The organism is Pelomonas aquatica (genome assembly GCF_026712205.1).
GTDB lineage: Bacteria > Pseudomonadota > Gammaproteobacteria > Burkholderiales > Burkholderiaceae_C > Pelomonas > Pelomonas aquatica.
Genome location: NZ_JAPPUW010000003.1, coordinates 219,126 through 276,176 on the forward strand (window position 1 = coordinate 219,126; position 57,051 = coordinate 276,176).

The following is a 57,051-nucleotide window of genomic DNA, read 5'->3' on the forward strand; positions in this document are numbered from 1 at the left end:
GCGAGCTGCTGCCGGCCGCCGCCCAGTCGCGTCTCATCGAGACGCTGGACGAGGCCATGCGCCGGCAGCCGCGCCACTGGCTCAAGCACTACCCCGGCGCGCCCGAGGCCCAGCGCCTGCTGCGCGCCTACGGCCTCAGCGACCGCTGCCGCTACTACTGGGGCGAGCCGGCTGTGGACGCCGCGCTGGGCCGCCTCATCGCCAACCTCGATGCCCGGCCGCTGCCGCTGGCGGCGCTGAGCCAGTTCCTGCCCGAGCAGGCGCAGGCCGTGTTCGAGGGCCGCCTGGCCGCCCGCGCCGAGGACCTGGCCCGCGACAAGGTGAGCCAGCTGCTGGCCCGCTACGCCCGCGCCTGCGATGCCAACGAGGCGGCGCCGCGCGACGTCGCAATCGCAAGCCCGGCCCCGGCCCCGGTTTCGAACCCCTGAGAATCTGCGCTCGTTCGAAACAAGCCCGAAAGCCATGCGAAACACCAGCCAGCGCCGCGAACAGATCCTGCAACTCCTCGTCAAGCAAGGCGGCGTGCAGGTGTCCGAGCTGGCCGCGCTGACCGGCGTGTCGGCCGTGACCATCCGCACCGACCTCGCCCAGCTGGAGGCCCAGGGCCTGGCCACGCGCAACCACGGCGGCGCGACGCTGGTGCGCACGCCGCCGCAGGAACAGAGCGTGCAGCAGCGCGACAGCCTGAACAGCGCGCTGAAGGAGGTCATCGGCGCGCGCGCCGCCGAGCTGGTGCAGCCGGGCGACAACATCCTCGTCGACTCCGGCACCACCACCGTGCCGCTGGCCCGCCACCTGCTGGACCACCGCGACGTCACGGTGATGACCAACGGCCTGAACATCGCCTGGGAGCTGGCCAATGCGCAGGGCGTGGAGGTCATGCTGACCGGCGGCCTGCTGCGCAAGCAGTCGCTGTCCTTCCAGGGCGTGCAGGCCGAGGCCTGCCTGAATGCCTACAGCTTCGACACCCTCTTCCTCGGCGTCGACGGCCTGGACCTGCAGTTCGGCCTGACCACCCACCACGAGGCCGAGGCCAGCCTGAACCGCAAGATGGTCGAGCGCGCGCGGCGCGTCGTCGTGCTCTGCGACGCGTCCAAGTTCGGGCGGGTCAGCCTGCACCGCATCGGCCTGCTGGAGCAGGTCGACACCATCATCACCGACGCCGGCATCAGCCCCGAATACCGCGACGGGCTGGCAAGGCTGGGCATCGAGCTGATCGTCGCGGAATGAGCGTGGCACGCCAGGCCGTCGAGGGCCGCATCCTGACGCCCGACGGCTGGATCACCGGCCGGCTGTGCTTCGGCGAGCGCGTGCACGACATCGAGGCCGATGCCGGCGTGCGCGCCGACCGCCTCGTGCTGCCCGGCTTTATCGACCTGCACGTGCACGGCGCGCTGGGCGTGGACATCATGCAGGGCGGCGACGCGGCCACCACCATCGCGCGTGCCCATGCGCGGCACGGCACGACGCTGCTGCTGGGCACGACGATGACGGCTCATGCCAGCGACATCGAGCGCGCGCTGCACGGCATGAGCAGCGCCATCGCCAACAAGGCCGAGGACGGCGCCCGCGTGCTGGGCGCGCACCTCGAAGGCCCCTTCATCAGCCCGCACCGCCTCGGCGCCCAGCCGCCGCTGACCGTGCCGGCCACGCTGGCGGCCGTGCAGCGCCTGCACGCCATCGCGCCGCTGCGCGTGCTGACGCTGGCGCCCGAGATGCCCGGCCACCTGGAACTGATCCCCGCGCTCGCCGCGCTGGGCATCCGCGTGCAGATCGGCCACAGCAACGGCAGCTATGACGACGGCGTGGCCGCGCTGCGCGCCGGCGCGGCCGGCTTCACCCATCTGTTCAACGGCATGACCGGGCTGCACCACCGCGACCCGGGCATCGTGGGCGCGGCGCTGGCCCATGCCGAGTACGCCGAGCTGATCCCCGACCTGCAGCACGTGGCGCCGGGCACGATGCAGGCGGCGATGCGCGCGATCCCGCGCCTGTATGCCATCACCGACGCGACGGCCGCCACCGGCATGCCCGACGGCGAATACGCCCTCGGCCCGCAACGCGTCTACAAATGCGCCGGCTGCGTGCGCCTGGGCGGCAGCAAGGGCTCCCTGGCCGGCAGCGCGCTGACGATGGACCAGGCGCTGCGCAACCTCGTCGAACTGGGCCAGGACCTGGCCCTCGCGTCGCAGCGCTGCGCCCTGTTCCCGGCCGACTACCTCGGCCTGGCCGACCGCGGGCTCCTCGCGCCCGGCGCCTGGGCCGACATGGTCGTGCTGGACGAGGCGCTGCAACCGCGCCAGGTCTTCAGCGAAGGCCACGCCATCTCCCCCGACAACAAGCTCTGACACAAGGACCGCCGATGACTGCTCCAACCGCCGGCATGCTGCAAGGGCCGCGCTATATGCGCTTCCTGCTCTTCATCGCCGGCATGGGCGGGCTGCTGTATGGCATCGACATCGGCATCATCGCCGGCGCCCTGCCCTATCTGGAATCCACGGCCGTCGCGGCCTGGCGGCTCAGCGCCCAGCAGCTCAGCTTCATCGTCGCGGCCGTGCTGCTGGGCAGCGTTCTGTCGTCGCTGTTCGCCGGTGCGCTGGCCGACGCCATCGGCCGCAAGCCCGCCATGCTGCTGGCCGGCGCGCTGTTCACGCTGAGCATTCCCGTCATCGCGCTGGCCGACGGCTATGTGCCGCTGCTGATGGGCCGGCTGCTGCAGGGCGTCAGCGGCGGGCTGATCGGCGTCGTCGTGCCGCTCTACCTGGCCGAATGCCTGAGTGCCGAGAGGCGCGGGCGCGGCACCGCGATGTTCCAGCTGCTGCTGACCATCGGCCTCGTCGTCGCCGCGCTGATCGGCCTCGTGCAGGCGCGCGGCGTCGAGGCCGCCAGCGCCGCGGCCCAGGCGGCCGGCGGCGACGTGCAGCAGGCCCTGTTCGCCGCGCGCGACCACGCCTGGCGCAGCATCTTCTGGATGAGCCTGGCGCCCGGCCTCGTGTTCACACTGGGCGGGCTGCTGCTGTCGGAATCGCCGCGCTGGCTGCTGCGCCGCGGCCGCGCCGAGGCCGCGCTGGCCACGCTGCGGCGCAGCCTGCCCGAGGCCCAGGCACGCGAAACGCTGGCCGCCATGGCGGCCAGCGGCGGTGCCACGGCCGCTGCCACCGCCGCCGAGCCGCTGCTGAGCCGCCGCTATGTGCTGCCCTTCCTGCTCGCCTGCCTCGTGCTGGCCTGCACCCAGGCCACCGGCATCAACTCGGTGCTGGCCTATGCGGTGACCATCCTGAACGCCGCCGGCCTGCCGGGCTCGATGGCCAACTGGGCCGACGTGGCCATCAAGCTGCTGAACGCGGCCGTCACCGTGCTGGCCGTCAGCCTGGTGGACCGCAAGGGCCGCAAATTCCTGCTGATGCTGGGCAGCGGCGGCATCGCGCTGTCGCTGCTGGGCGCCGCGCTGCTGTTCCAGTCCGCCGAGGACGAGCTACGCGACGTTGGGCCGGCGCTGGCCGCGCGCCAGCAGGGCGACACGCTGACGCTGCAGCTGGATGCCGCGCAATGGCGCGCCCTCGGCGCCGACCCGGCCGCCGGCCCGCAGATGCTGACCGTGGCCTGGTCCTATGGCGAGTTCAGCAATGTGCAGACGCTGCGCAGCGACGCGGGTCCGACAAGCCTGAACATCCGCCGCGCCAACACCGTGCAGCCCGACAACGTCATCGGCGCGCTGTTCCGCCGCCTGCACCTCAACCCCTTCGCCGACCCGGGCGCCTCGGCCCAGGCGCCGCTGCGCATCGCCTCCGCCCGGCTCGGCCCGGTGCCCAGCGCCGCGCACGGCGGCTGGACGGCGGCGTGCATCCTGGCCTTCGTCGCCTTCTTCGCCGTGGGCCCCGGCGTCTGCGTGTGGCTGGCGCTGTCCGAGCTGATGCCCACGCGCATCCGCTCCAACGGCATGAGCATCGCGCTGCTCGTCAACCAGTTCGTGTCCACGTCCATCGCCGCCGTCTTCCTGCCCACCGTAGGCCAGCACGGCTACGCAGCGATGTTCTTCTTCTGGGCCGGCTGCACGCTGGTCTTCTTCCTCGTCGCGGCCCGGCTGCTGCCCGAGACCAAGGGGCGCACGCTGGAGGAGATCGAGGGGTTCTTCGTGCGCTAGGCCGGCACGACCGCCGTCACCTCGATCTCCACCTTGGCACGGTCCTCCATCAGGGCCGACACCTGCACCGCGCTCATCGCGATACCGTAGTCGCGGCCCAGCACCTCGCGGTAGGCCTGGCCCACCTCGCGGCCGCGGGCGATGTATTCGCGCTTGTCGATGAGATACCAGGTCATGCGCACGATGTGCTCGGGCGCGGCGCCGGCCTCGGCCAGCACGGCGCGCACGTTCAGCAGGGCCTGGCGCACCTGGGCGATGAAGTCGTCGCTGTCGAACTCGCAGCCCTCGTTCCAGCCGATCTGGCCGGCGACGAAGACCTGGCGGCCGCTGGCCGCGACGCCGTTGGCATAGCCGCGCGGCGCGGCCCAGCCGGCGGGCTGCAGGATTTGTTTGCTCATGGGTGGGTCTCCTGGGCGCGCTGCAGCGCGGCGCGCAAGTCGGCGGGCAGGGGCATGGGTTGGTGGGTGTCCAGCGAGGTGCAGACCAGCACCTGGTCGAACTCGACGCGGATGCCGTCGTCGCCTTCGAAGGCGATGGCCAGCGCCAGCGAGCTGCGGCCCAGGCGGGCGATGCGGATGCGCTGGCGCAGGCGGTCGCCGATGCGGCTGACGCGCCTGAAGCGGGTGTCGAGCCGCGTCGTGGGCATGCCGATGCGGCGCCCGACGATCAGCTCCACGAACGACAGCCCCAGGCCCTGCGCGAACCAGTCCTCGACCAGCTCGTTCAGCATTTCGAAATAGCGCGGGTAGAACACGATGCCGGCCGGGTCGCAGTGGCCGAAGCGCACGAGCTGCTCGCGCTGGAAGACGAAGCCGGGCATCAGGTTTCGCGCAGCTTGAAGCGCTGCAGCTTGCCGGTCTCGGTGCGCGGCAGGCTGCTGCGGAACTCGATGGCGCGGGGGTACTTGTAGGGCGCGATGCTGGCCTTCACATGCTCCTGCAGGGCCTTCGCATCGCCGGCATGGCCCTCGCGCAGCACGACGAAGGCCTTGACGAGCTGGCCGCGCTCCGCGTCCGGCACGCCGATGACGGCACATTCGGCCACGGCCGGATGGCTCAGCAGCGCGGCCTCGACCTCGGGGCCGGCGATGTTGTAGCCGCCCGAGATGATCATGTCGTCGGTGCGCGCCTGGTAGACGTAGTAGCCGTCGGCGTCGACGAGGTAGGCGTCGCCGGTCAGGTTCCAGCCGTCGTGCACGTATTGGCGCTGGCGCCCGTCGGCAAGGTAGCGGCAGCCCGTGGGGCCCTTGACGGCCAGGTGGCCGATCTGGCCGGGCGGCAGCGCGCGGCCGGCGTCGTCGAGGATGCAGGCCCGGTAGCCGGGCACGGGCTTGCCGGTCGCGCCGGGCCTGGCCGTGGCCTCGGTGTGCGAGATGAAGATGTGCAGCAGCTCGGTCGCACCGATGCCGTCGAGCAGCTCGATGCCCGTCTTCTCCTTCCACAGCGCACGCGTGGCCGCAGGCAGGGCCTCGCCGGCGCTGACGCATTTGCGCAGCGACGCGATGTCGTGCTGCGCGACCAGCGGCGCCATCGCGCGGTAGGAGGTGGGCGCCGTGAAGCAGACCGTCGCGCGGTGCTCGACGATGGCCTTGAGCAGCAGCTCCGGCGCGGCCTTTTCCAGCAGCACCGTGGAGGCGCCGACGCTCATCGGGAACAGCAGCAGGCCGCCCAGCCCGAAGGTGAAGGCCAGCGGCGGGCTGCCGATGAAGACGTCGCTGGCCTCGGCGCGCAGGGAATGAGGCGGCCAGCAGCGGCAGATGGCGATGATGTCCCGGTGGAAGTGCATCGTGCCCTTGGGCTGGCCCGTCGTGCCGGACGTGAAGGCGATCAGCGCGCAGTCGTCGCTGGCCGTGTCGACATTCGTGAAGCTGGCCGGATGCCGCGCCGCCCGGGCCTCCAGGCCATCGGGCTCGCCGCTGCGGAACAGGCAGATGCCGCGCAGCACGGGGTTCTGCTGCTGGGCCGCCGCGAGTTCATCGGCCAGCGCCGCATCGCACAGCGCATGGCTGACCTCGGCCTTGGCGATGACCTTGCCCAGCTCGACGGCGCGCAGCAGCGGCATCGTCGCCACCGCGATCGCGCCGGCCTTGATGACGGCGAACCAGCAGGCCGCCAGCTGTGGCGTGTTGGCGCCGCGCAGCAGCACGCGGTTGCCCGGCACGACGCCCAGTTCGTTGACCAGCACGTTGGCGATGCGGTTCGCCTCGGCCTGCAGGTCGGCATAGCTCCACTTCACGCCGGCGCCCTGTACGCAGGGCCGGTCGCCCTGGCCCTGCGCGACCCAGCGGTCCAGCAGCTCCGTGGCCGCATTCAGCCGGGGGCCGAACTGCAGCGCCGGCAGCTCGAAGACCAGCTCCGGCCACTGGTCCTGCGGCGGGAGATGGTCTCTTGCGAAGGTATCCAGATGAGCCGATGGATGCATGGTGTCAGGCCCTCAACAGTTCGCGACCGATGATCAGTTGCTGCACTTCGCTGGCGCCCTCGTAGATGCGCAGCGCACGGATTTCCCGGTAGAGGGATTCGACGATCTCGCCGCGGCGCACGCCGCGGCCGCCAAAGAGCTGCACGGCCGCGTCGATGACCTGCTGGGCACCCTCGGTCGCCCTCAGCTTGGCCATCGCGGCCTCCTTCGTGATCTTGCGGCCCTGGTCGCGCAGCCAGGCGGCGCGGTAGACCAGCAGGGCCGACGCGTCCACCGTGCAGGCCATGTCGGCCAGCTTGGCCTGCGTGAGCGGCAGGTCGGCCAGGCGTGCACCGAACATCGGCCGCGCCTTGGCCTGGGCCAGGCCTTCCTGCAGGGCCCGGCGGCCGAAGCCCAGGGCCGCCGCGGCCACCGAAGTGCGGAAGACGTCCAGCGTGCGCATCGCGACCTTGAAGCCTTCACCCGGCGCGCCCAGCATCTGCGACCTGGGCACGCGGCAGTTCGTGAAGCGCAGCCGCGCCAGCGGATGCGGCGCGATGACATCGATGCGCTCGGCAATGTCGAAGCCGGCCAAGCCCGCATCGACGATGAAGGCCGAGATGCCCCGCGCGCCGGCCGCCTCGCCCGTGCGGGCGAACAGCACATAGAAGTCCGCGATGCCGCCGTTGGAGATCCAGGTCTTCTCGCCGTTCAGCAGATAGGCATCGCCGTCCTCGGTGGCACTGCACTGCATGGCCGCCACGTCGGAGCCGGCCTCGGGCTCGGACAGCGCGAACGCCGCCAGCGCTTCACCACGAGCAACGCGCGGCAGATAGCTTTCACGCTGAGCCGGCGTGCCCTGCAGCGAGATCGCGCCCGAACCCAGGCCCTGCATCGCGAACGCGAAATCGGCCAGGCCGTCGTGCCTCGCCAGCGTCTCGCGGATCAGGCAGATGGCACGCGTGTCGATGGCCTGGCCTTCACCCGCCACCGCGTGGTTCAGCCAGCCGGCCGCGCCGAGCTGGGCCACCAGCGCACGGCACTGCGCATCGACATCGTCCTCGTGGTCCACGTGCTGCAGATGCTCGCCGCACCAGGCGTCCAGCGCGGTCGCCAGCTCGCGGTGCTTGGCGTCGAAGAAGGGCCAGTCGAGGTGATCCATGTCAGTTCCCTTCGAAGGCCGGCTTCTGCCTGGCCGCAAAGGCCTCGTAGGCGCGGTGGAAGTCCTGGGTCATCATGCAGATGGCCTGGGCCTGAGCCTCGGACTCGATGGCCTCGTCCACGCCCATGGCCCACTCCTGGTGCAGCATGCGCTTGGTCATCGCATGCGCAAAGCTCGGGCCCGCGGCAATCTCGCGGCCCCAAGCCAGCGCCTCGGCCAGCAGTTGCTCCGGCTCGGCGATGCGGTTCAGGAAGCCCCAGGCCAGCGCCTCGTCGCCGCCCAGGCTGCGGCCGCTATAGAGCAGGTCCGACGCGCGGCCCTGGCCGACGATGCGGGGCAGCATCGCGCAGGCGCCCATGTCGCAGCCGGCCAGGCCGACGCGGGTGAACAAAAAGGCCGTCTTGCTGCGGGCCGTGCCCACGCGCAAGTCGGACGCCATGGCCATGATGGCGCCCGCGCCGGCGCAGACACCGTCGATGGCCGCGACGACGGGCTGCGGGCAGGCGCGCATGGCCTTGACGAGGTCGCCCGTCATGCGCGTGAAGGCCAGCAGGTCGGGCATGCTCATGCCGGTCAGCGGGCCGATGATCTCGTGCACGTCGCCACCGGAACAGAAGTTGCCGCCGGCCCCCTGGACGACGATGGCCTTGACCTCGTCGACATAGGCCAGCGCGCGGAACAGGTCGCGCAGCTCGGCATAGGACTCGAAGGTCAGCGGGTTCTTGCGCTCGGGCCGGTTCAGCGTGATGAGGCCGACCGCCCCCTGCTGCTGCCAGAGGAAGTGCTGGGGCGCGTAGCCGGCGAGGCTCTTGCGGTTGCCGGATGCCAGGTGCGGAGTCATGTGTTGTCCTTCAGATGCATCTTCAGTTGCGCGAGCAGCTCATGGACCTGGGTCTTCTGCGCCGGCGTCCAGCCGGCGAACAGCTCGACGATCCAGCCCTCGTGCGTGGCGGCCATGCGCTTGAACTGGCGGCGGCCCGCGGGCGTCAGCCGAACGATGAAGCTGCGCCTGTCCTCGGGCCGCGTTTCGCGCAGCACCAGGCCTTCGGCTTCGAGCTGGTCGGTGATGCCGGTCACGTTGCCGCCGGTCACCATCAGCCGCTCGGACAGCTCGCGCATCGTCAGCCCGTCGGGGTGGCGCTCCAGCTGGGCGAGCAGGTCGAAGCGGGGCAGCGTCGTGCCGAACTCCTGGCGCAGGCGCTGGCGGATCTGGTCCTCCACGCGCGTCGTGCAGGACAGCAGGCGCAGCCAGAGCCGCAGCGCCTGGTGATCGTCGGCGGAGGCGCGGGTTTCGAGATCGAAGTCGGCCGACATCACATCGTCTCCCCGCCATCCACGGCAATGGCCTGGCCGTTGACGCCGCCGCTGCGCACCAGCCACGCCACCGTGTCGGCCACTTCCTCGGGCTGGATCAGCCGGCCCTGCGGGTTGGCCTTGGCCAGTTCCGCCCTCGCCTGGCTCGCCGTGCGGCCGGTCTTGGCGACGATGTTGGCGATGGCGCCCGCGACGATGTCGGTCTCGGTGTAGCCGGGGCAGACCGCGTTGACCGTCACGCCCTTGGCCGCCACCTCCAGCGCCAGCGCACGCGTCAGGCCCAGCACGCCATGCTTGGCCGCGCAGTAGGCCGCCACATAGGCATAGCCCTTCAGCGCGGCCGTGCTGGCGACGTTGACGATGCGGCCGTCCCGGCGCGCCAGCATGCCGGGCAGCACGGCGCGGCTGCACAGGAAGCTGCCGGTGAGGTTCACGTTCAGCAGGCGCTGCCAGACCTCCAGCGAGGTCTTGGCTAAGGGCGCCGTCTCCACCTGGCCGGCGTTGTTGACGAGAACGTCCACATCACCCACGGCAGCAAAGGCGGCGGCGACGCTGGCTTCGTCGCCCACGTCGCAGGCCTGCACGGCCACGTCGCCCAGCGCCGCCTGCGTGCTGCGCAGCCGCTCCAGGCTGCGCCCCATCAGCGTGACGCGCAGGCCATCGGCCAGCAGGCGCTTGGCCACCGCCGCGCCGATGCCGCTGCCGCCGCCGGTGACCACTGCATGTTTCTTCATACGCCCAACGCCTTGTTCGCCTGCTCGGCCGCAGCCACGCTGTCGGCGCGCTGGCGTTCGAACTCGCGCTCCAGCTGCGACTTGCCGGACAGGTATTGCCTGGGCCATTCCAGGCCGACCGGCCCGGCATAGCCAATGCGCGCGGCCTCGGTCAGCGTCCAGGCCGGGTTGGCCAGATGCGGGCGCGCGATCGCGCAGAGGTCGGCGCGGCCCGACGCGATGATGCTGTTCACATGGTCGGCCTCCGAGATCGCACCGACGGCCATCGTCGCAATGCCGACGCGGTTGCGGATGCTCTCGGCGAAGGGCGTCTGCCACATGCGGCCATAGATCGGCTTCTGCGCCTTGCTGACCTGGCCGGAAGACACGTCGATCAGGTCGGCACCCGCGGCCTTGAACGCCGCGGCGATGGCGACCGCATCCTCCGGCGTCGTGCCGCCGGCCACCCAGTCGTGGGCCGAGATGCGGACCGACATCGGCCGGTCCTCGGGCCAGACCTCGCGCAGCGCGTGGAAGACCTCCAGCGGGTAGCGCAGCCGGTTGGCGAGCACGCCGCCGTAGGGGTCGTCTCGCCGGTTGGTCAGCGGCGAGATGAAGCCGGACAGCAGATAGCCATGGGCGCAGTGCAGCTCCAGCCAGTCGAAGCCGGCGTCCGCCGCGCGCCGCGCCGCGCTGACGAAGTCCTCGCGCACGCGGTCCATATCGGCCCGCGTCATCGCGCGTGCGACCTGGCTCACACCCTCGATGTATTGCTGCTCGGACGCCGCCATCAACGGCCAGTTGCCCGAAGCCAGCGGGCGGTCTTCGCCGCCGCTCCAGGGCACGCAGGTCGAGCCCTTGGGGCCGGCGTGGCCGAGCTGCATCGCGACCTTGGCGCTGCTGTTGGCATGGATGAAACCGACGATGCGCTGCCAGGCGGCGCCCTGCGCGTCGCTCCACAGGCCCGGGCAGCCGGGCGTGATGCGCGCGTCGGGCGACACGCAGCTCATCTCGGCGAACACCAGGCCGGCGCCACCCAGCGCACGCGCACCGAGATGGGCCAGGTGGTAGTCGGCCGGCAGGCCGTCCACGCAGCTGTATTGCGCCATCGGCGACACGACGACGCGGTTCTTCAGCGTCAGGCCGCGCAGCCGGTAGGGCGTGAACATCGGCGGCAGCTGGGCATCGAGGCCCGACTGCGCGGCCAGCCAGCGCTCGAACTCGCCGACGTAGCCGGCATCGCGCAGCCTCAGGTTCTCGTGCGAGATGCGCTGCGAGCGCGTCAGCAGCGAGTACGCGAACTGCTCGGGCGCCAGCCGCGCATGGCGCTCCACGTTCTCGAACCACTCCGTCGAGTTGCGCGCCGCGTTCTGGATGCGCAGCACCTCGATGCTGCGGCTGGCCTGGTAGTCGGCCAGCGCGGCCTCCAGGTCGCCACCATGCTTGTCGATGTCGCGCGCCAGCGCAATCGCGTCCTCCAGCGCGAGCTTGCTGCCCGAGCCGATCGAGAAATGCGCCGTGTGGGCCGCGTCGCCCATCAGCACGACCGGCGCGCCCCGCTCGTTGCGGTGCACCCAGGTCTTGCAGACCACGCGCGGGAAGCGGATCCACTGCGCCGAGCCGCGCAGATGGCTGGCGTTGGAGATCAGCTGGTGGCCGTCGAGCACCCTGGCGAACAGCTTCTCGCAGAAGGCGATGCTCTCCTCCTTGCCCATGCCCTCCAGGCCCGCCGCGCGCCAGACTTCCTCGGGAGCCTCGACGATGAAGGTCGAGTGCGTCGCGTCGAAGCGGTAGGCGTGGGCCTGGAACCAGCCCCATTCGGTGCGCTGGAAATCGAAGGTGAAGGCGTCGAACAGCTTGGTCGTGCCCAGCCACACGAAGCGGCAGCGGCGCAGGTCGATGTCGGGCTGGTAGGTGGCGGCGTACTTCTGGCGCAGGCGGCTGTTCAGGCCGTCGGCCGCGATGATGAGGTCGGCGTCGAGGCCGGCGTCGTCGGCCACGTCGGTCTCGTAGGCCAGCTCGACACCCAACTGCTCACAGCGCGCCTGCAGGATGTTAAGCAGCTTCTTGCGGCCGATGCCGCAGAAGCCATGCCCGCCCGACACGATGCGCCGGCCGCCGATGTGCACGGCGATGTCGTCCCAGTGGTTGAAGGCATCGCTGATCTCGTCGGCCGTCTCGGCATCCGCCTCGCGCAGCGCATCCACGGTCTGGTCCGACAGCACGACGCCCCAGCCGAAGGTGTCGCCCGCACGGTTGCGCTCCAGCACCCGCACGACACGCGCCGGGTCGGCCTTCTTCATCAGCAGCGCGAAATACAGCCCGGCGGGACCGCCGCCGACGCAGGTGATACGCATGGTGTTGCACCGTCCTTGCGCAACACTTTAGAAATAGATAGTTCAAACGTCAAGTATTTATTCGCACTGCAGGCGACTGGAAACCCTGATCGATAACCGATCGCATGGCCTGCCAGATCGTTCGCTCTTGCGGTCTGGTCTGCACGGCTCTGGCAAGAACGCAGCAAATGCAACCAGAGAGGCACGGAGTCACAGAGAACTCGGTGCTGAACCGGTAGCCATGGGCCGTGAACTGGCATGGTCTTTGCGCCCTGTACCGCCGTGCGCTCGACAGTGCGAGCTGCGAGTTCCCGAGGTTGGCCAGGTTCCGCCATACACGTAAGCGTCAAGTCTTCCTCGCTAGGGTAGTCAGCTCCCCGAACTGGCTAGCATCGACAACCGCGCCAAACCCTGAGATCCGAAATGCCGCCAAAGATGCATCGCTTGCTGCTTGTCACGACCCTGCTGGGTGTCAGCCTGCCGGCCAGCGCCAATCCGACGAAACAGGAACTTGCGATGCGGCTGGTCGCCGTCATGCGGCTCGACTACACCGTTCTCGACGCCCTTCAGTGGCAAGCACGCGTCGCGCCCGCATTCTCGGGCGATGTTTCGGCCTGCCTCGGCGGCGCCGACTACAAGCGATTCACGGCGCCAATTGCCAACGTAGTTGCGAGGGATGTATCGGTTGATGACATTGCCTATCTGCTTGGTTTCTATTCATCGCCAGCCGGTAGCAAGTTCACCGAAGCGGCTCTGGTTGATGCGCACAAGCATGCCGATCCTGGCATCAAAGAGGACTACCCTGACATCTCACCTGACGAATACGCTCAGATTTCGTCGCTCATCAAGTCGGAGCCTTATGCCCGTTTTCGTGGAGTCCAAACATACGCAAGCGTGCGGCAAACAGCTGACCAGTTGCTCGCCGAATGCCGCGCTGGCAAGTGAATCTGCAAGTCGGCATGACCGCATGGCCGTTGCTTGATCAGATCGAACCGTGCTGAGCGCCCTCCACACGGTCTTGAAGGCCCCAGCCCCTTTCCCTAATATCCGCTGGTCATCACCCGACCACCCCGGGGAGGGCCTATGAGAAGCTGCACCACGCCCTGTGCCATTGCCTTCGCGCTCGCCGCGTTCACTGGCGCGATTGCCGCTCAAAGTCCCGGACTCACTCGAACCATCGTCACTCGCGCAGACGTTTCGGTGCCAGGTCGAGAGGCTGTCATCGCGCATGTGGAGTTGGCCCCGGGGAGTGTTGCCGGCTGGCATACACACCCGGGAGACGAGATCAGTCATGTGAATGAAGGCGAGGTCACGTTGATGGTCGCCGGCCAGCCGCCGCGCAAGTTCGGCGCCGGGCAAGGGTTCGTGATTCCGGCCGGTGTGGTCCACAGCGCAAGCAACGAGGGTTCTTCGACGGCTCGGGTGGTGGGCGTTTACGTGGTGGAAAAGGGCAAGCCCCTGGCGTCGCCCGCATCGGCACCCGCGCCGTGAGCGCCGGGCCGGCCTGATCACCTGAAGCCGGCACGGGCCACGCTCGACCGGGAGGAGCTCATGGATTCACGACGGCGACGGCTCTGCATGTCATCGGTTGCAGCGGCGCTTGCCTCCGTGCCGCCCTTGCACGCCCTGTCTCAATGCGGAGCCGATGGCGACGACTTCCGCGTGACGCTGCTTGGCACCGGCAGCCCCCAGCCTTCCGTCGAACGCTTCGGCCCCGGCGTGCTGGTGCAGGTCGCCGGCCAGGTGCTGTTGTTCGATTGCGGGCGCGGCGTCGCGCAGCGCCTGGTTCAGGCGCATCTGAAATTGGGAGCTGCCGACAAGCTGTTCCTGACCCATCTGCATTCGGACCACACGGTAGGCATTCCCGACCTGTGGCTGACCGGCTGGCTGGAGCCGCCTTGGGGCCAGCGCCGGGGGCCGTTTCAGGTCTTCGGGCCTGCGGGCACTCGCCAACTGATGGAGCACCTCGAGAAGGCCTATGCCTGAGACATCGACACCCGGGTTGCCGATCAGAAGCTCGCGCGCGCGAACGTCGCGGTGGTGGTGACCGAGTTCGACGAAGGCGTCGTCTACGAGAGCGGCGACGTGAAGGTCACTGCGTTTGCGGTGGACCACGGCGATCTCGTCAAACCGGCGTTCGGGTTCCGCGTGGACCACGACGGACGCTCGGCCGTGATCTCGGGCGACACGCGCTTCAGCGAAAACCTGATCAAGCATGCGGCCGGCGCCGATCTGCTGATCCACCAGGTGGCCGCGATGCGCCCGGAGCTGCTCGCCTTGCCGGCCTTTCAAGTCATCCTCGCGCACCACACCAGCCCCGAGGAAGCCGGTCGCGTGTTCAGCCGCGTCAAGCCCAGGCTCGCGGTCTTCTATCACTTCTCGCTGCTGGGCACGGCCAAGCTGCCGCCGCTGACGGCGCAGGAGGTCGTGGCGGCGGCGCGCAAGACCTACGACGGTCCATTGATCGCGGGCGAGGATCTGATGGCCTTCAGCATCGGCCGCGGTGGCGTCGCCGTCGGCGCCGGGGCGGCAGGACGGGGCTGCGCCGATGAACGCTAGCCGGCCGAGCAACAGCAGCCTGCGATCGGGCGCGATGCGCGGGCTTGTTTCGGCGCTGCTGCTCATCGGGTCGGTGCAGGCCGCCGCGGACGACGAGCCGAGCTGGGCCGCGCTGAGGCAGGGCGGCAAGGTCGTCCTGCTGCGCCACGCCCATGTCGAGATTCGGGAAGGGATCGGGCACCTCGCCCCGGGGCATTGCGACGAGGAGGTCAATCTTTCGCAACGCGGCGAGAAGCAGGCCCGGCAGATCGGCAAGGCCTTCAGGGCGCATGGCGTTCCGGTCGGAGAAGTCCTGACCAGCCCCTACTGCCGCTGCATCGACACGGGCAGGATCGCGTTTGGCAGCGCGACGCCCGTTCCTTATCTCAGGCCACCCGGAACGGTCTCTGAGGCGCAAGCGGAAGTCGATCAGGCAGGCCTGATGAAAGCCATCCTGACGCACCACGCACCCACGAACCTGGTCATGATCACCCACGATCTCAACATCGCGGGCGTCGTCCTCGAAGACACCGTGCGGATGGGCGAGTTCTTCGTCGTCGAACCCAAGGGAGACCATCTGGACATCGTCGGATCCATCGTGATTGGCGAGGACTGAATCCAGCCGAATGCCCGGCCCCCGGCGCTCGGGTGAGCGAGGCGGAGTTGCAGGCGGCGACGATGCGCGCCGCGCCTACTGCCAGCGCAGATGCACAACCCGATAGCCGTTGGCCTTCAGTTGCTGCAGCAGAAAGGGCAAGGCCCGCGCCGTCTGGTCCTGCGCGTCATGCAGCAGCACGATGCCGCCGCCGCTCTTCGCGAGCTGCCCCAGCAGCTTGTCGGCCAGCATCTGCGGTGTCTGGTCGGGCAGCCAGTCTTCGGCGCCGGCATCGACGGACATGACGGTGATCGCACGCTCGCGCAGCGCGGCCAGCAGCGTCGGCGTCTCCTCCAGGAAAGGGAAGCGCCAGGCCGGCGGCTCGCTGCCCAGTACGGCGCGGTAGGCGGCGGTCATCGCATCGAGGTCGGCCAGCTGCGCAGCGGGCGACAGCTGCGGGAAGTGCTCGTGCCGGAAGCCGTGCATGCCGACGCTGTGGCCGGCGTCGCGCACCCGGCGGGCCAGCTCGGCGTGGGCCTGCAGCGGCGCGCCGTTCATGAAGAAGCTGGCCTGCACGCATTGCTCGGCCAGGGCCTTCAGCACGAGGGGCGTGGACTCGGGCCGCGGGCCGTCGTCGAAAGTCAGCACGACCTCCTTGGGCGCCAGCGCCGGCAGCGCGGCATGCTGGGCCGTGCCCCAGGCCGCGGCTTCGCGCGGCAGCGTCAGCGTGCGCGAGGTGCCGAGCGCGTCGGGCGCGCAAGCCGGTTGCGTGGCGGCGGCGGCCAGGGCCAGGCTCATCAGCAGGCCCATCAGTGCGCTCCCACCGGTGCTTCGTTGCCGGCGGCGGCGGTGTCCTCGCGCCCGTCCTGCGGGAAGGGCGCCAGCCAGGCCAGCAGCACCGGCGGTACCGAGAACACCAGCACCCAGCCGAAGAAGCTCGAATAGTGGTGGCCGACCGCGTTCCACAGCAGGCCGCTGACGCTGCCGGTGCCCCATTTGGTCAGCGCCATGACGCCGGTGGCCATCGCGTAGTGGGCCATGCGGAAGGGGCCGGGGGCGATCTGCTGCATCATGTAGAGCATGTGGCCGACCGAGCCCATGCCGAAGCCGAACTTCTCGAGGGCGACGACGACGGCGATGGTGGCCGTGTCGGCCGGCAGCGTCTGCGCCAGATAGAAATAGGTCAGGTGCGGGATGTTGAGCACCAGGGCCAGCGTGAAGAAGCTGCGCGGCAGCGTGCGCCGGGCGACGAAGAAGCCGCCGAGGAAGGCGCCGGCGATGAAGCTCAGCGTGCCGACCGTGCCGTTGATGTGGCCCAGCGCCTCGTTGTCCAGGCCCAGGCCGCCGGCGGCGGCGCCGTCCAGCAGGAAGAGCGGGCCGAACTTCTCGATGAAGCCTTCGCCGAAACGGTAGAAGAAGATGACGGCCAGCATCATCCAGATCTGCGGCTTCTGGAAGAAGGTGACCCAGGCCTCGGCCGTGGCCTTCAGGCCGCCGGCCAGGCCCTGGCCGTGCAGATGCGACGGCCAACCCGGCGGCAGCACGCGCAGGTGGTAGAGGCCGAACAGCGCCATCGCCGCGGCAGCCAAGGCCACGACGATGACCCAGCACTGCACCCAGCTCAGGCCCATGTGGTTGTGCAGCCAGCCGGTCAGCGAGACCAGCAGGCCCGACGCGATGACGGCGCCGAGGTTCCAGCACATACCCTGCAGGCCGGAGTAGCGGGCCTGGTCGGTCTTGCTGACCGTCGTCATGAAGACGCCGTCGGCGCAGGTGTCCTGCGTGGCGGACGCGAAGCCGACGATCCAGAAGAAGGCCAGCGACAGCCTGAAGAAGTCCGCCAGCGGCAGGCACAGCGCGACGAGGCCGAGGGCCGCGGCCATCGCGAACTCCATGCCGATAACCCAGAAGCGCTTGCTGCGGTAGGTCTCCAGCAGCGGCGCCCACAGCGGCTTGAGCACCCAGGGCAGATACATCTGCGAGGTGTAGAGGGCGATGTCCTCGTTGGACACGCCGAGGTTCTTGTAGATGATGGCCGCGACGACGCCCACCATGACATTGGGCAGGCCCATGGCGAGGTAGAGCGAGGGCACCCAGGTCAGCGGGTGGCGGGAGGTCTGGGTCATGGCGGGCTGGGCTTCATGCTGCCGTTGGGCAGGGCGGGAACGGGGGTGCCCCGATTGGATTGCCGGGCCTGCGGCCCGGATCCTCGCGGCGGCCTCGTGCAGGCCCCTGGACGGCGTTTCGTTCGCAAGCGCCATGCCATGGGATCCGTTCGAGACAACGCTGTCATTCTGTCCGAATTCGCGTCGTCTATGGACTAGGGTTAGCCATGCCGGCCCGGCTGCCCGGCGCGTCAGTCCCGCATCACGCTCAAGGGCTTCGCCACGGGGTTGGACAGCACCAGCGCCGTCGTGACGCTGCCGAATTTCGCCAGCGTGTCCGCCACGCGCTCCAGGTCGTGCGGCACCGCGAACGCGCAGTAGACGACGAAGCAGTCCTCGCCAGTGACGCGCAGCACCTGGAGCACCTCCGGCAGGCTCTGGAACAGCTGCACATAGCGGGCGATGTGCTCGTGCGCGGTGCGCACGCGGACCACGGCCTGCAGGTCCACCGCCTGGCCCAGCAGGACTGGGACCGCCCGAACTGCCGGCACTGGGCGGCGCGCCTGGAGCGGGCCGTGGCCGAGGCCGGGGCCGGAATGCATCCTGGTGGCCCACAGCCTGGGCTGCCTGCTGGTCGCGTGCTGGGCCGCGCAGACGCAGCGGCCCGTCCGCGCGGCGCTGCTGGTGGCGGCGCCCGATCCGCAGGGGCCGGCCTTCCCTGCCGCCGCAAAGGGTTTCGGCGCCCTGCCCCGGCAGCGCCTGCCCTTCGAGACGCGCATCATCGCGAGCCGGAACGACCCCTATGCCGGCCCCGCGTTCAGCAGGCAGGTCGCGGCGGCCTGGGGCGCCGAGCTGCAGGCCGCCGGCGAGGCCGGGCATCTGAATGCGCAGAGCGGGCTCGGTAGCTGGCCCGCGGCCTGGCAGCAGGTGCAGGGCTGGCGCCTCTGATACGGGTTTGCAATCAAAGTGATAACAAGGCGCGAAGCCGCGGACAGTGCTTGAGCACGGCAAGGCGAAGCAACGCAGCGCTTTGATTGCGAAGCCGTATGAGAGGCCGCTGGCTCAGCCAGCCGACCAGCTCAGCGTGCCGCCCTCGGCCTGCACGGGGCTGCGCCGGCCGTCGACCTCGATGGCCCAGTCGCGCAGCACGCCTTCGCCGACCTCGGCCGTGTAGTGGCGGTCTTCGCGCCTGATCCTGCCTCGCGCCGCGATGCCGCCGCCGACCGCCGCGACCTCGAAGGCCACGCTCGCGCCGTCGTCCAGCTCGAACACGCGCAGCACGGTGCCGCGGCCGTAGTCGTAGTCCGGCCTCTCGGTCTCGGCGCCCCAGGCGATGACGCTGTTGGGCGCGGCATAGAGCGGCATGGACAGGAAGCCATGCGTCTCGCGATGCCAGCGTCCGCCCTGCTTCTTCTCGCCGCTGAGAAGATGCGTCCAGGTTCCTTGCGGCAGATAGAAGTCCACTTCTCCACTCTCGGTGAAGACGGGTGCGACGAGCAGGCTCTCGCCGAGCTGGTACTGCCGGTCCAGCGTCGCGCAGGCGGGGTCCTGCGGGTATTCCATCAACATGGAGCGCATCAGCGGCACGCCCGTCTGCGTCGCCTCGAAGGCCCTGGCGTAGAGATAGGGCATGAGCCGGTGCTTGAGCCGCGTGAACACGCGCAGCACGTCGCAGCTTTCCTCGTCGATCAGCCATGGCACTCGATAGCTGCTGCTGCCGTGCAGGCGGCTGTGCGAGGACATCAGGCCGAACTGGATCCAGCGCTTGTAGACGGCCGGCGGCGGGTTGCCCTCGAAGCCCCCGATGTCGTGGCTCCAGAACGCGAAGCCGCAGCTCGTCAGCGACAGGCCGCCGCGCAGGCTCTCAGCCATGGACTCGAACGTGCTCCAGCAGTCGCCACCCCAGTGCACCGGGAAACGCTGGCCCGACGCATAGGTGGAGCGCGCAAAGACGATGGCCTCCTGGCCCTGCACCTCCTGCAGCAGCTCGAACACCGCCTGGTTGTATTGCAGCGCGTAGAGGTTGTGCATCTCGACCGGGTCGGAGCCGTCGAAGTAGCTGACGCCTTCGCTCGGGATGCGCTCGCCGAAGTCGGTCTTGAAGCAGTCGGCGCCGGTGGCCAGCAGGCGGCGCAGATGGCCCTGGTACCAGGCCTTGGCGGCGGGGTTCGTGAAGTCCACGATGGCCATGCCGGGCTGCCACTGGTCGGTCTGGAAGGTCAGGCCATCTTGTGGCCCGCCCTTGCGCTTGATGAAGTAGCCCTGCGTTGCGCCTTCAGCGAACAGCGGCGACTGCTGCGCGACATAGGGGTTGATCCACAAGCTGATCTTCAGCCCCTTGGCATGCAGGCGCTTGAGCATGGCCTCGGGCTCGGGGAAGCCGCGGCGGTCCCACTCGAAGTCGCACCACTGGAACTCGCGCATCCAGAAGCAGTCGAAGTGGAAGACCGACAGCGGCAGCTCGCGCCGCGCCATCTCGTCGATGAAGTGGGTGGCCGTGGCCTCGTCGTATTGCGTCGTGAACGAGGTCGTCAGCCACAGGCCGAAGCTCCAGGCCGGCGGCAGCGGGGCGCGGCCGGTCAACGCTGTCAGCCGCTGCACGACGGCCTTGGGATTGGGGCCGGCGATGACGCAGTAGTCCAGGCTCTCGCCCTCGCGGCTGAACTGCACGCGCGCGACCTTCTCCGAGCCGACCTCGAAGGACACCGGGCCGGCCTCGTTGACGAGCACGCCGTAGCCGCGGTTGGTCAGGTAGAAGGGCACGTTCTTGTAGGCCTGCTCGCAGGCCGTGCCGCCGTCCTTGTTGGTGTTCTCGACGACCTGGCCGTTCTTGACCCAGGGCGTGAAGCGCTCGCCCAGGCCGTAGACGTTTTCGCCGACGGCCAGCGTCAGCTGGTCATGCACATGGTTGCGTGTGATGCCGTCCTTGCCGGCCCACTGGATGTAGCCCAGGCCGCGCCAGTCGCTCTTCGTCAGCACGCGCCCGCCTTCGCGGAATATCAGGCTCCAGCCCTCGCCCTTCTTCACGTCGACCGAGATCGCGCCGGAGCTCAGCGTGGCCTGGGTCTCGCCGTCAACGATCTGCACGGCCGGCCGGCCGGCGCCGACCATCGGGATGTGCAGGCGCGGCGGCTGCGAGGCGCTGTAGTGCTCGACGCTGACGCGGATGACGCCCTCGAGCGGCGAGCTCAGCGTCACGGTCAGCGTGGGGCCTTGCAGCGTGTCGCCGCGGTGCTTGATGGGGCGCGTCGTGGCGAGCACGACGAGGCGGTCTGCGTGGGCTTCAACCGCATAGGCCTCGGCCGCGTAGTGTGCGGCGACGCCCGGTTGAAGCAGCCACTGTCCGTCGGTGAACTTCATGGTGATGCTGGGGTCAGGGGTGGGAGGGGGCGCGCGCATGGCGCAGGATGTAGTCGGCGTGGTCGGGCATGCCGGCCGCGGTCTGCGCGATGGCCTGGCGCAGCCGCGTGAAGTGCTGCAGCAGGGCTTTGGCGTCGATGTGGTCGACGAAGGGGTCGTGGCTCTCGGGCCGCAGGCCGAGGCCGAAGAAGAGCGACACCCAGGACGGCTCGGCAAAGCCCTCGGGGTCGAAGATGGCGACACGGGCCGCGCTGCGGAACAGCTCGATCTGGTGGGCCAGCGAGTCGGGGATGGGCATGGCCGCGCAGTAGCGCCACAGCTCGCCGTCGCGCCTGTCGGTCAGCTTGTAGTGCAACGCGATGAAGTCGCGGATGGACTCGTACTGCCGGGCCATGCGGCGGTTGAACTCGGCGGCCAGATGCGGCTTGAACTGCCGGTCCGGGAAGAGCTCGATCAGCCGGCCGACGGCATCCATGATGAGCTGGATGCTGGTGGACTCCAGCGGCTCCAGGAAGCCGCCGGACAGGCCGATGGCGACGACGTTCCTGACCCAGCCGTCCCTGCGCCGGCCGGTCGTGAAGCGCAGCTGGCGCGGCGTGTCCAGCGCCCTGCCGTCCAGGCCGGCGAGCAGCGTGGCGGCGGCCTCGTCGTCGCCGATGAACTGGTTGCAGTAGACGTGGCCGTTGCCGATGCGGTGCTGCAGCGGGATGCGCCACTGCCAGCCGGCCGCCCTGGCGGTGGACGTGGTGTAGGGCGTCAGCGGCTCGACGCGTTCGCTCGGCACGGCCAGAGCGCTGTTGCAGGGCAGCAGCGCGCTCCAGTCCTCAAAGGGCGACTGCATCGCGCCGCCGATCAGCAGCGCCCGGAAGCCCGAGCAGTCGATGAAGAGGTCGCCGTCGACGCGGCGGCCGTCGGCCAGCCTCACGGCGGCGACGAAGCCGTCATCGGGCCGCAGCTCCACATCGACGATGGTGCCCTCCACGCGCCGGGCGCCGCGCTGCAGCGCGTACTCGCGCAGGGTGGCGGCGTAGAGGCCGGCGTCGAAGTGGTAGGCGAAGGAATAGGCATTGGCCGCCGACGGCGCCCCGCCCTCGGGCGGCGCGAAGCGGTTGCGCAAAGCCATGACCGTGGCCATGGACCAGTCCTCGTAGCCCGGCAGCCCGTCCACGATGTGCGACAGCCGCAGCCAGTGCTGCCAGGGCGGGCGGTTGTCGATGGCCGGGCCGAAGTCGCCGAAGCCGTGGAAGAAGCGGTGGCCCACGCGGCCCCAGTCGCGGAACTCGATGCCGAGCTTGAAACTGCCCTGGGTGCGCCTGACGAAGTCCGCGTCGTCCAGGCCCAGCGTGCGGTTGTAGGCGCGGATGGGCGGCAACGTGGCCTCGCCGACGCCGATGCTGCCGATGTCGGGCGACTCGACCAGCACGATCTCGCAGCGCCCCTCGCCGGCCGGCTCGAAGCGCTGGGCCAGCGGCGCGGCGGCCATCCAGCCGGCGGTGCCGCCGCCGACGATGACGATCCTGCGGATGGCGTGCTCGTTCACGGCCGCCTCCTGCAAGGGCGCGGCGAACGGAAGCCGCCCGGCGCGGTCGGGTTCACTGCTTGTCTCCAGAAATCAAAAGGCAACCACAGAGGCACAGAGCCACGGAGAAACACGCACAGAGCGCTTCTCTGTGCCTCTGTGGTTGCATTTCCGTATTCGTTTCGGCAATGCCCGCGGCGCTTGGCGCCTTGGACAAACGGGAAGGCGCTGCGTTGGCGCCGGGCCGCGAGTCTGCGACTTGCCCGGCCGGGGCGGGAGGGTGTTTCCCCTTATTTAGTTAGTTTGACGCACGAACTAATAATGTTTGCACAAGGCGGGGCCGAACTGCGCCCCGCTGACGAGACCCACGGAGACAAACTTGCCCATCGAGGCCGCCGGCAGTCAGCAGCTGCTCAAGGACATCAACCGCATGGCCCTGGTGCGCCATCTGTGCGCCCAGCCGGGCCAGTCGCGCGCCGACCTGGCCACGGCCGTGGGCCTGACCAAGTCCACCGTCAGCGGGCTCGTGCGCGACCTGGTCGCCGAGGGCTGGCTGGAGGAGCGCGAGGTCGTCGCCACCGGCGACCTCGGCCGCCGCCCCACGCCCCTCTTCATCGACCCGGCCCGGCTGCTGCTGCTCGGCGCCGAGGTCGGCATCGACGCCGCCCGCGTCGTCGCCACGTCGCTGACCGGCGAGATCAAGGCCCAGGCCGTCGCCGGCTACGGCTCGGGCAAGAGCGCCAAGGCCTGCATCGCCAGCCTGGCCACCGCGCTGCTGAAGCTGCGCCGCCAGTTCGACGCGGCCCGGCACCGCATCATCGGCATCGGCGTGGGCCTGCCGGGCGGCGTGGACGAGGCCGAGGGCTTCCTGCATTTCGCACCCAACCTGGGCTGGAGCGAAGTGCCCGTCGGCGCGCTGCTGCGCGAGAAGTTCGCCGGCACCGCGCTGGCCGACGTGCCGCTGTTCGTGCAGAACGAGGCCGACGTCGCGGCCCTGGGCGAGCTGGAGTTCCACCCCTCGCCGCTGACCGACCCGCTGCTCTACGTCAGCATCAACCAGGGCGTGGGCGCCGGCGTCATCGTCGGCGGCCGGCTGCTGACCGGCCACCGCGGCTTCGCCGGCGAGGTCGGCCACATCGTGCTGCAACTCAACGGCCCGCCCTGCTCCTGCGGCCGGCGCGGCTGCGCCGAGGCGCTGATCGGCCCGCGCGCGATGCTGCGCAGCGTGCCCGGCAGCGAGACCGACGGGCTGGCCGAGATCCGCGCCCGCCTGGCCGCCGGCCACGCGGCCCAAGCGGCCGCCGTGCGCCAGGCCGGCGAATACCTGGGCGTGCTGCTGAACAACCTCGCCGCCGCCTACGACCCCGCCTGCATCGTCGTCGGCGGCGCCGCAGTCGAGCTGGGCGAGGCCTTCCTGCAGCCGGCGCTGCAGACGCTGGCCGGCTATGCCGCCGCGGCGCGCCTGGAACCCACCACCGTGCGCAGGTCCAGCTTCGGCGCGGATGCCGTGGCCGTCGGCGCCGCCGCGCTGGCCCGCTACCGGCTGACCCGCCCGCTGATCTCGACGGCAGCGATGGACACGGCCGTGAAGGAGGCCGCCTGATGTTCCTCGGCATCGACCTCGGCACATCGGAAGTCAAGCTGCTGCTGCTCGACAAGGGCGGTAGCGTCGTCGGCCAGGCCGGCGCCGCGCTGGACCTGCAGCGCCCGCAGCCGCTGTGGTCCGAGCAGGACCCGGCCGCCTGGTGGCGCGCCACCGGCACGGCCGTCGCCACGCTGCGCGAGCGCCACGCGCAAGCCTGGCCGCTGGTGAGCGCCATCGGCCTGTCGGGCCAGATGCACGGCGCCGTGCTGCTGGGCGGCGGCGACGAAGTGCTGCGCCCCGCCATCCTCTGGAACGACGGCCGCAGCCACGCCGAATGCGCCGAGCTGGAGGCCGCCGCGCCGCGCCTGCACGACATCGCCGGCAATCTCGCGATGCCGGGCTTCACCGCGCCCAAGCTGCTGTGGGTGCGCCGGCACGAGCCCGAGATCTTCGCCCGGGTGAAGACCGTGCTGCTGCCCAAGGACTGGCTGCGCCTGCAGCTCTGTGGCGACAAGGTCTCCGACCCGTCCGACGCGGCCGGCACGCTGTGGCTGGACGTGGCACGCCGCGACTGGTCCGACGAACTGCTGGCGGCCTGCGGCCTGACGCGCGCGCAGATGTCCCGCCTCGTCGAGGCCAGCGAGCCCAGCGGCGTGCTCAAGCCCGAACTCGCGCGCGCCTGGGGCCTGGGGCCCGAGGTCGTCATCGCGGGCGGCGCCGGCGACAACGCGGCCAGCGCCATCGGCATCGGCACGGTGGCACCCGGCGACGGCTTCATCTCGCTGGGCACCTCGGGCGTGCTCTTCGTCGTCAACGACCGCTTTGCGCCCAACCCGGCCTCGGCCGTGCACGCCTTCTGCCACGCACTGCCGCAGCGCTGGCACCAGATGAGCGTGATGCTGTCGGCGGCGAGCTGCCTGCGCTGGTTCTGCACCTTGGTCGGCAGCGACGAAGCCACGCTGCTGGCCGAGCTTTCGCCCGATGACAGCGCAGTCATCGACCTCGCTCCGATCTTCCTGCCCTATCTCGCCGGCGAGCGCACGCCGCACAACGACCCCTTCGCGCCCGGCGTCTTCTTCGGCCTCACGCCCGCGAGCAACCGCGCCGCCTGCACCTACGCCGTGCTGGAGGGCGTGGCCTTCGGCCTGGCCGACGGCCTGGACGCGCTGCGCGCCGCCGGCACCGAGGTGAGCACGCTGTCCCTGGTCGGCGGCGGTGCGCGCAGCGCCTACTGGGCGCAGCTGATCGCCGACGCGCTGGGCGTCGACATCCTCGTGCACGCCGGCAGCGAGGCCGGCGGCGCCCTCGGTGCCGCGCGCCTGGCCTGGCTGGCTGCGGGCGGGCAGGTCGACGCGGTCTGCACCCGCCCCGCCGTCGCGGCCCGCCACCGCCCCAACCCCGAACGCCATGCGCGCCTGACCCCCCGGCTGGCGCGCTTCCGTGACCTCTACCGCCGCCTGCGCGGCGCCTGAACCTTGACCATGACGAGCTATTTCCACCACATCGCACCGATCCGCTACGAAGGCCCCGACAGCCCGAACGAGCTGGCCTTCAAGCACTACGACAAGGACCGCCTGGTGCTGGGCAGGCGCATGGAAGACCATCTGCGCTTTGCCGTCTGCTACTGGCACAACTTCGTCTGGACCGGGCTGGACCCCTTCGGCGGCGCCACCTTCGAGCGCCCCTGGTTCCAGGGCGGCAGCCCGATGGAGCTGGCCCGCGCCAAGGCCGACGCCGCCTTCGAGTTCTTCGCCAGGCTCGGCGCGCCCTACTACTGCTTCCACGACCGCGACGTGGCCCCCGAGGGCGCGACCCCGCGCGAAAGCCAGGACAACTTCAAGCGCATCGTCGACCTGCTGGCCGAGAAGCAGCAGGCCACCGGATGCAAGCTGCTGTGGGGCACGGCCAACCTGTTCAGCCACCGCCGCTTCATGTCGGGCGCGGCCAGCAACCCCGACCCGGCCCTGTTCGCGATGGCCGCGCTGCAGGTGCGCGACGCGATGGACGCCACGCTCAAGCTCGGCGGCGAGAACTACGTGCTGTGGGGCGGCCGCGAGGGCTACGAGACGCTGCTGAACACGCGCCTGGGCCAAGAACTCGACCAGCTCGGCCGCTTCCTGAATATGGTGGTCGAGCACAAGCACAAGATCGGCTTCAAGGGCGCCATCCTCATCGAGCCCAAGCCGCGCGAGCCGTCCAAGCACCAGTACGACTTCGATGTCGCCACCGTCTACGGCCTGCTCGTGCGCTACGGCCTCGAGAAGGAGGTCAAGGTCAACATCGAGGCCAACCACGCGACGCTGTCGGGCCACAGCTTCGAGCACGAGATCGCCACCGCCGGCGCTTTAGGCATCCTCGGCAGCCTGGATATGAACCGCGGCGACCCGCAGCTCGGCTGGGACACCGACCAGTTCCCCAACAACGTGCCCGAGACGGCGCTGGCGCTCTACCACGTCATCCAGGCGGGCGGCCTGGGCTCGGGCGGCCTGAACTTCGACGCCAAGGTGCGCCGCCAGTCGCTGGACGCCGAGGACCTCTTCCACGGCCACATCGGCGGCATGGACGTCTGCGCCCAGGGCCTGCTCGCCGCCGAAAAGATGGTCGAGGACGGCCGCCTCAAGGCCGCCGTGGACAAGCGCTACGCCGGCTGGGACAGCGCGGCCGGCCAGGACATCCTGCAAGGCCGCCGCACGCTGGCCCAGCTGGCCGACGAAGTGCTCGAACGCAACACCGACGTGGCCCCCGTGTCCGCGCGCCAGGAGGCGCTGGAGAACCTCGTCAACCGCTTCTGTGGCTGATTCCCCATAACTCAAGGACTCACCGCCACGCAACCCGCCCGGAACGACAACGCTGCCATGACGGTCAATCAGCCATCCAGCCCCTGTCGCGCCGGGCAATGTTGATCTCCCTTTCCTTCACTGCCGAACCAGCAGTCCAGCACAGCAAGGCCTAGAGCCCAGACCACAACGACAGGAGACACTGTGAAACAGCACCGCCGCACCGCCATTTCCATCGCCGCCGCCCAGGCCGCCCTGCTCTGCAGCGGCCTGGCCCTGGCCCAGACCACGCCCGCCCCGGCGGCCTCCGCGGCCGGCGCCAAGCCGCAGAACCTCGAGACCGTCGTCGTCAGCGGCCGCCGCGCGGCCCTGCAGTCGGCCCAGAAGATCAAGCAGGACGCCGACGAGATCGTCGACTCCGTCAATGCCGACGACATCGGCAAGCTGCCGGACAAGTCCGTCACCGAGGTGCTGCAACGCATCGTCGGCGTGACCATCGACCGCACCATGGCCAAGGGCGACCCCGAGCACTACTCGGTCGAAGGCTCGGGCGTGAACATCCGCGGCCTGTCCTGGGTGCGCTCCGAAATGAACGGCCGCGACACCTTCTCGGCCAACGGCGGCCGTGCGCTGAACTTCGAGGACGTGCCGCCCGAGCTGATGGCCGGCGTGGACGTCTACAAGAACCCGTCGGCGGCCCAGGTCGAAGGCGCCATCGGCGGCCTCGTGAACCTGCGCACCGCCCTGCCCTTCGACTACAACGGCCTCAAGGGCGCCGTCTCGGTCAGCGGCAACTACAACGGCTTGCAGCGCAAGTGGAGCCCCGCGGCCTCGGGTCTGCTGTCCAACCGCTGGAAGACCGACCTCGGCGAATTCGGCGCGCTCTTGAGCCTGGCGCGCAGCAAGAGCACGACGCGCACCGACCTCTGGCAGGCCGAGCCCTACTACAACATCGACGGCACGCACTGGGTGCCCAAGGGCGCGCAGTGGCGCGACTCCAACTTCGACCGCACCCGCGAGGGCACCTACGGCGCGCTGCAGTGGAAGAAGAACGACGTCAGCAGCTCGCTGACCTACTTCGAGTCCAAGTACCGCATGCACTGGGACGAGAACGCGCTGTTCGCCCAGTCCACACCCTACAACCTGCAGATCGGCAGCGGCGCGACCTACGGCGCCAACAACCAGCTGCTGACCGGCACGCTGACCGACCCGACCGACGGCGGCATCAACTTCGGTGCCGACACGCGCTACATGACGCGCGACTCCAGGACCCGCGACCTGGGCTGGAACCTGAAGTGGAAGGTCAACGACCGCTGGAGCTTCAGCACCGACCTGCAGCTCGTGAAGTCCAGCACCAATGCCTTCGACTCCACCGTCGCCACCGGCCTGCAGATGCCCAAGGAGACGCTGGACCTGTCCGGCTCGACGCCGCGCGTCGTCTTCGACGCCTCCGACCTGGCCGCGCTGCAGGACAAGGGCAACTACTACTGGGCGTTCACGATGGAACACCTGGACAAGAGCAAGGCCGACTCCAAGGTCTGGCGCGCGGACGCCAAGTTCAACTTCGACCACCCCGTGCTGCAGGACCTGCAGTTCGGCATCCGCCTGACCGATCGCAACGCGACGACGATCAACTCCTCGCCGAGCTACAACTGGGCCGCCATCACGCAGGTCTGGCAGCAGGGCTGGGACATCACCGGCCTGGCGCGCCTGAACGACCCGCGCTTCAACGCGCCGGTGTCGCTGCACCAGTTCACGAACTTCTTCGGCGGCCAAAGCGTGCCGGCCATCTACGTGCCCGACGTGTCGCTGGCTCAGGGCTACCCCGACAGCTACGCGATGCTGCACCAATACCACGACCAGGTCCTGTGCAAGCCGCAGCCCTGGCGCTCGGGTTGCAGCCCCTGGACGCCCGCCACCTTCGGCACCGACCCCGAGGGCACCAACCAGCAGCATGAGAAAACGCAGGCCGTCTACGGCCAGCTGCGCTTCGGCTGGGAAGACCAGCCCATGCCGGTGGACGGCAACCTCGGCCTGCGCGTCGTGCGCACCGACATGAAGGCCAACGGCTACATGGTCTTCAAGAACAACGCGCCGACCCTGAAGGACGGCGAGTCCTTTGGCGGCGTGGTCCTCCCGAACGTGGCCTCCTTCCCGCCCAAGGCGCTGGACGCAAGCCAGAGCTACACCAATGTGCTGCCCAGCCTGAACCTGCGCTTGAAGGCCAGCGACCAGCTGCAGTTCCGCGCCGCGCTGGCCCAGGCCATCTCGCGCCCGGACTTCTCCGACATGCAGGCCTACACCTCGCTGTCGCTGGACACCCAGAAGCACTCGAACGGCAACACCGTCGTCATCGACAGCGTCTCGCTGACCGGCAAGGCTGACGGCAACCCGCTGCTCAAGCCCATCAGGTCCAACCAGCTCGACCTGACCGGCGAGTGGTACTTCTCCAAGACCGGCTCGCTGACCGTGGCCCTGTTCGACAAGGAACTCAAGGACGTCATCGTGAAGCAGTCCGCCACGACGCAGCTGCTCGACGGTGCCGGCAACCCGATCAACTTCACGGTCACCTCGCCGGTCAACGGCGCCAAGGGCCATGCCCGCGGCATCGAGATCGCCTTCCAGCGCTACCTCGACATGCTGCCGGGCTGGCTGTCGGGCTTCGGCGTGCAGGCCAACTACACCTACGTCGACAGCAAGACGACGCCCTACAACCCGGTCCTGACCGCCTACTGCGCCGGCACCAGCACCAGCGCATCCAACCTGAACCTCAACATCAACGGCTGCGACACCGATGGCCACACCTTCGGCAACCTGCCGCTGATCAACCTGTCCAAGAACGCCTACAACCTGGCGCTGCTCTACGACTACGGCCCGATCTCGGCCCGCCTGGCCTACAGCTGGCGTTCCAGGTACCTGCAGGGCGTCAACGTCAACGGCACCAACGGCGGCGACGGCCGCCTGGCCAACGGCACCGGCGTGGCCTGGGCGCTGCCGACCTGGAGCGACGCCTACGGCCAGGTCGACGCCGGCATCACCTACCGCCTCAACGACCACTTCAGCGTCAGCCTGGAAGGGCAGAACCTGAACAACGCGCTGGCCCGGCAGCTGATGCAGCAGCAGATCGGCTTCATGACCCGCGGCGTCAACTACACCGGGCGCCGCTACTCGGTGCAAGCCAGCTACTCGTTCTGAGCGCTGGCCAGGGCCCGGAGTCACGATGAAGAAGAAGCACCTCCTCATTGCCGCGGCACTGGCCGGCCTGCTGGCGGCCCGAGCCGCCGACGCGGCCGAAGTCCCCCGCCTGGTCTCGCGCGACGGCCGCCATGCGCTGCTCGTCGACGGCAAGCCCTTCCTGATCCTCGGCGCGCAGGCGCACAACGCCAGCAACTACCCCGACGCGCTGAAGGACGTCTGGCCGGCCGCGGCCGACGCGCAGGCCAACACCGTGCTGATGCCGGTGGCCTGGGAGCAGGTCGAGCCCGAGGAGGGGCGCTTCGACTTCGGCTTCGTCGACACGCTGGTCAAGCAGGCCCGCCAGCAGAAGAAGCACCTCGTGCTGCTGTGGTTCGCGACCTGGAAGAACACCAGCGCCCAATACACGCCGGCCTGGGTCAAGCTCGACACCAGGCGCTTCCCCGCGATGCGCGACCGCGACGGCAAGCCCAGCTACTGCCTCAGCCCCTTCGGCAGCGAGACGCTGAAGGCCGACCGGCGCGCTTTCGTCGCGCTGATGGGCCACCTGAAGCAGATCGACTCGGCCGAGCGCACCGTGCTGATGGTGCAGGTCGAGAACGAGGTCGGCACCTACGGCCTCGTGCGCGACTTCGGCCCGGCCGCGCAGGCCGCCTTCGAGCAGCCGGTGCCGGCCGCCGTGCTGGCGCGCAAGAAACCCGTCGCCGCGGCGTCCGGCAACTGGCGCGAGGTCTACGGCGACTACGCCGACGAATATTTCCACGCCTGGGCCATCGCCCGCTACATCGGCGACATCGCCCAGGCCGGCCGCGTCGCCTACGACCTGCCGGTGTACGTCAACAACGCGCTGCGCAACCCGCTGGAGCAGCCGCCCAAGCCCTGGAACAAGGACTTCGCCAGCGGCGGCCCGACCTGGGACGTCATCGACATCTACAAGGCCGCGGCGCCGGCCGTCGACATCGTTGCGCCCGACATCTACAACCCCGACGCCGCCCAGATCGAGGCCAATCTGCGGCTCTTCCAGCGCGCCGACAACGCGCTGTGGATTCCCGAGATCGGCAATGCGCCGGGCTATGCGCGCTGGCTCTATGCCGCCTTCGGCCAGGGCGCCATCGGCGTCGCGCCCTTTGGCATCGACTACGCGGACTACAGCAACTACCCGCTCGGCTCGCCGCTGAAGGACCGCCAGATGGTCGAGCCCTTCGGCCGCGTCTTCGCGGCCTTCGCGCCCATGCAGCGCCAGTGGGCGCAATGGGCCTTCGAGGGCCGCACGCGCGGCGCCGCCGAGGGCGACGACCGCAGGCCGCAGGCGCTGGCCTTCCCCGGCTGGACCGTCAGGCTGTCCTTCGGCGAATGGCAGTTCGGCGAGCGCAGCTGGCCTCAGCTCAAGGACAAGCAGCCGCCCGGCACCGAGCAGCCCGCCGGCGGCGTGGCCGTCGCGCAGATCGGCGACGACGAGTTCCTCATCGTCGGCGAGCGCAGCCGCGTGCGCATCGAGCCCGCCGGGCACGAAGGCTTCATGCTGCGCGCCGAGGAGGGCCGCTTCGACGCCGCGGGCCGCTGGCAGATGACGCGCGTCTGGAACGGCGACCTGGTGGACTGGGGCCTGAACCTGCCGGCCAAGCCCGTCGTGCTGAAGGTCCGCATGGCGAGGCCCGCGCCATGATGCGCCGCCGTCATCTTCTTCAAGCCGCCGGCCTGTTCGCCGCCCTACCTGCCGGGTCCGCGGACAACGCCACGCCCGCCTACGACTGGCGCAGCCTCACATTCGGCGCCGGCGGCTTCATCGACGGCTTCGTCTTCCACCCGCGCGAGCCGGGCCTGCTCTACTGCCGCACCGACATCGGCGGCGCCTATCGCTTCGACCCGGCGGCCAGGCGCTGGCTGCCGCTGCTGGACCAGCTCTCCAAGGCCGACGCCGACCTGATGGGCGTGCTCAGCCTCGCGGTCGACCCGAGCGACGCCAACCGCGTCTATGCCGCCTGCGGCCTCTACACCAGCCAATGGGCACGCGGCGCGGCCCTGCTCGCGTCGACCGACCGCGGCGCGACCTGGACCGTGCACGAACTCGGCCTCAAGCTGATGGGCAACGGCCCCGGCCGCGGCTCTGGCGAGCGCCTGCAGGTGGACCCGAACCGGCCCGAGCGCCTGCTGCTCGGCAGCTCGCAGGACGGGCTGCTGCAGAGCACGGACAGCGGCCAGCACTTCAGCGCCGTCGGCGGCTTCCCGGCCAGGCATGTCTCCCTCGTGCTCTTCGACGCCAAGAGCGGACAGGGCGGCCAGCCCGGCCAGGGCACGCCCACCGTCTACGTGGGCAGCCACGACCAGCCCGGCCTCTTCGTCTCGCACGACGCGGGCCAGAGCTTCACGCGCATCGCCGAGCTGCCGGCCCAGGCGCCGCAGCGCGCGGCCTTCGGCCTGGATGGCTCGCTCTATGTGACGCTGGCCGCCGGCCCGGGCAGCGAAGTCGTCAACCCCAGTTATGCGAAGACCGGCTGCGTCTGGCGCCGCGCGCCCGACGGCCGCTGGCAGGACATCACACCCGTCAGGCCCACGGCCGCCCAGCCCTTTGCCTACTCCGGCCTGGACGTCGACCCCAAGCGCCCCGGCCGCCTCGTCGTGTCCACCATCGAGCGCTGGAGCGGCGGCGACGAGATCTTCGTCTCCGACGACTTCGGCGCCAGTTGGGCACCGCTCAGCCCGCGCTCCGTCTTCGACGACAGCCGCCACCCCTGGCTGCAGGCCTACCAGAAGAAGAACCACCACCCGCTCGGCCACTGGCTGGCCGACCTCAAGATCGACCCGCACGACGGCGACCATGCCGTCTACGGCACGGGCTACGGCCTGTGGATGACGCACAAGCTCGGCGCGCCCCAAGTGCGCTGGGACTTCACCGTCGAGAACATCGAGGAGACGGCCACCCTCGGCCTGGAAAGCCCCTCGGGCGGCGCCTCGCTGTTCGCGGCCATGGGCGACGTGTCGGGCGCGGCCTGGGACGACCTCGGCCAGGGCCCCAAGGCCGGCCTCTTCCTGCCCGCCGGCGAGACCTGCCGCTCGGTCGCCTTCGCCGAACTCGACCCCGGCATCGTCGCGCGCACGTCGGACATGGCGGCCAACGGCGGCTACTGGTCGAGCGACGGCGGCGCGAGCTGGCGGCCCTGGGGCCCGTCTCCGCGCGCCGCCAGGACGCCCGAGGGCTGGACCGCGCCGACCGGCCAGGTCGCCGTGTCGGCCAAGGGCGGCTTCTTTCTTTGGGTGCCCGAGAAGCAGGCCGCGATGTTCTCGCGCGACCGCGGCAAGACCTGGACCGTGAGCCAGGGCTGGCCGGCGGAGCGCGACATCGTGCTGAGCCCGGTGGCCGACCGCGCCGTCGAAGGCGTGTTCTATGTGCACGACCGCGCCAACGGCCGCATCCTCGTCAGCGTGGACGGCGGCGCGAGCTTCCAGCCCGCCGTCACCGGCCTGCCCAAGCTCGAGACCTGGCAGAGCGCCCAGCTCATCTGCGCGCCCGGCAAGCCGCGGGACCTGTGGCTGGCCGCGCCCGACGGCCTGGTACACCTCCCCGGCATCGACGCGCGAGCGCAGACCGCTCGCAACGTCGTCGAGCCCTGGCGCGTGGCCGTTGGCAAGGCGGCTGCGGGCGCGAGCTATCACGCGGTCTACGTGTGGGGCAAGGTGCTCGTCGACGGCGAGGCGGTCGAAGGCCTGTTCCGTTCCGTCGACGCCGGCGCCAACTGGCAGCGCATCAACGACGACCGCCACCGCTACGGTCGCCTCAACGCGATGGCGGCCGACCCGCTGGAGTTCGGCGTCGTCTACCTCGCGCCCGAGGGCCGCGGCGTCATCGTCGGAAAGCCGCGCGCGTCATGATGATGAAGCGACTGCTGCTCGCGCTGAGCCTGGCCTTCGCGCTGCCCTTGCAGGCCGCCGAGCTGTCGCTGCGCTATGCCGCACCGGCGCCCGACACACCCCAAGGCTGGGAGCAGCAGGCCTTGCCCATCGGCAACGGGCGCCTCGGTGCGATGCTGTTCGGCCAGGTCGCGCGCGACCGGCTGCAGTTCAACGACATCACGCTGTGGACCGGCGACGCCCGGGCCATGGGCGCCTACCAGCCCTTCGGCGATGTCGTGCTCGAACTCGACGACGCCACCGCGCCGGTCGGCGCCTACCGCCGCGAGCTCGACATCGCCCATGCGCGCCACCGGCTCAGCTACACGCAGGACGGCGTTCGCTTCGAGCGCGTGGCCATCGCCAGCCACCCGGCCCAGCTCATCGCCTGGCGACTCAGCGCGGACCGGCCCGGCCGCTACGGCGGCCGCATCGCGCTGACCGACCGGCATGGCGCGGCCCTGTCCGCGACAGGCGCCACGCTGACGGCAGTGGGCGCCTTGCCCAACGGCCTCGCCTACGCCAGCCAGCTGCGCGTGCTGCACGAGGGCGGCAGCGTCGCCGTCGACGGCAATACGCTGGTCTTCAAGGGCTGCAGCACGCTGACGCTGCTGCTCGGCGCCGGCACGAGCTTCTTCTCTGATGGCCGGCCGCCGCTGCCGCGCGTGCAGGCGCAGCTCGCCGCCGCCGGACCCTGGCCCCAGCTGCTTGCCGAACACGAGCGCGACATCGGCGCCCTGCTCGGCCGCGTGCAGCTCGACCTCGGCACCAGCCCCGCCGCGCGCCGCGCGCTGACCACCGACGCGCGCCTGGCCGCCTACACCCAGAACGGCGGCGACCCCGAGCTGGAGGCGCTCTACTTCCAGTTCGGCCGCTACCTGCTCGTCAGCAGCTCGCGCGACGCCCTGCCCGCCAACCTGCAGGGCCTGTGGAACGACAGCCTCACGCCGCCGTGGAATGCCGACTACCACAGCAACATCAACCTGCAGATGAACTACTGGCCGGCCGAGCCGACCAATCTCGCCGAGGCTGCGCGGCCCTTCCACCGCTTCGTACAGCGGCTGATTCCCGCGTGGCGCCGCGCGGTCGGCGAGCGCGCCGCGCTTGCGCTGAAGGATCCCAAGGCCCTGCCCGCCGAGACGCCGCCCTGGGACAACTCGGTGCAGCCGCCGCAGGAAACCTTGCTGACCCCGCAGGGCCGCCCCGTGCGCGGCTGGACGCTGCGCACCGAGACCAACCCCTTCGGCGCGATGGGCTACCTCTGGAACATGACGGGCAATGCCTGGGTTGCCCGCCACTTCTGGGAGCACTACGCCTTCACTCAGGATCGCGCCTTCCTGCGCCACGAGGCCTGGCCGGTGCTGAAGGAAGTCGGCGAGTTCTGGGAAGACCGGCTCAAGGCATTGCCCGACGGCCGGCTCGTCGCCCCGAACGGCTGGTCGCCCGAGCACGGCCCCATCGAGGATGGCGTGGCCTACGACCAGCAGATCCTTTGGGATCTGTTCGACAACATCGCGCAGGCGGCCGACGTGCTGGGCGACCATGCCGCGCACGACCATGCCGCGTCGCTGCGCGACCGCCTCGCCGCGCCGCGCGTCGGCAGCTGGGGCCAGCTGCTGGAATGGCTGGACGAGAAGCAGGACGCCGTGCTGGACACGCCGCGCGACACCCACCGCCACGTCTCCCACCTGTTCGCCCTCTTCCCCGGCCGCCAGATCGCGCCCGCCCGCACGCCCGAGCTGGCCGCCGCTGCACGCACGACGCTGGCCGCACGCGGCGACGTGAGCACCGGCTGGTCCATGGCCTGGAAGATGGCGTATTGGGCGCGGCTGCGCGACGGCGACCATGCCCACGAGCTGCTGCGCGGCCTGCTGGCCACGCCGGGCGCCCGCGCCGCGCGAAGCGGCGGCGAGGTGAACCAGGGCGGCACCTACCCCAACCTCTTCGACACCCACCCGCCCTTCCAGATCGACGGCAACCTCGGCGCGACGGCCGCCATCGCCGAGATGCTGCTGCAGTCGCAGGACGGCATCATCGACCTGCTGCCCGCCCTGCCCGCGAGCTGGCCCGACGGCTCGGTCCAGGGCCTGCGCGCCCGCGGCGGCTTCGAAGTGGACATGGCCTGGGCCGGCGGCCGGCTCAAGCGCGCCACCGTGCGCGCCGCGGCCGGCGCGGGCGGCGGCCGTGTCCGCGTGGGCGAGCGCATCGTCGACCTTCAACTCCAACCCGGCCAGTCCCGCAGGCTGAACTTCCCATGACCCGCTTCGCACTCGCTTTTTTTGCCGCGCTGCTGCCGCTGGCCGCGCAGGCCCTGGACCTCGACAAGGGCTGGCAGATCGTCGTCACCGACTTCGAGGGCGAGGCCCCGCTCAAGGCCGGCCGCGTCACCGTGCCCAAGCCCGCCAACCCGCGCGTGCCCGACAGCCACGTCGCCGCCAGCCGCGGCGACGACGGCACGCTGACGCTGCAGTTCAGCAACTCCTGGATCGCCCAGTTGCGATGGCAGGGCGGCAGGCCTCTGGACCTGCGGCCCTATCTGGCCGACGGCACCGTCGAGTTCGACTTGCGCGTCATCGACCTCGCCCACGGCGGCATGAAGTTCAAGCTCGGCTGCGGCAAGGACTGCGAGCGCAAAGTGCCCTTCCTGTTCGCCGGCCGCGAGCTGATCGGCAAGGGTCCGCAGCACATGGCCCTGGCGCTGAAGTGCTTCTGGCGCGAGGGCGACGACTTCTCCGCCGTGCCCCAGCCCTTCGTGCTCGAAGGCACCGGCAGCGGCGAACTGCAGGTCAGTCGTCTGCGCCTGAACCAGCACGGCAAGGCCACGACGGCCTGCCCCGACTACCGCAAGCAGTCCGTCACGCCCGAGCGCCTGCAGGAGTCCTGGGCCATGGACTGGTGGCTGCCGCGGCACGAGGCCAAGCTGGCCGAGGTCAAGGCCCACCGCGACGCCGGCCGGCGCGTGGACCTCGTCTTCCTCGGCGACTCCATCACGCAGGGCTGGGAGAACGAGGGCAAGGCCGTCTGGGCCGAGCACTTCGCGAAGTACAACGCCATGGCCCTGGGCTTCGGCGGCGACCGCACCGAGAACCTGCTGTGGCGGCTGCAGCATGGCGAGCTGGACGGCATGGCACCCAAGGTGGTGGTCATGATGATCGGCACCAACAACACCGGCGACCGGCTGGAAGACCCGGCGCTGACGATCGCCGGCATCCGCAAGAACCTCGACGAGATCCGCCAGCACCAGCCGCAGGCCAGGGTGCTGCTGCTGGCCCTGTTCCCGCGCGGCGAGAAGCCCGACGACCTGACGCGCCGGCATAACGCCCAGGTCAATGCGCTGCTGCCGGCGCTGGCCGACGGCCGCCAGGTGTTCTTCCTGGACATCGGCCAGGCGCTCATGAACCCGTGCGGCACGCTGTCCAGGGACATCCTGCCCGACTGGCTGCACCTCAGCCCGCAGGGCTACGACATCTGGGCCCGCAGCCTGGAGCCCACCTTGACCCCCTGGCTGGCGCAGTGAACCCGGCCGCAGCAACTTCATGACCTCCCTGACCTACTCCAGCCCCTTCCCCGCCGACTTCGTCTTCGGCGTCGCCGCCGCCGCGCCGCAGATCGAGGGCGCCGCCTTCGCCGACGGCAAGGGCGAATCCATCTGGGACCGCTTCTCGCGCCAACCCGGCAAGGTGCACGACGGCGACACGCTGGACGTCGCCTGCGACCACTACCACCGCTTCGACGAGGACTTCGCGCTGATGGCCTCGTTGGGCGTCAAGCACTACCGCCTGTCCCTGGCCTGGCCGCGCATCTACCCGAACGGTGACGGCGAGCTCAACCCCGCCGGCATCGCCTTCTACCGCCGCCTGTTCGCCAGCATGAAGACCCATGGCATCACGCCCTGGGTCACCCTCTTCCACTGGGACCTGCCGCAGGCGCTGGAAGACCGCGGCGGCTGGACCTCGCGCGTGACGGTGGACGCCTTCGCCCGCTATGCCGACACCGTCGTCCAGGCCTTCGCCGGCGAGGTGAAGCACTGGATCACGATGAACGAGATCCGCTGCTTCACGCGGCTGGCCTATGGCTCGGGCACCAAGGCGCCGGGCCGCAAGGAGAGCGCGGCCGTCGTCAACCAGACCTTCCACCACGCGCTGCTCTGCCACGGCCATGGCGTGCGCGCGGTGCGCGAGTTCGGCGGTGCGGGGGCGGTCGTCGGCCTGACGGACAACTGCGACGTCTGCATCCCCGTCACCGAGACGCCCGCGGACATCGCCGCCGCCCAAGCCTGGTTCCTGGAGAAGAACGCCCATGTGCTGGGCGCCATGCACGCCGGCCACTACCCCGCCGACTACCTCGCCCGCGCCGGTGCCGACGCACCCCGGGTCGAGCCCGGCGACTTCGACCTCATCGGCCTGCCCACCGACCACCTCGGCCTGAACATCTACACCGGCACCTATGTGCGCGCCGGCAGGAACGGCGCGGCCTGGGAGGCCGTGCCGCTGCCCATCAACTACCCACGCGCCGACAGCCCCTGGCTGCACATCGCGCCCCAGTCCATCTACTGGGCCACGCGTTTTTGCGCCGAGCTCTACGGGCACCGCTCGCTCTACATCACCGAGAACGGCTGCGGCTACAACGACGAGCCGGTCGTGGGCGGCGAGGTGCTGGACCTGCACCGCCGCGACTTCCTGCGCAACCACCTGCGCGAAGCCCATCGTGCGATCGGCGACGGCGTGCCGCTGCACGGCTACTTCCTGTGGAGCTTCATCGACAACTACGAGTGGGAGGACGGCTACCAGCGTCGTTTCGGCATCGTGCACTGCGACTACGCGACGCAGGTGCGCACGCCCAAGCTGTCGGCCCGCTACTACGCCGAAGTCATCCGCAGCCACCGCATCGTATGAACGCCGCCAACCTGCCGCTGACCCACGTCCTGCCGCCCGTGGCCGACCGCCTGCCGCTGAAGCAGAAGATCGGCTTCGGCCTGGGCTCCATCCTCGACATGTGGGGCCACTGGCTCTACCCGTCGCTGGCCTACCAGGTCTTCAACATCTTCCTCGGCGTCGCCCCCGGCCTGATCTCGACGGTGCAGATGATCAAGATCTTCATCGATGCCGGCTCGGACGCGGTGTTCGGCTGGCTCTCCGACAACACCCGCACGCGCTACGGGCGGCGGCGCCCCTTCATCCTCGTGGGCGGCGTGCTCGCCGGCATCGGCCTGCCGCTGATGTTCGCCGTGGGACGCGGCTGGACCGACACGCAGTACTTCATCTTCATGTTGGTCAGCACGGCGATCTACGTGCCCATCATGAGCTGCTTCAACATGCCCTGGAGCAGCCTGGGTGCGGAGATGACGCCGGACTATCACGAGCGCACTTCGGTGATGGCCGTGCGCGCCATCATCCAGAAGGGCCCCGAACTGGCGATGTTCTACGCCGCGCAGTTCACGACGCTGGCCGCCTTCAACCAGGCCAGCGGCAAGCCCGACATCCTGCTCGGCGCCCAGACCTACTGCGCCATCCTCGGCGCCATCATGGTGGCGGTGTCCATCGCCATCTTCCTGCTGGTGCGCGAGCGCTACTACGAGAAGCTGGTGGCCCGCACGCAGACCCACATCCCCTTTGCCGACACGCTGTGGCGCACGCTGCGCTGCCGGCCCTTCCGCCACATCCTGGGCATGATGCTGGCCTACGGCACCGGCACGGCCATGGTCAGCACGCTGGGCTACTACGCCACCGTCTATTACGTCTGCGGGGGCGACGTCGTGCAGGGCGCGAAGTGGAACACGGCCATGGGCATGTCGGGCATGGCCTTCGGCTTTGCAGGCATCGCGTTCTTCGCCCAGATTGCACGCCGGCATGGCAAGCGCGCCGGCATGGCCTGCGCGCTGTTGCTGGCCATCTGCGCCTTCATCGGGGACTGGTGGCTCTACGACCCGGCACTGCCGTACCTGCAGCTCTTCGCCTGCGGCTTCGTCGCCTTCACCGGCGCGGGCTTCTGGACCTTGTACGGGTCCACGATGGGCGATGTCGTCGACTACGACGAACTGCAGACCGGACAGCGCCGCGAGGGCTCGTTCGCGGCCTGCCAGTCCTGGATCTCCAAGGTCGGCATCGCGCTGGGCACGGGCGCCTCGGGCTGGATCCTGCAGTTCACCGGCTTCGACGCCAAGCTGGACGTCCAGGATCCGCATGCCATCTTCATGATCCGCATCCTGCTGTCCAGCATTCCCGTCATCGGCCTGGTGCTGGCGCTGGTGTCCCTGCTGCGCTTCGAACTGACCGAGGCCCGCATGCTGGAGATCCGCGTCCGGCTGGAAGCGCAACGGGGCAAGGTATGACGGTCTCGCGCCGCCAAGCCTTGCAAGCAGCCCTCGCCGGCGCCTCGCTGCCGGCCATGACGGCCCCACGCTTGGCCACCGGCATCGAAGGCCAGCGCAAGGCCGACCTGGGCGACGGCAGCTATGTGAACCCCATCGTCCCTGGCGACCACGCCGACCCCACCATCCTGCAGGACGGGGCCGACTACTGGATGACGTTCTCGTCCTTCCAGTCCTACCCCGGCGCCGTGCTCTGGCACTCGCAGGACCTGGTGAACTGGGCGCCGGTCACCGCCGCGCTGACGCAGAACATCGGCACCGTCTGGGCCATGGACCTCGTCAAGCACCAGGGCCGCTACTACCTCTACGTCCCGGTGCTGCAGGACGCCGGCACCGCCATCCACGTCATCCATGCCGACGACATCCGCGGGCCGTGGAGCGCGCCCATCGACCTGCACATCCACGGCTGCATCGACCCCGGCCATGTCGTCGGCGAGGACGGCCGGCGCTACCTCTTCGTCAACGGCGGCCGCCGCGTGCGGCTGAGCGACGACGGCCTGGCGACCGACGGCCCGCTGGAAGCCGACGCCTGGACGCCCTGGCAATACCCCCAGGACTGGGTCGTCGAGATGTTCGCGCCCGAAGGCCCCAAGCTGTTCAGGCGCGGCGACTGGTTCTACCTCGTCTCGGCCGTCGGCGGCACGGCCGGGCCGCCCACCAGTCATATGGTCACGGTGGCACGTTCACGCTCGGTCCATGGCCCTTGGGAGCATTGCCCGCACAACCCCATCGTGCACACCCGCAGCGCGGATGAGCCCTGGTGGTCGCGCGGCCATGCCAGCTTCGTCGAAGGGCCGGCGGGCGACTGGTGGATGGTCTACCACGGCTACGAGAACGGCATGCGCACGCTGGGCCGGCAGACGCTGCTGGAACCCGTCGAGTGGACCCAGGATGGCTGGCCGCGCGCCAAGGGCGGCACGCTGACTGGCCCCCTGCCCAAGCCGCGCGGCGGCCGGCCCGGCCCGGCCGGCGCCGCGCTGTCGGACGACTTCTCGCATAACCGCATGGGCGTGCAGTGGAGCTTGCATGCGCCGGGGCCGGACGAACTCGCGCGCCTGCGCTGGGAGGCCAGTGGCCTCGTCATCCGCGGCAAGGGCAAGTCGCTGGCCGACTGCTCGCCGCTGACCTGCATCGCCGGAGACCGCAGCTATGAATGCAGCGTCGAGCTGGAGATCAGCGGCGACGGCCACGGCGGCCTGGCGCTGTTCTACGACGAGCGCGGCCATGTCGGCATCGGCTTCAGCACGACGCAGATGCTGACCTACGGCTACGGCCAGGAGCACACGTGGATGCGCGAGCCCCTCCCCTCGCAGGTCGGCGCGCGCAAGGTCCACGCCCGGCTGACCAACCGCGAGAACGTCGTCACCTGGCAGCACTCCCACGACGGCGGCAGGACCTGGGTCCGGCACCCCTGGCAGATGGAGGTCTCGGGCCTGCATCACAACGTCTTCGGCGGCTTCGTCAGCCTGCGCATCGCGCTGTTCAGCGCCGGCGCGGGTGAAGTCCGCGCCCGCAACTTCATCTACAAAGGCCTATCTGCATGACCTCCCGCCGCCAACTCCTCACCGCCGCCGCCGCCTTGCCGCTGGCCGCCCATGCCAGGCCGCCGCAGCGCCGCATCGTGCTCGATCTCGCCCAGGCAACACAGCCGCTGGACCGCTTCTTCGACCACTGCGTCGGCTCCGACTATCCCGGCACGCTCTACCGCGACGACTCGCTGGGCCAGCTGCAGATCGCCGTGGACGAGCTGGGTTTTCGCTACCTGCGCTTCCACGCGATCTTCCACGACGTGCTGAAGACCGTGACGCGCGACGCCAGCGGCCAGTTGCAGTTCGACTTCACGGGCATCGACAAGCTCTACGACGCGCTGCTGGCCCGCCGCATCAGACCGCTCGTCGAACTGGGCTTCACGCCGCTGGCGCTGAAGACGTCGGACCTGAAGATCTTCTACTGGGCCGGCAACACCTCCCATCCCGAGCCGGCCGGCTGGGTCGCGCTGATCGACGCCTTCACGCGCCACCTGCTGCAGCGTTATGGCGCCGCCGAGGTGCGCCAGTGGTATTTCGAGGTCTGGAACGAACCCAATCTCGACGGCTTCTGGGAAAAGGCCGACCGGCAGGCCTACTTCGACCTCTACACACGCACCGCCAAGACCATCAAGGCGATCGACCTGGCCTTGCGCGTCGGCGGCCCGTCCACGGCCGGCGCGGCCTGGGTGCCGGAGTTCCTGGCGCACGCCCAGGCGACGGACTCGCCGGTGGACTTCATCACGACGCATGCCTACGGCGTGGACCACGGCTATCTGGACGAGTTCGGCGTCGAGGACCGCATGCTGTCGCCCTCGCCCGATGCCATCGTCGGCGACGTCAAGCGCGTGCGTGCGCAGATCGAGGCCTCGCATCTGCCGGGCCTGCCCCTCTTCTTCACCGAGTGGAGCACCAGCTACAACCCGCGCGACCTGGTGCACGACTCCTACATGAGCGCGGCCTATGTGCTGAGCAAGCTGAAAGCTTCGCAGGGCATCGCGCAGTCCATGAGCTACTGGACCTACAGCGACCTCTTCGAGGAGCCCGGCCCGCCGGACGCGCCCTTCCACGGCGGCTTCGGCATGATGACCCGCGAGGGCCTGCGCAAGCCGGTCTGGTTCGCCTACCGCTACCTCGCCGCGCTACAGGGCAAGGAGGTGCCGACGAGCGACGCCTTCACCTGGGCCGCCACCGACGGCCGGCAGCTGCAGGCCCTGGTCTGGGACTGGCGCAACACCGGGCAGAAGGTCAGCAACCGCAGCTTCTTCGGCAAGCCGCGCCCCGCGCAGGACGTGGGTGGTGCCACCGTCGAACTCCGCCATCTGCCGCCCGGCCGCTACCGCCTCACGCAGCGCCGCACCGGCTTCGAGGCCAATGACGCGCACACGGCCTACCTGAAGATGGGCTCGCCGAAGAACCTCGATGCACAGCAGCTTGCCGAGCTGCAGGGCCTGACCGCCGACAAGCCCGAGCTGCAGCGCGAGCTGGTCGTTGGCGCGGATGGCTCGGCCCGCATCCGCCTGGCATTGCGCAGCCACGATGTCGTGCTGCTGAGCCTGCAGAAGGTGGCCGCATGAAGCGCCGCCACGCCCTTGCAGCACTGCTGCCCCTGGCCGGTTGCGGCGGTGGCGGCTCTGCCGCAGCCGCGCCGGCTGCCGACACGCCGACGCCCACCCCCGGCATGCGCGCGCTGACCAGCCTGCAGCTCAGCCAGCTGATGGGCGCCGGCTGGAACCTCGGCAACTCGCTGGAGGCCATCGGCGGCGAGACCGCCTGGGGCAACCCGGCCACGACGCAGGCGCTGCTGAACGCCGTCGCCGCGGCTGGCTTCAAGACCGTTCGCATCCCCGTGTCCTGGAAGCAATACGCCGACGCCAACGACGTCATCGGCACGACGTGGATGAGCCGCGTCGCCGAGGTCGTCGGCTATGCGCAGAAGGCGGGCCTGTTCGCCATCATCAACATCCACTGGGACGGCGGCTGGATGCAGCCCAGCTTCGCGCAGCAGGCCATGGCCGATGCGCGCGTCACCACCTTCTGGACGCAGATCGCGAACCGGTTCAAGGCCTTCGACGACACGCTGCTGTTCGCCGGCACCAACGAGGTCATGGTGACGGGCGACTACGGCACGCCGACGACCGAATACGTCACCGTGCAGAACGGCTTCAACCAGGCTTTCGTCAACGCTGTGCGGGCCACGGGCGGCAACAACGCCGTCCGCCATCTCGTCGTGCAGGGCTTCAACACCAACATCGACCACACGGTGAACTTCGCCGTGATGCCGGCCGACCCCGCGAAGGACCGGCTGATGGTGGAAGTGCACTACTACGACCCCTACGACTTCACGCTCAACGACAAGAGCACGATCTGGCAATGGGGCGCCGCCACCACGGACCCGGCGGCCACCGCGGCCTGGGGCGGCGAGGCCTACACCGATGCCCAGTTCCAGAAGATGAAGGGCAAGTTCGTCGACCGGGGCGTCCCGGTGCTCCTCGGCGAATTCGCCGCCATCCGCCGCAGCGAATACGCAGGCGCCGAAACCTACCGCCTGGCCTGGGACCGCTACACCGCCCGCTCGGCCCGCGCGTACGGCCTGGTGCCCGTCTACTGGGACGCCGGCGCCGCGCGCGACAACCACAGCTCCGGCCTGTTCGACCGCGCGACCGGCGCGCAGGTCTATCCCGAGTTCATTCAGGCGCTGGTCGGCAACTGATACGGCTTCGCAATCAAAGCGCTAACCGCGTTGCTTCGCCTTGCCGTGCCAGAGCACTGTCTGCGGCTTCGCGCCTTGTTATCGCTTGGATTGCAAACCCGTATGACAGGGCGCCGCCGCGATGCACTCGATCTCGACGCGCACGCCCAGGGCCAGCCCGTTGCTGCCGAAGAACTCTCGGTAGACCTCGTTGAAGGCCGGCCAGTCGGCCATGTCGGCCAGCGTCACCGTGCAGCGCACGAGGTGCTGCAGCTCCAGCCCCTGGCCGCGCAGCACGCTGTCGCAGAAACAGACTGAGTTGCTACTACTGCGCGCCGAGCAACTTACGGAACTTATAGGCACTCAAGCGACGAGTCTGGTGTGCGGTAGAGGCATATTCACGGCTGCGACGGCCGTCAGTGGGAGCGACCGGCCCGAAAACTCAATGCACCGGCACAACGGTGCGGCCCTTCACGTCAACGAGGAAGGTCTTGCCGGCCTCGTTGACCACGCGCAGCCGGCCGTCGGGGTCGAAGGCCATGCTGCGGAAGAAGACCCACTGCACATCAGCCTCCAGCTTCGGATCGGCTTCGGTTGGATAGACCGCCAATGCCCACAACAGCTTGCCACTGATCGCGTCGGACGCCAGCAGGACGCCGCTGACCTGCGCCAAGCCCTCCTTGCGTCCATCCTCGGCCTGTGCATACGTCACACCCTCCCGCACCAAAGGTGGCACTTCGGGTGGTGGCAGGCGGTCGGGGCGGCCAGCCGACGAGACAAACCGGCCGCCAGCAATCGCAGTGTCCGACGCGGCAGCGCTGGCAGGAGCCGTGCCAGCGACCACCGAGGCGTCGGGCGCCGAGACGGGCGGCACCTGCTCGCTGCAGGCGGTGAGCGCGATCAACGTGGCCGCGCAAGCAAGCAGCGCCAGGACCTGCATCAAACAGCGGCGGTCTTGCGGGCCGTCACGTCAACGAGAAATGCCTTGCCTGCTTCGTTGACGATGCGCAGGCGTCCATCCGGATCCAACGTCATTGCAGCAAAAAAGACCCACTGCGCATCGGCCTCAAGCGCCTTGTCGATCTTGACGTCGTAAATCTTGAGGGTCCACAGCGCCTTGCCGGTCTCATCATCGCTGGCGACAAGGACACCGCCGGGTCCGTTCTCGTCCTGCGTGTAGACAACGCCCTCGTGATAGATAGGCGGCACGTCGGGGGGGCCAAGTCGATCGGCCGAACTCTTGATGTCCATAGGCAACTCCAATGCTGAGGAAGTCAGGCGCGCGGAAGCCGACACTCGGCTACGGCGCGACCTTCACCTTCAGGTAATCCCCCTGCACCATCTCGCCAGAGCAATCCATGCAGAACATGGCCCAGCTGTCCGCGTTTTCCAACGCCTTGGCGGCGGTGAATTTCGGATCGGCGGCGCTGGGCTTGAGCCCGGCCTTGTTGTGACGGTAGCGGTGATCCTCGGTTTTGCAAGCTCGGTGGCTCAGTTCGTGAACGACGATGCGTGTCCAGTTCTTCAGATCCTTGAACATGTCGGCGTTGCTGAAGAAAGCAGCTTCCACATAGATGACGTCGATCTTCTCGCTGCTGAACACGAACGCATTGGTCGACGCCTTGGTGGGATTGCCACGATCCAGCGGCATGTCAGTGATCAGCAGGAAAGTCGACTTGATGACCCCCGCGATCTTCTTAAGCCCGGCGTTGAGTGTCGCCGCGGCGGCCTGCATGTCTTCGTCGGTGGAGTTCTCGTCGGAGAACCAGCGCTTGACGACGTCAAGGTTGCCCTTCTTCTTCGGGTTGGCTGTAACAGTCATCGCCTTCTGCACCCATTTCAGCCCGTTCTGCGTGGCCTGCGACAGGTGCTTGCGATCATCCTCACCGAAGTGTGAGCTCTCGTCGTTGAGGCGGTTGGAAATGTTGTCGTAATCCTTGCCCGCGAGATCGGCCGCAGGCCAGTCGCGGTAGCTCTCCGGCAGCGACAGCACCCACAACTTGTGGCTGCCCGACTTCTTGATCAGCCACAGGTGACGCAGCATCTCGAGCGCCGCGACACGGCAGGCCACGCCGGAGGGAATCGACTTGCTGCCGCTCGACGGCAGGCTGGTGACGCCAGCGGCCGCGAGCATCGTGGCCGCTGGCTTCACGTTTTTTTCGCTCGCAGCAGCCACGCGCTTGCGCAGTGCCTCGGAGGCCTTGTACTTCTCGACGTTGTAGCCGTTGTGGACCACCATCAAACGCGAGTCCGCTATCACGGGAACCCACCCACCCAAACTCGGATATTCAGTGCTCTTGAGGGACTGGATGATCTCGGCGTGACGGGTCGTATAGAGGTCTTTGACGAAATAGCCCATGGCAGTCCACATCTGGTTCGGAGAGAACTGACAGTAATCGCAAAACGCCCGCAACTCGTCCTTCAAACTCGGGATGAACTGCAGACCCCTCTGTTGCGAATTGCGCTCCTCCGACGTTTCGATACCCATGCGCTGCAGCGAAACCGGTACGCGATCACCCTACCCCTCGAACCGTGAACACCGGCTGCGGCAAAGCAGCAGCGCGAACGCGAGCGCCCTCATGCTCGGCGGCCAGCATCGCGCGGTAGGCGGCCATGTCGTCGATGGTGCTGTTGCCGCCATCGGTGCCCAGGCCGACATGATCCTCGCCACAGACCTGGATCGCGTGCTCCAGATGGGCGATCAGGTCGGCGGCCATCGGTTGGCCTTCCAGCCGCAGATAGGGCATGAAGTAGAGGCCGACGACGACGCCCTGGTCGGCCACCGCACGGCAGCCGCTGTGCGTGATGGCCAGCAGCCGGCGCGCGGCGCGCAGCGCGTCCAGGCAGGTCTTCTCGCTGCTGTGGCTGAGGTCGACGAGCAGGCGCTCGACGACGGCGAGCCAGAAGCTGCTCAGGCCGCGGTCGTCCGCCACCGTCGCGCCGTCGCCCACGGCGCTGCCGGCCACATGGCCGAGCGTGATGTTGACGGCCGTGAGTCCGGCCTCGCGCGCGTCGGCCAGCGAGCGCGCATCGACGTTCTGGCCGGAGCTGGTGTAGGCCATGGCCTGACGGTCGCCGGCATCGGGCTGGAGTTGCAGATTGGGGTTGTCGAGCACCCCCAGCGCGTTGATGACGTGTGGCTTCATGCTGCCCTCGGCAGCGGCCGCCGATTCTGGCGCGCGTTGACAGCCGGCGGCGAGCGCCCGCACAATCCGCCCCGCTCCGGGGTGCTCGGGCTGCGCAAGCGGCACGAAGCTGAGATGGTTGCAATACCAAACCCGTGAACTTGAACCGGCTAGTACCGGCGTAAGGAGAGCGCATGCCGAGCAGGCGTGCAGCGCGGCCCAGGTGCATCTGAACTGGGCGGCGCGGTGCGCGGCCCGGCGGCCCTGGAGCAGAACCACACGCCCCCCAGGAGCCCGCCGTGACCGCCGTGAATGCCGCCGACCCCCATCTCTCGCTCGATGCCCGCCTGTCGCTGACGCGCGAGCCCTTCCCCGCCTCGCGCAAGATCCATGTCGAAGGCAGCCGCCCCGACGTGCGCGTGCCCATGCGCGAGATCGCGCTGAGCAATGGCGAGACCGTCGTCGTGCCCGACACCTCCGGGCCCTACACCGACCCGGCCACGGCCATCGACGTGCGCCAGGGCCTGCCCGCGGTGCGCGCCGCCTGGGTGACCGACCGCGGCGACACCGAGGCCTACGCCGGCCGCCAGCGCGCCGCACTGGACGACGGCGGCAAGGAGGTCAACGACCGCATCGCCGCGCTGCGCGCCGAGGCCGCCGGCCTGCAGCGCCAGCCGCGCCGCGCAGCGGCCGGCGCCAACGTCACGCAGCTGCACTACGCCCGCCGCGGCATCGTCACGCCGGAGATGGAGTTCGTCGCGCTGCGCGAGAACGGCCGGCGCGAGGCGCTGCGCGACCACCTCGGCCGAGACGACGAAGACAGCGAGCGCGAACGGCGCCTCGCGCCCAATGCGCTGGGCACGCGCATGCCGGCCGTCATCACGCCCGAGTTCGTGCGCGGCGAGGTCGCGCGGGGCCGCGCCGTCATCCCGGCCAACATCAACCACACGGAGCTGGAGCCGACCATCATCGGCCGCCACTTCCGCGTGAAGGTCAACGCCAACATCGGCAACTCGGCCGTCACGTCCAGCATCGAGGAAGAGGTGGAGAAGCTGGTCTGGTCCACGCGCTGGGGCGCGGACACCGTGATGGACCTCTCCACCGGCCGCAACATCCACACGACGCGCGACTGGATCGTCCGCAACTCGCCCGTGCCCATCGGCACCGTGCCCATCTACCAGGCGCTGGAAAAGGTCGGCGGCATTGCCGAGGAGCTGAGCTGGGCCGTGTTCCGCGACACGCTGATCGAGCAGGCCGAGCAGGGCGTCGACTACTTCACCATCCACGCCGGCCTGCGCCTGCCCTTCATCCCGATGACGACGCGGCGCCGCACCGGCATCGTGTCGCGCGGCGGCTCCATCCTCGCCAAGTGGTGCATCACGCATCACAAGGAGAACTTCCTCTACACGCACTTCGAAGAGATCTGCGAAATCATGAAGGCCTACGACGTCAGCTTCTCGCTCGGCGACGGCCTGCGCCCCGGCAGCCTGGCCGACGCCAACGACGAGGCCCAGTTCGCCGAGCTGCGCACGCTGGGCGAGCTGACTGAAGTAGCGTGGAAGCACGACGTGCAGACCATGATCGAAGGCCCCGGCCATGTGCCGATGCACCTGATCCAGGCCAATATGGACGAGCAGCTGAAGCTCTGCCACGAGGCGCCCTTCTACACGCTGGGCCCGCTGACCATCGACATCGCGCCCGGCTACGACCACATCGCCAGCGCCATCGGCGCGGCCATGATCGGCTGGATGGGTACGGCCATGCTCTGCTACGTCACGCCCAAGGAGCACCTCGGCCTGCCCGACCGCGACGACGTGAAGCAAGGGCTCATCGCCTACAAGATCGCCGCCCACGCGGCCGACGTGGCCAAGGGCCACCCGGGTGCCCGCGCCCACGACGACGCGATGAGCAAGGCGCGCTTCGAGTTCCGCTGGAACGACCAGTTCGCCCTCGGCCTCGACCCGGAGACCGCGCGGGACTACCACGACGAGACCCTGCCCAAGGACTCGGCCAAGGAGGCCCATTTCTGCTCGATGTGCGGCCCCAAGTTCTGCTCGATGAAGATCACGCAGGACGTGCGCGACTACGCCGCCACGCAGGGCTTGGAAGCGGCCGACGTCGTCGCCGACGGCATGGCGAAGAAGTCCGCGGAGTTCCGCGCCCAGGGCGGCGAGCTCTACATCCCGATCAAGCCGCAAGCCTGATGGCCACCATCGCCATTGCAGGCGCCGGCGTCATGGGCCGGCTGCTGGCCTGGCAGCTGGCGCGGGCCGGGCATTGCGTGCAGGTCGTCGACCCGGCCGCCGGCCCGACGGAGCCCGGCGCGGCCGGCTTCACGGCGGCCGGCATGCTGAGCCCGCTGGCCGAGCAGGAGCATGCGGAGCCCGAGGTCGCGGCCCTGGGCTGGCGCTCGCTGCAGCTGTGGCCGGGCATCGCGCAGGCGCTGGGCCAGCCCGATCTGGTGCGCACCCACGGCAGCCTGCTGCTGGCCCACGGCAGCGACCTGGGCGCCGCGCAGCGCGTGCTCGCGCGGCTGCCCGATGCCCCGCAGCCGCTGGGCCGCCAGGCCCTGCACGAACTGGAGCCCGCTCTCGCACCCGACCTCAAGGCCTGGCTGCTGCCCGGCGAGGGCCAGCTGCTGCCGCGCGAGCTGCTGGCCGCGCTGGCCGAGCAGGCCCCCGGCGTCGACTGGCACTGGGGCCGCCGGGCCGTCGCCGTGCAGCCGCACCGGCTGGAGCTGGACGACGGCTGCCGCCTCGACGCCGACCTCGTCGTCGACACGCGCGGCCTGGGCGCCCGGCCGGACATGCAGGGGCTGCGCGGCGTGCGCGGCGAGGTCGTCTGGCTGCATGCGCCCGGCGTCCGGCTGCAGCGGCCGGCGCGCCTGCTGCACCCGCGGCACCGCGTCTACATCGTGCCGCGGCCGGGCGACTTCATCATCGTCGGCGCGTCCGAGATCGAGAGCGAGGACCGCTCGCCGGTCAGCCTGCGCAGCGCCGTCGAGCTGATGGCCGCGGCGCACAGCGTGCTGCCCGCGCTGGCCGAGGCGCGCATCGTGCACCTCGACGTCAACCTGCGCCCGGCCTTTGCCGACCACCGCCCGCGCATCGAGCACGAGAGCGGCCTGCTGCGCATCAACGGCCTGTTCCGCCACGGCTGGCTGCTGGCGCCGGCGCTGGCCGAGAAGGCGCTTCGAGATGTCTGAGTTCACCGTCAACCAGCAACCCCGCCCCTGGCGCGAAGGCCTCAGCGTCGCCGCGCTGCTGGTCGAACTCGGCCATGCCCCCGACAGCGTCGCCACGGCGCTGAACGGCGCTTTCGTGCCGCGCGGGCGCCGCGAGGCCGCACCGATCCAGCCCGGCGATGAATTGACCCTGATCCAACCCATCACAGGCGGATGACATGACCTGGACCCTTTACGGCCACAAGCTCACCAGCCGCTTCCTGCTCGGCACTGCCGGCTATCCCTCGCCCGAGGTGCTGCGCCAGGCCGTGCGGGCCAGCGGCGCCCAGGTGCTGACCGTCGGCCTCAAGCGCACGCTGGCTGCGGCCGGCGACAACGGCTTCGTCGCGGCCATCCGCGAGACCCTGCGCGAAACCGGCGGCCAGCTGCTGCCCAACACGGCCGGCTGCCGCACCGCGATGGAGGCCATCATCCTGGCCCAGATGGCCCGCGAGCTCTACGACACGCCGTGGATCAAGCTCGAAGTCGTCGGCGACGAATACACGCTGCAGCCCGACCCCTGGGAGCTGGTCACCGCGGCCGAACAGCTCGTGAAAGACGGCTTCCAGGTCTTCCCCTACTGCACCGACGACCTCGTCACCTGCCGCCGCCTGCTGGACGCCGGCTGCGAGTTGCTGATGCCCTGGGGCGCGCCCATCGGCTCGGGCCAGGGCCTGCTCAACCCCTTCGCGCTGCGCACGCTGCGCGAGCGCCTGCCCGGCGTGCCGCTGATCGTCGACGCCGGCATCGGCGCGCCCTCGCACGCGGCCCAGGCCATGGAGCTGGGTTTCGACGGCGTGCTGCTGAACTCCGCCGTCGCGCAGGCGGGCGACCCCATCCGCATGGCCGCCGCCTTCGGCCAGGCCATCGCTGCCGGGCGCCTGGGTTATGAGGCCGGCGTGATGGCGCGGCAGGACATGGCCGTCGCAAGTACACCCGTGGGCGGCCGGCCCTTCCTGATCGCGTGACGATGCAGCCCCCCATCGTCTGGAGCATCGCCGGCCTGGACAGCGGCGGCGGCGCGGGCCTGTCGGCCGACCAGCGCGCGGCGGATGCAATCGGCGTGCACCTCTGCCCGGCCGCCGCCGCGCTGACGGCGCAGAACAGCGCCGCCGTCGAGGCCGTCTTCCCGGTGCCGCCCGCGCAGCTCGACGCCCAGCTCGCCGCGCTGGCCGGCGACCTGCCGCCCGCCGCGATCAAGACCGGCCTGCTCGGCGGCGTCGAGCAGCTGCGCGTCGTCGTGCGCTGGGTGGACAGGCTGCGTGAGCGCGCACCCGTGGCCCTGGTCGTCGACCCCGTGCTGGGCGCCACCACCGGCGCGAGCTTCGCGGACGAGGCCTTGCTGCGCGCCTACCGCGAGGATCTGCTGCCGCGCGCGACGGTCGCCACGCCCAACCGCCGTGAGGCCGCGCGCCTCGTGGGCGACGGCGCCCCGGCGGGCCAAGCCCGCAAGCTCGGCAGCGCGAGCGCCTGCATCACCGGCGGCGACGAGGCCGGGCCGCTGGCGCTGGACTGGCTGTCCAGCCCCCAGGCCAACGGCTGGCTTGCGCTGCCGCGCCGGAAGGCGACGAACAGCCACGGCACCGGCTGCTGCTTCGCGACCGGCCTGGCGGCCGCGCTGGCGCGCGGCTTCGTCGCGGCCGACGCGGCCGTGCTCGCCAAGATGCTGACGACCTCGGGCCTGCACGGCGCCGCCGCGCCCGGCGCCGGTGCCGGTCCGGTGCGGCCGCAGGCGGGCTTCATCCGCGATGCGAGCCTGCTGCCGGCGCTGTTCGACGGCGAACCCGGCGGCTGGCCCGGGCGGCGCGGCGGCGGCGTCGAAGGCGTCTACGGCATCACCGACAGCGGCGCGGATGCGGCCGAGCTGTTCACCCAGGGCCTGCAGACCGTGCAGCTGCGCGTGAAGCGCGGCGACGCCGATGCCGACTGGCCGGCCCGGCTGCGGGCCGAGCTGCGGCCCGCGCTGGACGCCGCCCGCCGCCACGGCGCCACGCTGATCCTGAACGACCACTGGCGCGAGGCGCTGCAAGCCGGCGTCGATTTCATCCACCTCGGCCAGGAAGACCTGCTTGCCTTGAGCGCGGCCGAGCGGCTGGAGCTGGCCGCTGCGCGCGCGAACGGCCTGCGCCTGGGCCTGAGCTCGCACAGCCTGTGGGAGCTGGCCCGCGCCGTGGCCTGGGCGCCGGACTACATCGCCTGCGGCCCGGTCTGGCCGACGCTGACCAAGGCCATGCCCTGGCGGCCGCAAGGGCTGGACAACCTCGCCTGGTGGGCCGCGATGGCGCCGGCACCCGTGGTCGGCATCGGCGGCGTGCTGGCGCCCGATCAGCTCACGTCCATCGCCGCGACGGGCGCGAGCGCGGGCTGCGTCGTGCGCGGGCTGAAGGCGGTCGGCGTCGAGCCTTGGCAACAGGCCTGGCGCGAAGGCCGGGCCCGGGCCTGGCAGGGTGGCGCCGGCTGGCCGCACGCCAGCCTCTGAGATCAGTCGCGGCGCCGGCGCAGCGCCAGGCTGGCGGCGGCCAGGCCGAGCAGCCACGCGGGGGCCGTGCCACCGCCACCGCCGCCACTGGACGGCGCCGGCGCAGGTGCGGGCGTCGGCGCGGGCGTGGGAGCCGGTGTCGGCGCCGGCACGGGGATCGGCGTGCTGCCCTGGACCTGGCCGCAGGCGCTCAGGTTGTCGCTCTGCAGGCCCAGGGAGCTGCGCGACGGTGCCGTGTAAGCCGCCGGGCTGACGGCGTACTTGACCGCCTCCTGCGCATCGAGCAGTCCGGTGCCGCAGGTGCTGGTCGTGCAGCTGCAGCGGCTGTTGTTGCTCGTCGAGCAATAGCCCAACGCATAGGCCGTCACATGCGGCCGCGCGCTGAGCTTGAGGCCGCTTTCGACCTGGGCCAGCGTCAGGTTGGGGTTGGCCGCCCACATCAGCGCCGCCGTGCCGGCCACCTGGGGCGCCGCGAAGCTCGTGCCGCTGACGGCGCCATAGCCGGCCGTGGCCGGTGCCGTCGTGCCGGTGTTGGTCGTCGACACGATGCCCGTGTCGGCGAGCAGGGTGTCACAGTTGCGCTTGTTGCCCGCATCACCGCCGGTCGCGAGCAGCTGGACCTCGGGACCGAAGTTCGAATAGATCGCCTTGAAGCCCTGGCGGTTGGCCGCGGCCACGCCGAAGACGCCGGCGCAATTCGCCGGCCGGCCCACGACGCCGCGCAGATTGCCGGCCGCCGCGGCGATGAACACGCCCTTGGCGCGCAGTTCGGCAATCGCATCCAGATACAGGCGTGCGGCGCCGGCGACGTCCTTGTTGGCATCACCCGGGTCGCAGGACGTGACGCCGGCAAAGCCGATGACGAGGATCTTGGCCGGGTTGAGGTTGGCGGGCACTCCGGTCACGCTCAGGCCCGCAGCCCAGCGCATGCCGTCCACCATGTCGGCCACGGAGGCCCCGCATTTGCCGGACACCCGCACCGGCAGGATTTGTCCGTTGTTCCAATTGATGCCGGCGACGCCGGCGCTGTTGTTCGTCACCGCGCCGAGCTGCCCCGCGACGAGCGTGCCGTGCCAGCTGCTGGTCGCGCTGACGAGGCAGCCGTCCCAAAGCGGGAGATTGCCGTCATGCTCGGCCTGGGTCAACGCATCGCCGGGGTCCGTGGCATCAGCCGTTCTGCCGACGCCGTTGTTCGCATACTCGGCCCTGGTGACGAAGTTGTAGCCCGGCGCGATGACGTTGGCATTCAGGTCGCCGTGCGAGGTGATGCCGGAGTCCAGCACGGCGATCACGGGCTTGGCCAAGTCCCTGGTCGTGTCCCAGGCCTTGGTGAAGCCGGCCGCACCGGCGCTGGTGGTGTCGCTCTGGTCGTCCAGCCACCACTGGCTGTTGGCCGGGTCGGTGGCGCGGAACAGCGGGTCGTTCGGTACGGCCGCACGCTGCTCGTGCAGGTCGTTCATTGCATGGGCCAGCCGCGCATCGCCGCGCAGCCGCGCCAGCCAGGCGGCCCGGCCGGCCGCGTCGGCCGCGGCGCTGGCCTGCAGCCGCCACCAGCCCGAGCCCAGCGGGCGGTCGGCCTGCAGGGGCAGCCCGGCCTCGGCCAGCACATGCTGCAGCTGGGCCCGCTGCGCGGCGTCGTCGCGGCCCGCGTCGGCGAGCTTGACGATCAGCGCCGTGGCGCCGGCGCGCGCGGGGGCGGCCTGCACGGGCCGGAGCTGCGCGGCCAGGCCGACGGCCGACACGGCCACCGTGGCCACCGTGGCCGCGGCGACGAACTGGTTGAGCCGCAGGCCGCGACGGGCCGGGCGGGGCGGAGGGGTCATCGGAGGTTTTTTCACGCGGCCACCTTAGGCCGCTGCGGTGAAGCGACCATGACATGAGCCGAACGGCTCATGAAATCCGTCATTCATTCGCCTTTCACGGCGCGGTCATTGCGTCTTCCTAAGCTGCGCCGCCCTGACCCGTTCGGACCATGCCCCCCCACCACCGCCCCCACCGCCGCCGCGGCTTCACGCTGCTGGAGCTGCTCGTCGTCATGGTCATCATCGGCCTGCTGGCCGGCTATGTCGGCCCCAAGTTCTTCGGCCAGATCGGCAAGAGCGAGGTCAAGGCCGCCAAGGCCCAGATCGACGCGCTGCAGAAGTCGCTCGACCAGTACCGGCTCGACGTCGGCCACTACCCCGGCACCGAGCAGGGCCTGGCCGCGCTGGTGACCAAGCCGGCCGACGAGCCCAAGTGGGCCGGCCCCTATCTGAGCAAGGCCCTGCCCAAGGACCCCTGGGGCCACGACTACCAATACCGCTCGCCCGGCGAGCATGGCGAATACGACCTGCTCAGCTACGGCCGCGACGGCCGCCCCGGCGGCGAGGGCGAAGACGCGGACCTCACGAGCTGGTGACCACGATGGCCGAGTTCCGCGTCCGCTACCTCGACGCCGCCCGCCAGCCCGCCGAGAAGCGCGTGCAGGCGGCGGACGTGGGCGGCGTGGCCGCGGCCCTGGGCCTGTCGCCGGCCGCGCTGCTCGCCGTGGAGCCCGTGCAGGCCGCGGCATTGAAGTCGCGCGGCGGCCGTTCTTTTCCGCGCCGCCAGTTCGCGCAGCAGCTCGGCGTGCTGCTGCGCGCCGGCATCCCCTTGCTGGAAGCCTTGCAGACGCTGCAGTCACAGGACAACCCGCCGGCCGTCGCCACGGCATTGGACGGCGTCATCGCGCGCATCCAGCTCGGCGAGTCCTTCTCCGCCGCGCTGGCCTCGCAGCCCCAGGCCTTCGACGCGCTGTTCGTCGCCGTCGTGGAGGCGAGCGAACGCAGCGGCCAGGTCGAGCAGGCGCTGTTCGAGCAGGCGAGCTATCTGGCCTGGGTCGAGCAGCTGCGCGGCAAGCTCGTCGCCGCGGCCATCTACCCGGCCATGCTGGTCACGGCGGGCACGGCCGTCGTGCTCTTCCTGCTCGTCTTCGTCGTGCCGCGCTTTGCCGGGCTGCTGGACGGCGTGGGCGGCGAGCTGCCGATGGCCTCCAAGGCCTTGATCGCCGTGGGCAGCTTCAGCGGCGCGCATCCGCTGGGCCTGCTGCTGATCGCCGCCGTGCTGGTCGCGCTGCCCGTGCTGGCCTGGCAGCACGGCTTGCGCGAGGCGCTGCAGTCGCGGCTGTGGAAGCTGCCGCTGATCGGCCCCAAGCTGCATCTGCTGGCGCTGGCCCAGCTCTACCGCTGCCTGGCCATGCTGCTGCTGGCGGGCGTGCCGGTGGTGCCGGCCCTGGTGAACGCGCGCGGCGTCGCGGCGGCCCACCTGCGTGCGGCGCTGGACCGTGCGACCGAAGCCGTGCGCCTGGGCGAGCGCCTGTCGGCCTGCCTGCAGCGCGAGGGCCTGGCCACGCCGGTGTCGCTGCGCATGCTGCGCGTCGGCGAACACAGCGGCGAGCTGGGCGCCATGCTGGCCCAGGCGGCGGGCTTCTACGACGAGGAGTTGTCGCGGCTGTCGGATCTGGTGACTCGGCTCATCAACCCGGCGCTGATGCTCATCATGGGGTTGGTCATCGGCACGGTGGTGGTGCTGATGTATCTGCCGATTTTTCAGTTGGCGGACCAGGTGCAGTGATGAGTGGTGGGTTTGTCTTTCTGGCAAGGCCCAGCCGGGATTTCGTCCCGGCAGCCGACTCACTTTCTTGTGCGCACAAGAAAGTAAGCAAAGTTCTCGAAGAGCGGCGAAGCCAAAGCGCCCCTGCAAAACCGCCCCTTCGGGGTGCCCTGCGATGCTCGAAGCCCGGGGCCGCGCCCAACTCACTTCGCTACGCTCCGTTCAAACAAAGGGGCGCGAAGTCAGTTCTTGAGGCTCGCTGCGCTCGCGCCCCGGGCTCCTGCGCTTCTCGGCGGTTTAGAAGGGGAGCCCCCAAACAGCCGAACAGCCAACAGCCAAACGCATACGCCCTTCGGTCGTGGCTGTTCCTTCACCCCCCCTTTGAGCCCGCCGAGGAGCACAGGGCCTTGAGGCCGCGTGCGCAGCACGCTTCAA

General features: G+C 70.0%; 49 protein-coding genes and 1 riboswitch (1 of these 50 cut by a window edge). Of the genes, 30 read left to right on the forward strand and 19 right to left on the reverse strand.

From position 1 onward, the window contains the following. The 4 genes in view from NYP07_RS04750 to NYP07_RS04765 are tightly spaced (at most 34 nt apart) and all read left to right on the forward strand, a layout consistent with a single transcriptional unit that may run on beyond the window. Nucleotides 1-428: the final stretch of a D-tagatose-bisphosphate aldolase, class II, non-catalytic subunit gene (locus NYP07_RS04750; RefSeq protein WP_268147965.1), read on the forward strand. It extends 919 nt beyond the left edge of the window; the window shows 428 of its 1,347 coding nt (coding positions 920-1,347); the start codon falls outside the window, past its left edge; its stop codon occupies nt 426-428. A gap of 34 nt (nt 429-462) precedes the next feature. After that, nucleotides 463-1,230: a DeoR family transcriptional regulator gene (locus NYP07_RS04755; protein WP_268147967.1), complete on the forward strand. Its 768-nt coding sequence runs from the start codon at nt 463-465 to the stop codon at nt 1,228-1,230. Continuing rightward, nucleotides 1,227-2,348 carry an N-acetylglucosamine-6-phosphate deacetylase gene (locus NYP07_RS04760; RefSeq protein WP_268147968.1) on the forward strand — a complete coding sequence of 374 codons (1,122 nt, stop codon included), beginning with the start codon at nt 1,227-1,229 and terminating at the stop codon, nt 2,346-2,348. Before NYP07_RS04755 ends, NYP07_RS04760 begins: the two co-directional genes overlap by 4 nt. Nucleotides 2,349-2,362: 14 nt before the next feature. After that, nucleotides 2,363-4,144 carry an MFS transporter gene (locus NYP07_RS04765; protein ID WP_268147971.1) on the forward strand — a complete coding sequence of 594 codons (1,782 nt, stop codon included), beginning with the start codon at nt 2,363-2,365 and terminating at the stop codon, nt 4,142-4,144. Here the strand turns inward: NYP07_RS04765 and NYP07_RS04770 are convergent. Genes NYP07_RS04770 through NYP07_RS04805 form a run of 8 tightly spaced genes read right to left on the reverse strand, consistent with a single transcriptional unit; the run spans nt 4,141 to nt 12,090 of the window. Beyond that, a complete protein-coding gene (locus tag NYP07_RS04770; protein ID WP_268147973.1) occupies nt 4,141-4,542 on the reverse strand; it encodes a RidA family protein in 402 nt (133 codons plus the stop codon). The genes NYP07_RS04765 and NYP07_RS04770 overlap by 4 nt on opposite strands. Further along, entirely contained in the window at nt 4,539-4,964 is a 426-nt protein-coding gene (locus NYP07_RS04775) for an acyl-CoA thioesterase (protein WP_268147975.1), read from the reverse strand. Before NYP07_RS04775 ends, NYP07_RS04770 begins: the two co-directional genes overlap by 4 nt. Then, nucleotides 4,964-6,565 (reverse strand): AMP-binding protein, encoded by a 1,602-nt coding sequence (locus NYP07_RS04780; protein WP_268147977.1) that lies wholly within the window; start codon nt 6,563-6,565, stop codon nt 4,964-4,966. The genes NYP07_RS04775 and NYP07_RS04780 overlap by 1 nt, the downstream gene beginning before the upstream one ends. A gap of 4 nt (nt 6,566-6,569) precedes the next feature. Beyond that, the gene (locus NYP07_RS04785) at nt 6,570-7,706 is read right to left on the reverse strand and encodes an acyl-CoA dehydrogenase family protein (RefSeq protein WP_268147979.1); all 1,137 of its coding nucleotides are present in this window, start codon (nt 7,704-7,706) and stop codon (nt 6,570-6,572) included. Between the two features lies 1 nt (nt 7,707). Then, nucleotides 7,708-8,547, reverse strand: a complete 840-nt coding sequence (locus NYP07_RS04790; protein WP_268147981.1) for an enoyl-CoA hydratase family protein — start codon at nt 8,545-8,547, stop codon at nt 7,708-7,710. Next, nucleotides 8,544-9,020 (reverse strand): MarR family winged helix-turn-helix transcriptional regulator, encoded by a 477-nt coding sequence (locus NYP07_RS04795; protein ID WP_268147983.1) that lies wholly within the window; start codon nt 9,018-9,020, stop codon nt 8,544-8,546. Before NYP07_RS04795 ends, NYP07_RS04790 begins: the two co-directional genes overlap by 4 nt. Then, on the reverse strand, nt 9,020-9,754 hold the full coding sequence (locus NYP07_RS04800; protein ID WP_268147985.1) for an SDR family NAD(P)-dependent oxidoreductase: 735 nt from the start codon (nt 9,752-9,754) through the stop codon (nt 9,020-9,022). The genes NYP07_RS04795 and NYP07_RS04800 overlap by 1 nt, the downstream gene beginning before the upstream one ends. Beyond that, the gene (locus NYP07_RS04805; protein WP_268147987.1) at nt 9,751-12,090 is read right to left on the reverse strand and encodes a bifunctional salicylyl-CoA 5-hydroxylase/oxidoreductase; all 2,340 of its coding nucleotides are present in this window, start codon (nt 12,088-12,090) and stop codon (nt 9,751-9,753) included. The genes NYP07_RS04800 and NYP07_RS04805 overlap by 4 nt, the downstream gene beginning before the upstream one ends. 402 nt (nt 12,091-12,492) lie before the next feature. Here NYP07_RS04805 and NYP07_RS04810 point away from each other — a divergent pair, with 402 nt between their 5' ends. From NYP07_RS04810 to NYP07_RS04830, 5 genes are all read left to right on the forward strand, one after another. Continuing rightward, nucleotides 12,493-13,014 (forward strand): hypothetical protein, encoded by a 522-nt coding sequence (locus NYP07_RS04810; protein WP_268147989.1) that lies wholly within the window; start codon nt 12,493-12,495, stop codon nt 13,012-13,014. A gap of 138 nt (nt 13,015-13,152) precedes the next feature. Further along, a complete protein-coding gene (locus tag NYP07_RS04815) occupies nt 13,153-13,560 on the forward strand; it encodes a cupin domain-containing protein (RefSeq protein WP_268147991.1) in 408 nt (135 codons plus the stop codon). Between the two features lie 60 nt (nt 13,561-13,620). Continuing rightward, the gene (locus NYP07_RS04820) at nt 13,621-14,055 is read left to right on the forward strand and encodes an MBL fold metallo-hydrolase (RefSeq protein WP_268147993.1); all 435 of its coding nucleotides are present in this window, start codon (nt 13,621-13,623) and stop codon (nt 14,053-14,055) included. Nucleotides 14,056-14,112: 57 nt separating this feature from the next. Continuing rightward, nucleotides 14,113-14,628, forward strand: coding sequence for an MBL fold metallo-hydrolase (locus tag NYP07_RS04825; protein ID WP_338091297.1), 516 nt, complete (start codon nt 14,113-14,115; stop codon nt 14,626-14,628). Beyond that, nucleotides 14,618-15,223 (forward strand): histidine phosphatase family protein, encoded by a 606-nt coding sequence (locus tag NYP07_RS04830; RefSeq protein WP_268147995.1) that lies wholly within the window; start codon nt 14,618-14,620, stop codon nt 15,221-15,223. The genes NYP07_RS04825 and NYP07_RS04830 overlap by 11 nt, the downstream gene beginning before the upstream one ends. A gap of 75 nt (nt 15,224-15,298) precedes the next feature. On the opposite strand, the gene NYP07_RS04835 is transcribed toward NYP07_RS04830, so the two are convergent. From NYP07_RS04835 to NYP07_RS04845, 3 genes are all read right to left on the reverse strand, one after another. Continuing rightward, nucleotides 15,299-16,012, reverse strand: a complete 714-nt coding sequence (locus NYP07_RS04835; RefSeq protein ID WP_268147997.1) for a polysaccharide deacetylase family protein — start codon at nt 16,010-16,012, stop codon at nt 15,299-15,301. After that, on the reverse strand, nt 16,012-17,328 hold the full coding sequence (locus NYP07_RS04840) for an MFS transporter (RefSeq protein ID WP_268147999.1): 1,317 nt from the start codon (nt 17,326-17,328) through the stop codon (nt 16,012-16,014). Before NYP07_RS04840 ends, NYP07_RS04835 begins: the two co-directional genes overlap by 1 nt. 230 nt (nt 17,329-17,558) lie before the next feature. Next, nucleotides 17,559-17,858 (reverse strand): Lrp/AsnC ligand binding domain-containing protein, encoded by a 300-nt coding sequence (locus tag NYP07_RS04845; protein ID WP_268148001.1) that lies wholly within the window; start codon nt 17,856-17,858, stop codon nt 17,559-17,561. Between NYP07_RS04845 and NYP07_RS04850 the strand changes: the two genes are divergently transcribed. Next, nucleotides 17,770-18,255, forward strand: coding sequence for an RBBP9/YdeN family alpha/beta hydrolase (locus tag NYP07_RS04850; RefSeq protein WP_276596885.1), 486 nt, complete (start codon nt 17,770-17,772; stop codon nt 18,253-18,255). The two genes, NYP07_RS04845 and NYP07_RS04850, sit on opposite strands and share 89 nt — an antisense overlap. 114 nt (nt 18,256-18,369) lie before the next feature. Here the strand turns inward: NYP07_RS04850 and yicI are convergent, their stop codons facing one another. Together yicI and NYP07_RS04860 are read right to left on the reverse strand one after the other, a co-directional pair. Beyond that, nucleotides 18,370-20,667: an alpha-xylosidase gene (yicI, locus tag NYP07_RS04855; protein ID WP_268148005.1), complete on the reverse strand. Its 2,298-nt coding sequence runs from the start codon at nt 20,665-20,667 to the stop codon at nt 18,370-18,372. 13 nt (nt 20,668-20,680) lie between these two features. After that, nucleotides 20,681-22,207, reverse strand: coding sequence for a tryptophan halogenase family protein (locus NYP07_RS04860; RefSeq protein ID WP_268148008.1), 1,527 nt, complete (start codon nt 22,205-22,207; stop codon nt 20,681-20,683). A 358-nt stretch (nt 22,208-22,565) separates the two neighbouring features. On the opposite strand from NYP07_RS04860, the gene NYP07_RS04865 reads away from it, so the two are divergent. From NYP07_RS04865 to NYP07_RS04925, 13 genes are all read left to right on the forward strand, one after another. After that, a complete protein-coding gene (locus NYP07_RS04865; protein ID WP_268148010.1) occupies nt 22,566-23,789 on the forward strand; it encodes an ROK family transcriptional regulator in 1,224 nt (407 codons plus the stop codon). Next, the gene (xylB, locus tag NYP07_RS04870) at nt 23,789-25,243 is read left to right on the forward strand and encodes a xylulokinase (protein WP_268148012.1); all 1,455 of its coding nucleotides are present in this window, start codon (nt 23,789-23,791) and stop codon (nt 25,241-25,243) included. Before NYP07_RS04865 ends, xylB begins: the two co-directional genes overlap by 1 nt. A gap of 9 nt (nt 25,244-25,252) precedes the next feature. Beyond that, nucleotides 25,253-26,569 (forward strand): xylose isomerase, encoded by a 1,317-nt coding sequence (xylA, locus tag NYP07_RS04875; RefSeq protein ID WP_268148074.1) that lies wholly within the window; start codon nt 25,253-25,255, stop codon nt 26,567-26,569. 183 nt (nt 26,570-26,752) lie between these two features. Next, a complete protein-coding gene (locus NYP07_RS04880) occupies nt 26,753-29,743 on the forward strand; it encodes a TonB-dependent receptor (protein ID WP_268148014.1) in 2,991 nt (996 codons plus the stop codon). A 25-nt stretch (nt 29,744-29,768) separates the two neighbouring features. Continuing rightward, nucleotides 29,769-31,409: a DUF5597 domain-containing protein gene (locus tag NYP07_RS04885; RefSeq protein ID WP_268148016.1), complete on the forward strand. Its 1,641-nt coding sequence runs from the start codon at nt 29,769-29,771 to the stop codon at nt 31,407-31,409. Next, the gene (locus NYP07_RS04890; RefSeq protein ID WP_268148018.1) at nt 31,406-33,613 is read left to right on the forward strand and encodes a WD40/YVTN/BNR-like repeat-containing protein; all 2,208 of its coding nucleotides are present in this window, start codon (nt 31,406-31,408) and stop codon (nt 33,611-33,613) included. The genes NYP07_RS04885 and NYP07_RS04890 overlap by 4 nt, the downstream gene beginning before the upstream one ends. Then, nucleotides 33,610-35,889 (forward strand): glycoside hydrolase family 95 protein, encoded by a 2,280-nt coding sequence (locus NYP07_RS04895; RefSeq protein ID WP_268148019.1) that lies wholly within the window; start codon nt 33,610-33,612, stop codon nt 35,887-35,889. The genes NYP07_RS04890 and NYP07_RS04895 overlap by 4 nt, the downstream gene beginning before the upstream one ends. Further along, nucleotides 35,886-37,148 (forward strand): GDSL-type esterase/lipase family protein, encoded by a 1,263-nt coding sequence (locus NYP07_RS04900; RefSeq protein WP_268148021.1) that lies wholly within the window; start codon nt 35,886-35,888, stop codon nt 37,146-37,148. The genes NYP07_RS04895 and NYP07_RS04900 overlap by 4 nt, the downstream gene beginning before the upstream one ends. Before the next feature lie 19 nt (nt 37,149-37,167). After that, nucleotides 37,168-38,526, forward strand: a complete 1,359-nt coding sequence (locus tag NYP07_RS04905) for a GH1 family beta-glucosidase (protein WP_268148023.1) — start codon at nt 37,168-37,170, stop codon at nt 38,524-38,526. Then, nucleotides 38,523-39,962, forward strand: coding sequence for an MFS transporter (locus NYP07_RS04910; RefSeq protein WP_268148025.1), 1,440 nt, complete (start codon nt 38,523-38,525; stop codon nt 39,960-39,962). The genes NYP07_RS04905 and NYP07_RS04910 overlap by 4 nt, the downstream gene beginning before the upstream one ends. Before the next feature lie 20 nt (nt 39,963-39,982). Next, nucleotides 39,983-41,545, forward strand: a complete 1,563-nt coding sequence (locus NYP07_RS04915) for a family 43 glycosylhydrolase (protein ID WP_268148027.1) — start codon at nt 39,983-39,985, stop codon at nt 41,543-41,545. Then, nucleotides 41,542-43,104, forward strand: a complete 1,563-nt coding sequence (locus tag NYP07_RS04920; RefSeq protein ID WP_268148029.1) for a GH39 family glycosyl hydrolase — start codon at nt 41,542-41,544, stop codon at nt 43,102-43,104. The genes NYP07_RS04915 and NYP07_RS04920 overlap by 4 nt, the downstream gene beginning before the upstream one ends. Next, nucleotides 43,101-44,240, forward strand: coding sequence for a glycoside hydrolase family 5 protein (locus NYP07_RS04925; RefSeq protein WP_268148031.1), 1,140 nt, complete (start codon nt 43,101-43,103; stop codon nt 44,238-44,240). The genes NYP07_RS04920 and NYP07_RS04925 overlap by 4 nt, the downstream gene beginning before the upstream one ends. Before the next feature lie 78 nt (nt 44,241-44,318). On the opposite strand, the gene NYP07_RS04930 is transcribed toward NYP07_RS04925, so the two are convergent. The 5 genes from NYP07_RS04930 to NYP07_RS04950 form a co-directional block, all read right to left on the reverse strand. After that, complete coding sequence (locus NYP07_RS04930; protein WP_268148033.1) at nt 44,319-44,516, reverse strand: RidA family protein; 198 nt, start codon at nt 44,514-44,516, stop codon at nt 44,319-44,321. Between the two features lie 145 nt (nt 44,517-44,661). Next, a complete protein-coding gene (locus NYP07_RS04935; RefSeq protein ID WP_268148035.1) occupies nt 44,662-45,159 on the reverse strand; it encodes a hypothetical protein in 498 nt (165 codons plus the stop codon). After that, nucleotides 45,159-45,470 (reverse strand): hypothetical protein, encoded by a 312-nt coding sequence (locus NYP07_RS04940; RefSeq protein ID WP_268148037.1) that lies wholly within the window; start codon nt 45,468-45,470, stop codon nt 45,159-45,161. The genes NYP07_RS04935 and NYP07_RS04940 overlap by 1 nt, the downstream gene beginning before the upstream one ends. Nucleotides 45,471-45,519: 49 nt before the next feature. Then, nucleotides 45,520-46,707 carry a M35 family metallo-endopeptidase gene (locus tag NYP07_RS04945; protein WP_268148039.1) on the reverse strand — a complete coding sequence of 396 codons (1,188 nt, stop codon included), beginning with the start codon at nt 46,705-46,707 and terminating at the stop codon, nt 45,520-45,522. A gap of 25 nt (nt 46,708-46,732) precedes the next feature. Beyond that, a complete protein-coding gene (locus NYP07_RS04950) occupies nt 46,733-47,365 on the reverse strand; it encodes a membrane dipeptidase (RefSeq protein ID WP_268148041.1) in 633 nt (210 codons plus the stop codon). Between the two features lie 67 nt (nt 47,366-47,432). Beyond that, nucleotides 47,433-47,549: riboswitch (TPP riboswitch) on the forward strand. Between the two features lie 103 nt (nt 47,550-47,652). Here NYP07_RS04950 and thiC point away from each other — a divergent pair. The 5 genes from thiC to NYP07_RS04975 are packed head-to-tail and all read left to right on the forward strand — an operon-like array spanning nt 47,653 to nt 53,046. After that, on the forward strand, nt 47,653-49,548 hold the full coding sequence (gene thiC / locus NYP07_RS04955) for a phosphomethylpyrimidine synthase ThiC (RefSeq protein ID WP_268148076.1): 1,896 nt from the start codon (nt 47,653-47,655) through the stop codon (nt 49,546-49,548). After that, complete coding sequence (locus NYP07_RS04960) at nt 49,548-50,549, forward strand: FAD-dependent oxidoreductase (protein WP_268148043.1); 1,002 nt, start codon at nt 49,548-49,550, stop codon at nt 50,547-50,549. The genes thiC and NYP07_RS04960 overlap by 1 nt, the downstream gene beginning before the upstream one ends. After that, nucleotides 50,542-50,745, forward strand: a complete 204-nt coding sequence (gene thiS, locus NYP07_RS04965; protein ID WP_268148045.1) for a sulfur carrier protein ThiS — start codon at nt 50,542-50,544, stop codon at nt 50,743-50,745. Before NYP07_RS04960 ends, thiS begins: the two co-directional genes overlap by 8 nt. Before the next feature lies 1 nt (nt 50,746). After that, on the forward strand, nt 50,747-51,535 hold the full coding sequence (locus tag NYP07_RS04970; protein WP_268148047.1) for a thiazole synthase: 789 nt from the start codon (nt 50,747-50,749) through the stop codon (nt 51,533-51,535). A gap of 2 nt (nt 51,536-51,537) precedes the next feature. Beyond that, on the forward strand, nt 51,538-53,046 hold the full coding sequence (locus NYP07_RS04975) for a bifunctional hydroxymethylpyrimidine kinase/phosphomethylpyrimidine kinase (RefSeq protein WP_268148049.1): 1,509 nt from the start codon (nt 51,538-51,540) through the stop codon (nt 53,044-53,046). A 2-nt stretch (nt 53,047-53,048) separates the two neighbouring features. Here NYP07_RS04975 and NYP07_RS04980 read toward each other — a convergent pair whose 3' ends face one another. Continuing rightward, nucleotides 53,049-54,869, reverse strand: a complete 1,821-nt coding sequence (locus tag NYP07_RS04980; protein ID WP_268148051.1) for a S8 family serine peptidase — start codon at nt 54,867-54,869, stop codon at nt 53,049-53,051. Between the two features lie 149 nt (nt 54,870-55,018). Here NYP07_RS04980 and gspG point away from each other — a divergent pair, with 149 nt between their 5' ends. Both gspG and NYP07_RS04990 read left to right on the forward strand, forming a co-directional pair. Continuing rightward, on the forward strand, nt 55,019-55,444 hold the full coding sequence (gene gspG / locus NYP07_RS04985) for a type II secretion system major pseudopilin GspG (RefSeq protein ID WP_268148053.1): 426 nt from the start codon (nt 55,019-55,021) through the stop codon (nt 55,442-55,444). A 5-nt stretch (nt 55,445-55,449) separates the two neighbouring features. Continuing rightward, a complete protein-coding gene (locus NYP07_RS04990) occupies nt 55,450-56,637 on the forward strand; it encodes a type II secretion system F family protein (protein ID WP_268148055.1) in 1,188 nt (395 codons plus the stop codon). Nucleotides 56,638-57,051: the final 414 nt, after the last annotated feature.

Bases quoted from the DNA above. Each gene is read 5' to 3' on its own strand.
- NYP07_RS04755 (WP_268147967.1), top strand. From the start codon at position 463: ATGCGAAACACCAGCCAGCGCCGCGAACAGATCCTGCAACTCCTCGTC.
- NYP07_RS04760 (WP_268147968.1), top strand. From the start codon at position 1,227: ATGAGCGTGGCACGCCAGGCCGTCGAGGGCCGCATCCTGACGCCCGAC.
- NYP07_RS04765 (WP_268147971.1), top strand. From the start codon at position 2,363: ATGACTGCTCCAACCGCCGGCATGCTGCAAGGGCCGCGCTATATGCGC.
- NYP07_RS04770 (WP_268147973.1), bottom strand. From the start codon at position 4,542: ATGAGCAAACAAATCCTGCAGCCCGCCGGCTGGGCCGCGCCGCGCGGC.
- NYP07_RS04775 (WP_268147975.1), bottom strand. From the start codon at position 4,964: ATGCCCGGCTTCGTCTTCCAGCGCGAGCAGCTCGTGCGCTTCGGCCAC.
- NYP07_RS04780 (WP_268147977.1), bottom strand. From the start codon at position 6,565: ATGCATCCATCGGCTCATCTGGATACCTTCGCAAGAGACCATCTCCCG.
- NYP07_RS04785 (WP_268147979.1), bottom strand. From the start codon at position 7,706: ATGGATCACCTCGACTGGCCCTTCTTCGACGCCAAGCACCGCGAGCTG.
- NYP07_RS04790 (WP_268147981.1), bottom strand. From the start codon at position 8,547: ATGACTCCGCACCTGGCATCCGGCAACCGCAAGAGCCTCGCCGGCTAC.
- NYP07_RS04795 (WP_268147983.1), bottom strand. From the start codon at position 9,020: ATGTCGGCCGACTTCGATCTCGAAACCCGCGCCTCCGCCGACGATCAC.
- NYP07_RS04800 (WP_268147985.1), bottom strand. From the start codon at position 9,754: ATGAAGAAACATGCAGTGGTCACCGGCGGCGGCAGCGGCATCGGCGCG.
- NYP07_RS04805 (WP_268147987.1), bottom strand. From the start codon at position 12,090: ATGCGTATCACCTGCGTCGGCGGCGGTCCCGCCGGGCTGTATTTCGCG.
- NYP07_RS04810 (WP_268147989.1), top strand. From the start codon at position 12,493: ATGCCGCCAAAGATGCATCGCTTGCTGCTTGTCACGACCCTGCTGGGT.
- NYP07_RS04815 (WP_268147991.1), top strand. From the start codon at position 13,153: ATGAGAAGCTGCACCACGCCCTGTGCCATTGCCTTCGCGCTCGCCGCG.
- NYP07_RS04820 (WP_268147993.1), top strand. From the start codon at position 13,621: ATGGATTCACGACGGCGACGGCTCTGCATGTCATCGGTTGCAGCGGCG.
- NYP07_RS04830 (WP_268147995.1), top strand. From the start codon at position 14,618: ATGAACGCTAGCCGGCCGAGCAACAGCAGCCTGCGATCGGGCGCGATG.
- NYP07_RS04835 (WP_268147997.1), bottom strand. From the start codon at position 16,012: ATGGGCCTGCTGATGAGCCTGGCCCTGGCCGCCGCCGCCACGCAACCG.
- NYP07_RS04840 (WP_268147999.1), bottom strand. From the start codon at position 17,328: ATGACCCAGACCTCCCGCCACCCGCTGACCTGGGTGCCCTCGCTCTAC.
- NYP07_RS04850 (WP_276596885.1), top strand. From the start codon at position 17,770: ATGTGCTCGTGCGCGGTGCGCACGCGGACCACGGCCTGCAGGTCCACC.
- yicI (WP_268148005.1), bottom strand. From the start codon at position 20,667: ATGAAGTTCACCGACGGACAGTGGCTGCTTCAACCGGGCGTCGCCGCA.
- xylB (WP_268148012.1), top strand. From the start codon at position 23,789: ATGTTCCTCGGCATCGACCTCGGCACATCGGAAGTCAAGCTGCTGCTG.
- xylA (WP_268148074.1), top strand. From the start codon at position 25,253: ATGACGAGCTATTTCCACCACATCGCACCGATCCGCTACGAAGGCCCC.
- NYP07_RS04885 (WP_268148016.1), top strand. From the start codon at position 29,769: ATGAAGAAGAAGCACCTCCTCATTGCCGCGGCACTGGCCGGCCTGCTG.
- NYP07_RS04890 (WP_268148018.1), top strand. From the start codon at position 31,406: ATGATGCGCCGCCGTCATCTTCTTCAAGCCGCCGGCCTGTTCGCCGCC.
- NYP07_RS04895 (WP_268148019.1), top strand. From the start codon at position 33,610: ATGATGATGAAGCGACTGCTGCTCGCGCTGAGCCTGGCCTTCGCGCTG.
- NYP07_RS04900 (WP_268148021.1), top strand. From the start codon at position 35,886: ATGACCCGCTTCGCACTCGCTTTTTTTGCCGCGCTGCTGCCGCTGGCC.
- NYP07_RS04905 (WP_268148023.1), top strand. From the start codon at position 37,168: ATGACCTCCCTGACCTACTCCAGCCCCTTCCCCGCCGACTTCGTCTTC.
- NYP07_RS04910 (WP_268148025.1), top strand. From the start codon at position 38,523: ATGAACGCCGCCAACCTGCCGCTGACCCACGTCCTGCCGCCCGTGGCC.
- NYP07_RS04920 (WP_268148029.1), top strand. From the start codon at position 41,542: ATGACCTCCCGCCGCCAACTCCTCACCGCCGCCGCCGCCTTGCCGCTG.
- NYP07_RS04925 (WP_268148031.1), top strand. From the start codon at position 43,101: ATGAAGCGCCGCCACGCCCTTGCAGCACTGCTGCCCCTGGCCGGTTGC.
- NYP07_RS04935 (WP_268148035.1), bottom strand. From the start codon at position 45,159: ATGCAGGTCCTGGCGCTGCTTGCTTGCGCGGCCACGTTGATCGCGCTC.
- NYP07_RS04940 (WP_268148037.1), bottom strand. From the start codon at position 45,470: ATGGACATCAAGAGTTCGGCCGATCGACTTGGCCCCCCCGACGTGCCG.
- NYP07_RS04945 (WP_268148039.1), bottom strand. From the start codon at position 46,707: ATGGGTATCGAAACGTCGGAGGAGCGCAATTCGCAACAGAGGGGTCTG.
- NYP07_RS04950 (WP_268148041.1), bottom strand. From the start codon at position 47,365: ATGAAGCCACACGTCATCAACGCGCTGGGGGTGCTCGACAACCCCAAT.
- NYP07_RS04960 (WP_268148043.1), top strand. From the start codon at position 49,548: ATGGCCACCATCGCCATTGCAGGCGCCGGCGTCATGGGCCGGCTGCTG.
- thiS (WP_268148045.1), top strand. From the start codon at position 50,542: ATGTCTGAGTTCACCGTCAACCAGCAACCCCGCCCCTGGCGCGAAGGC.
- NYP07_RS04970 (WP_268148047.1), top strand. From the start codon at position 50,747: ATGACCTGGACCCTTTACGGCCACAAGCTCACCAGCCGCTTCCTGCTC.
- NYP07_RS04975 (WP_268148049.1), top strand. From the start codon at position 51,538: ATGCAGCCCCCCATCGTCTGGAGCATCGCCGGCCTGGACAGCGGCGGC.
- NYP07_RS04980 (WP_268148051.1), bottom strand. From the start codon at position 54,869: ATGACCCCTCCGCCCCGCCCGGCCCGTCGCGGCCTGCGGCTCAACCAG.
- gspG (WP_268148053.1), top strand. From the start codon at position 55,019: ATGCCCCCCCACCACCGCCCCCACCGCCGCCGCGGCTTCACGCTGCTG.
- NYP07_RS04990 (WP_268148055.1), top strand. From the start codon at position 55,450: ATGGCCGAGTTCCGCGTCCGCTACCTCGACGCCGCCCGCCAGCCCGCC.